Origin of the sequence: Halomonas kalidii (genome assembly GCF_030010475.1) — a bacterium.
Lineage (GTDB): Bacteria > Pseudomonadota > Gammaproteobacteria > Pseudomonadales > Halomonadaceae > Halomonas > Halomonas heilongjiangensis.
This window is the reverse complement of sequence record NZ_JASCQN010000054.1, coordinates 1-55,897: the sequence shown is the minus strand read 5'-3', so window position 1 is coordinate 55,897 and position 55,897 is coordinate 1. Positions and strand designations below refer to the sequence as shown.

At 69.4% G+C, this 55,897-nt stretch carries 53 protein-coding genes and 1 pseudogene (1 of these 54 cut by a window edge); 31 read left to right on the top strand and 23 right to left on the bottom strand.

The genetic code is table 11. From position 1 onward, the window contains the following. Both QLQ85_RS20775 and QLQ85_RS20770 read left to right on the top strand, forming a co-directional pair. Positions 1–658, top strand: the final stretch of a protein-coding gene (locus tag QLQ85_RS20775) for a BCCT family transporter (protein ID WP_282740744.1). The gene continues 863 nt to the left of window position 1, outside the view; 658 of the gene's 1,521 nt are visible here — the last part of the coding sequence; its start codon lies off the left edge, out of view; its stop codon occupies positions 656–658. Between the two features lie 23 nt (positions 659–681). Further along, positions 682–1,725, top strand: coding sequence for an LLM class flavin-dependent oxidoreductase (locus QLQ85_RS20770; protein ID WP_282740743.1), 1,044 nt, complete (start codon positions 682–684; stop codon positions 1,723–1,725). A gap of 106 nt (positions 1,726–1,831) precedes the next feature. On the opposite strand, the gene QLQ85_RS20765 is transcribed toward QLQ85_RS20770, so the two are convergent. The 8 genes from QLQ85_RS20765 to ytfE form a co-directional block, all read right to left on the bottom strand. Then, complete coding sequence (locus QLQ85_RS20765) at positions 1,832–2,578, bottom strand: anaerobic ribonucleoside-triphosphate reductase activating protein (RefSeq protein WP_282740742.1); 747 nt, start codon at positions 2,576–2,578, stop codon at positions 1,832–1,834. Then, positions 2,575–3,495, bottom strand: a complete 921-nt coding sequence (locus QLQ85_RS20760; RefSeq protein ID WP_282740741.1) for a U32 family peptidase — start codon at positions 3,493–3,495, stop codon at positions 2,575–2,577. Before QLQ85_RS20760 ends, QLQ85_RS20765 begins: the two co-directional genes overlap by 4 nt. An 8-nt stretch (positions 3,496–3,503) precedes the next feature. Further along, positions 3,504–4,499, bottom strand: a complete 996-nt coding sequence (gene ubiU, locus QLQ85_RS20755) for a ubiquinone anaerobic biosynthesis protein UbiU (protein WP_282740740.1) — start codon at positions 4,497–4,499, stop codon at positions 3,504–3,506. Between the two features lie 101 nt (positions 4,500–4,600). Then, positions 4,601–5,320, bottom strand: coding sequence for an anaerobic ribonucleoside-triphosphate reductase activating protein (locus QLQ85_RS20750; RefSeq protein WP_282740739.1), 720 nt, complete (start codon positions 5,318–5,320; stop codon positions 4,601–4,603). Positions 5,321–5,367: 47 nt separating this feature from the next. Then, positions 5,368–5,526, bottom strand: a complete 159-nt coding sequence (gene nrdD / locus QLQ85_RS20745; RefSeq protein WP_102629162.1) for an anaerobic ribonucleoside-triphosphate reductase — start codon at positions 5,524–5,526, stop codon at positions 5,368–5,370. A gap of 50 nt (positions 5,527–5,576) precedes the next feature. Continuing rightward, positions 5,577–7,310 carry a ribonucleoside triphosphate reductase gene (locus QLQ85_RS20740; protein ID WP_407650428.1) on the bottom strand — a complete coding sequence of 578 codons (1,734 nt, stop codon included), beginning with the start codon at positions 7,308–7,310 and terminating at the stop codon, positions 5,577–5,579. 229 nt (positions 7,311–7,539) lie between these two features. Then, complete coding sequence (locus QLQ85_RS20735; RefSeq protein WP_282740737.1) at positions 7,540–8,148, bottom strand: hemerythrin domain-containing protein; 609 nt, start codon at positions 8,146–8,148, stop codon at positions 7,540–7,542. A gap of 61 nt (positions 8,149–8,209) precedes the next feature. Next, positions 8,210–8,866 carry an iron-sulfur cluster repair protein YtfE gene (gene ytfE / locus QLQ85_RS20730; RefSeq protein WP_282740736.1) on the bottom strand — a complete coding sequence of 219 codons (657 nt, stop codon included), beginning with the start codon at positions 8,864–8,866 and terminating at the stop codon, positions 8,210–8,212. Between the two features lie 153 nt (positions 8,867–9,019). Here ytfE and norR point away from each other — a divergent pair, with 153 nt between their 5' ends. The 6 genes from norR to QLQ85_RS20700 all read left to right on the top strand — a co-directional run bounded on the left by norR (position 9,020) and on the right by QLQ85_RS20700 (position 17,255). After that, a complete protein-coding gene (gene norR, locus QLQ85_RS20725) occupies positions 9,020–10,564 on the top strand; it encodes a nitric oxide reductase transcriptional regulator NorR (RefSeq protein WP_282740735.1) in 1,545 nt (514 codons plus the stop codon). A gap of 286 nt (positions 10,565–10,850) precedes the next feature. After that, entirely contained in the window at positions 10,851–11,555 is a 705-nt protein-coding gene (locus QLQ85_RS20720; protein WP_282741012.1) for a succinate dehydrogenase iron-sulfur subunit, read from the top strand. A 250-nt stretch (positions 11,556–11,805) separates the two neighbouring features. Next, positions 11,806–12,423, top strand: a complete 618-nt coding sequence (locus QLQ85_RS20715) for a TetR/AcrR family transcriptional regulator (protein ID WP_282740734.1) — start codon at positions 11,806–11,808, stop codon at positions 12,421–12,423. Beyond that, on the top strand, positions 12,420–13,682 hold the full coding sequence (locus QLQ85_RS20710) for an efflux RND transporter periplasmic adaptor subunit (RefSeq protein WP_282740733.1): 1,263 nt from the start codon (positions 12,420–12,422) through the stop codon (positions 13,680–13,682). The genes QLQ85_RS20715 and QLQ85_RS20710 overlap by 4 nt, the downstream gene beginning before the upstream one ends. Further along, entirely contained in the window at positions 13,679–16,771 is a 3,093-nt protein-coding gene (locus tag QLQ85_RS20705) for an efflux RND transporter permease subunit (RefSeq protein ID WP_282740732.1), read from the top strand. Before QLQ85_RS20710 ends, QLQ85_RS20705 begins: the two co-directional genes overlap by 4 nt. A 91-nt stretch (positions 16,772–16,862) precedes the next feature. Further along, entirely contained in the window at positions 16,863–17,255 is a 393-nt protein-coding gene (locus QLQ85_RS20700) for a ribonucleotide reductase subunit alpha (RefSeq protein ID WP_282740731.1), read from the top strand. Between the two features lie 82 nt (positions 17,256–17,337). Here the strand turns inward: QLQ85_RS20700 and QLQ85_RS20695 are convergent, their stop codons facing one another. From QLQ85_RS20695 to QLQ85_RS20680, 4 genes are all read right to left on the bottom strand, one after another. Further along, positions 17,338–18,507 carry a globin domain-containing protein gene (locus tag QLQ85_RS20695; protein ID WP_282740730.1) on the bottom strand — a complete coding sequence of 390 codons (1,170 nt, stop codon included), beginning with the start codon at positions 18,505–18,507 and terminating at the stop codon, positions 17,338–17,340. Positions 18,508–18,618: 111 nt separating this feature from the next. Continuing rightward, on the bottom strand, positions 18,619–19,185 hold the full coding sequence (locus QLQ85_RS20690; RefSeq protein ID WP_282740729.1) for a YIP1 family protein: 567 nt from the start codon (positions 19,183–19,185) through the stop codon (positions 18,619–18,621). Positions 19,186–19,392: 207 nt separating this feature from the next. Further along, entirely contained in the window at positions 19,393–20,610 is a 1,218-nt protein-coding gene (locus tag QLQ85_RS20685) for a cytochrome D1 domain-containing protein (protein ID WP_282740728.1), read from the bottom strand. 23 nt (positions 20,611–20,633) lie between these two features. Next, positions 20,634–20,987 (bottom strand): c-type cytochrome, encoded by a 354-nt coding sequence (locus tag QLQ85_RS20680; protein WP_282740727.1) that lies wholly within the window; start codon positions 20,985–20,987, stop codon positions 20,634–20,636. 343 nt (positions 20,988–21,330) lie between these two features. Here QLQ85_RS20680 and QLQ85_RS20675 point away from each other — a divergent pair, with 343 nt between their 5' ends. The 16 genes from QLQ85_RS20675 (at position 21,331) to QLQ85_RS20600 (ending at position 36,193) form a co-directional block, all read left to right on the top strand. Then, positions 21,331–23,058: a nitrite reductase gene (locus QLQ85_RS20675; RefSeq protein WP_282740726.1), complete on the top strand. Its 1,728-nt coding sequence runs from the start codon at positions 21,331–21,333 to the stop codon at positions 23,056–23,058. A gap of 64 nt (positions 23,059–23,122) precedes the next feature. Further along, the gene (locus QLQ85_RS20670) at positions 23,123–23,656 is read left to right on the top strand and encodes an Lrp/AsnC family transcriptional regulator (RefSeq protein WP_282740725.1); all 534 of its coding nucleotides are present in this window, start codon (positions 23,123–23,125) and stop codon (positions 23,654–23,656) included. Continuing rightward, positions 23,653–24,192: a siroheme decarboxylase subunit beta gene (ahbB, locus tag QLQ85_RS20665; protein WP_282740724.1), complete on the top strand. Its 540-nt coding sequence runs from the start codon at positions 23,653–23,655 to the stop codon at positions 24,190–24,192. The genes QLQ85_RS20670 and ahbB (QLQ85_RS20665) overlap by 4 nt, the downstream gene beginning before the upstream one ends. Continuing rightward, positions 24,173–24,646 carry an Lrp/AsnC family transcriptional regulator gene (locus QLQ85_RS20660; RefSeq protein ID WP_282740723.1) on the top strand — a complete coding sequence of 158 codons (474 nt, stop codon included), beginning with the start codon at positions 24,173–24,175 and terminating at the stop codon, positions 24,644–24,646. Before ahbB (QLQ85_RS20665) ends, QLQ85_RS20660 begins: the two co-directional genes overlap by 20 nt. After that, a complete protein-coding gene (gene ahbB, locus QLQ85_RS20655) occupies positions 24,621–25,157 on the top strand; it encodes a siroheme decarboxylase subunit beta (protein WP_282740722.1) in 537 nt (178 codons plus the stop codon). Before QLQ85_RS20660 ends, ahbB (QLQ85_RS20655) begins: the two co-directional genes overlap by 26 nt. A 2-nt stretch (positions 25,158–25,159) precedes the next feature. Further along, the gene (gene nirJ / locus QLQ85_RS20650) at positions 25,160–26,377 is read left to right on the top strand and encodes a heme d1 biosynthesis radical SAM protein NirJ (RefSeq protein ID WP_282740721.1); all 1,218 of its coding nucleotides are present in this window, start codon (positions 25,160–25,162) and stop codon (positions 26,375–26,377) included. A 19-nt stretch (positions 26,378–26,396) separates the two neighbouring features. Continuing rightward, positions 26,397–27,245, top strand: coding sequence for a uroporphyrinogen-III C-methyltransferase (gene cobA, locus QLQ85_RS20645; protein WP_282740720.1), 849 nt, complete (start codon positions 26,397–26,399; stop codon positions 27,243–27,245). Continuing rightward, the gene (locus QLQ85_RS20640; RefSeq protein WP_282740719.1) at positions 27,242–28,813 is read left to right on the top strand and encodes a nitrite reductase; all 1,572 of its coding nucleotides are present in this window, start codon (positions 27,242–27,244) and stop codon (positions 28,811–28,813) included. Before cobA ends, QLQ85_RS20640 begins: the two co-directional genes overlap by 4 nt. A 136-nt stretch (positions 28,814–28,949) precedes the next feature. After that, positions 28,950–30,128: an NnrS family protein gene (locus QLQ85_RS20635; protein WP_282740717.1), complete on the top strand. Its 1,179-nt coding sequence runs from the start codon at positions 28,950–28,952 to the stop codon at positions 30,126–30,128. A gap of 94 nt (positions 30,129–30,222) precedes the next feature. After that, positions 30,223–30,615 (top strand): SirB2 family protein, encoded by a 393-nt coding sequence (locus QLQ85_RS20630; RefSeq protein ID WP_282741011.1) that lies wholly within the window; start codon positions 30,223–30,225, stop codon positions 30,613–30,615. Between the two features lie 96 nt (positions 30,616–30,711). Further along, positions 30,712–31,032 carry a carboxymuconolactone decarboxylase family protein gene (locus QLQ85_RS20625; RefSeq protein ID WP_102627272.1) on the top strand — a complete coding sequence of 107 codons (321 nt, stop codon included), beginning with the start codon at positions 30,712–30,714 and terminating at the stop codon, positions 31,030–31,032. Between the two features lie 244 nt (positions 31,033–31,276). Next, entirely contained in the window at positions 31,277–31,729 is a 453-nt protein-coding gene (locus QLQ85_RS20620) for a c-type cytochrome (RefSeq protein WP_282722689.1), read from the top strand. Positions 31,730–31,779: 50 nt separating this feature from the next. After that, positions 31,780–33,135 (top strand): cbb3-type cytochrome c oxidase subunit I, encoded by a 1,356-nt coding sequence (locus tag QLQ85_RS20615; RefSeq protein ID WP_282740716.1) that lies wholly within the window; start codon positions 31,780–31,782, stop codon positions 33,133–33,135. A gap of 53 nt (positions 33,136–33,188) precedes the next feature. Continuing rightward, positions 33,189–34,001: a CbbQ/NirQ/NorQ/GpvN family protein gene (locus QLQ85_RS20610; protein WP_282740715.1), complete on the top strand. Its 813-nt coding sequence runs from the start codon at positions 33,189–33,191 to the stop codon at positions 33,999–34,001. Between the two features lie 10 nt (positions 34,002–34,011). Beyond that, entirely contained in the window at positions 34,012–35,967 is a 1,956-nt protein-coding gene (locus tag QLQ85_RS20605) for a nitric oxide reductase activation protein NorD (protein ID WP_282740714.1), read from the top strand. Between the two features lie 10 nt (positions 35,968–35,977). Next, a complete protein-coding gene (locus tag QLQ85_RS20600; RefSeq protein WP_282740713.1) occupies positions 35,978–36,193 on the top strand; it encodes a hypothetical protein in 216 nt (71 codons plus the stop codon). A 12-nt stretch (positions 36,194–36,205) separates the two neighbouring features. On the opposite strand, the gene QLQ85_RS20595 is transcribed toward QLQ85_RS20600, so the two are convergent. From QLQ85_RS20595 to argH, 7 genes and pseudogenes are all read right to left on the bottom strand, one after another. After that, the gene (locus QLQ85_RS20595) at positions 36,206–36,946 is read right to left on the bottom strand and encodes an HAD family hydrolase (protein WP_282740712.1); all 741 of its coding nucleotides are present in this window, start codon (positions 36,944–36,946) and stop codon (positions 36,206–36,208) included. Then, positions 36,943–37,875 carry a tyrosine recombinase XerC gene (locus QLQ85_RS20590; RefSeq protein WP_282740711.1) on the bottom strand — a complete coding sequence of 311 codons (933 nt, stop codon included), beginning with the start codon at positions 37,873–37,875 and terminating at the stop codon, positions 36,943–36,945. The genes QLQ85_RS20595 and QLQ85_RS20590 overlap by 4 nt, the downstream gene beginning before the upstream one ends. After that, on the bottom strand, positions 37,868–38,587 hold the full coding sequence (locus QLQ85_RS20585; protein ID WP_282722696.1) for a DUF484 family protein: 720 nt from the start codon (positions 38,585–38,587) through the stop codon (positions 37,868–37,870). The genes QLQ85_RS20590 and QLQ85_RS20585 overlap by 8 nt, the downstream gene beginning before the upstream one ends. Before the next feature lie 83 nt (positions 38,588–38,670). Beyond that, positions 38,671–39,504, bottom strand: a complete 834-nt coding sequence (gene dapF / locus QLQ85_RS20580) for a diaminopimelate epimerase (RefSeq protein WP_282740710.1) — start codon at positions 39,502–39,504, stop codon at positions 38,671–38,673. Beyond that, entirely contained in the window at positions 39,504–40,784 is a 1,281-nt protein-coding gene (gene lysA / locus QLQ85_RS20575; protein WP_282740709.1) for a diaminopimelate decarboxylase, read from the bottom strand. The genes dapF and lysA overlap by 1 nt, the downstream gene beginning before the upstream one ends. Before the next feature lie 47 nt (positions 40,785–40,831). Continuing rightward, positions 40,832–40,960: pseudogene (gene lptM, locus QLQ85_RS20570) on the bottom strand (LPS translocon maturation chaperone LptM); the annotation flags it as partial. After that, positions 40,960–42,378, bottom strand: coding sequence for an argininosuccinate lyase (argH, locus tag QLQ85_RS20565; protein WP_282740707.1), 1,419 nt, complete (start codon positions 42,376–42,378; stop codon positions 40,960–40,962). The pseudogene lptM and the gene argH, both read right to left, overlap by 1 nt. A 270-nt stretch (positions 42,379–42,648) precedes the next feature. On the opposite strand from argH, the gene hemC reads away from it, so the two are divergent. The 5 genes from hemC (at position 42,649) to QLQ85_RS20540 (ending at position 48,711) form a co-directional block, all read left to right on the top strand. Next, entirely contained in the window at positions 42,649–43,590 is a 942-nt protein-coding gene (gene hemC, locus QLQ85_RS20560) for a hydroxymethylbilane synthase (RefSeq protein WP_282740706.1), read from the top strand. Beyond that, positions 43,590–44,384 (top strand): uroporphyrinogen-III synthase, encoded by a 795-nt coding sequence (locus QLQ85_RS20555; protein WP_282740705.1) that lies wholly within the window; start codon positions 43,590–43,592, stop codon positions 44,382–44,384. The genes hemC and QLQ85_RS20555 overlap by 1 nt, the downstream gene beginning before the upstream one ends. A gap of 6 nt (positions 44,385–44,390) precedes the next feature. Continuing rightward, complete coding sequence (locus QLQ85_RS20550; RefSeq protein ID WP_282740704.1) at positions 44,391–45,827, top strand: uroporphyrinogen-III C-methyltransferase; 1,437 nt, start codon at positions 44,391–44,393, stop codon at positions 45,825–45,827. Further along, a complete protein-coding gene (locus QLQ85_RS20545; protein WP_282740703.1) occupies positions 45,824–47,104 on the top strand; it encodes a heme biosynthesis HemY N-terminal domain-containing protein in 1,281 nt (426 codons plus the stop codon). The genes QLQ85_RS20550 and QLQ85_RS20545 overlap by 4 nt, the downstream gene beginning before the upstream one ends. 245 nt (positions 47,105–47,349) lie before the next feature. Beyond that, complete coding sequence (locus QLQ85_RS20540; protein WP_282740702.1) at positions 47,350–48,711, top strand: NCS2 family permease; 1,362 nt, start codon at positions 47,350–47,352, stop codon at positions 48,709–48,711. 79 nt (positions 48,712–48,790) lie between these two features. Here QLQ85_RS20540 and ybiO read toward each other — a convergent pair whose 3' ends face one another. Next, positions 48,791–51,133, bottom strand: a complete 2,343-nt coding sequence (gene ybiO / locus QLQ85_RS20535; protein WP_407650427.1) for a mechanosensitive channel protein — start codon at positions 51,131–51,133, stop codon at positions 48,791–48,793. A gap of 286 nt (positions 51,134–51,419) precedes the next feature. Here ybiO and QLQ85_RS20530 point away from each other — a divergent pair, with 286 nt between their 5' ends. Together QLQ85_RS20530 and crcB are read left to right on the top strand one after the other, a co-directional pair. Next, complete coding sequence (locus tag QLQ85_RS20530; RefSeq protein WP_282740700.1) at positions 51,420–51,818, top strand: fluoride efflux transporter FluC; 399 nt, start codon at positions 51,420–51,422, stop codon at positions 51,816–51,818. Positions 51,819–51,826: 8 nt separating this feature from the next. Continuing rightward, positions 51,827–52,225, top strand: a complete 399-nt coding sequence (crcB, locus tag QLQ85_RS20525) for a fluoride efflux transporter CrcB (RefSeq protein WP_282740699.1) — start codon at positions 51,827–51,829, stop codon at positions 52,223–52,225. A 28-nt stretch (positions 52,226–52,253) separates the two neighbouring features. Here crcB and pgi read toward each other — a convergent pair whose 3' ends face one another. From pgi to pyk, 3 genes are all read right to left on the bottom strand, one after another. Next, positions 52,254–53,933, bottom strand: a complete 1,680-nt coding sequence (pgi, locus tag QLQ85_RS20520; protein ID WP_282740698.1) for a glucose-6-phosphate isomerase — start codon at positions 53,931–53,933, stop codon at positions 52,254–52,256. Positions 53,934–53,979: 46 nt separating this feature from the next. After that, a complete protein-coding gene (locus QLQ85_RS20515; RefSeq protein WP_282740697.1) occupies positions 53,980–54,459 on the bottom strand; it encodes a methylglyoxal synthase in 480 nt (159 codons plus the stop codon). Next, positions 54,452–55,897: pyruvate kinase (gene pyk, locus QLQ85_RS20510; protein WP_282740696.1), on the bottom strand; the 1,446-nt coding region annotated here is incomplete at its 5' end. The genes QLQ85_RS20515 and pyk, both read right to left, overlap by 8 nt.

Sequence of the window (55,897 nt, the reverse complement as noted above, 5' to 3'; positions counted from 1 at the left end):
GGTCGCGATGGGGTTCTGGACGAACTCCGATCCCGAGAGTCAGTGGCAGGGGTGGTGGACCCTCTTCTACTGGGGATGGTGGCTCTCCTGGGGCCCCTATGTCGGCATGTTCATCGCGCGGATATCACGCGGGCGTACCATTCGTGAAGTACTGCTCGGTGGCATGCTGGCCGCCACCCTGGGCGCGATGACCTGGATCGTCATCTTCGGCGGTACGGCGCTTCATCTGCAGCTGTTCGGCGGTGTCGACCTGGCTTCAGTAGCCAATACGGACGTGACCAAGGTGTTGTTCCAGACCATTGCCGCCCTGGATGTGCCCTGGGCCACCACCTTCATGGTCGCCATGGCCACCGTGATGATCGTCACCTGGTTCGTGACGTCCGCCGACTCGGGCACGCTGGTCATCTGCACCATCCTGGCCAAGGGCAATCCTCACCCCCCACAGCTATACCGAGTGATATGGGGCCTGGGGCTCGGTGCCACCTCCGCCGTACTGCTGTTGGCCGGTGGCCTGGAAGCTCTGCAAACGGCTGCCATCGCCGCGGCGTTTCCCTTCTCGCTTGCCTTGCTGATCATGGCGTACTGCATGATCAAGGCGCTGGGCGAAGAGGGGCGCGAAGCCGAGCTGGCCACAGGAAGACGGACCGAAGCGTCCTAACGACATTCGTCAGGAGAATCGATATGCAGTTTTCCCTCTTTCTGCACATGGAACGCTATCACGACCACGAGAGTCACCGGCAGCTGTTCGAGGAGCTCTGCGAGCTGGTGAAGATCGCTGAAGCCGGAGGCTTCCGCACTGCCTGGATCGGTGAACATCATGGCATGCAATTCACCTCGTCGCCGAGCCCGACCGCCCAACTGGCATACCTGGCGGCCAAGACCGAGCGTATCCGCCTGGGGGCGGGTACCTTCGTGGCGCCGTTCTGGGATCCGATCCGCCTGGCGGGTGAAGCCGCCATGCTCGACATGATCAGTGACGGCCGGCTCGAGTTCGGCATCGCCCGCGGTGCCTACCAGTTCGAGTTCGACCGCCTTGTCGATGGGATGTCGGCGGCGGAGGGTGGCCAGGCACTGCGCGAGATGGTGCCGGCAATTCGTGGCTTGTGGCAGGGAGACTATGCTCACCAGGGCGACGTCTATCGTTTCCCTGCCACGACCAGTGTTCCCAAGCCCCTACAGGCCACGTTGCCGCCGATATGGATCGCCGCTCGTGATCCTAATTCTCACGACTTTGCCGTCAAGAATGGTTGTAATGTCATGGTGACGGCCTTGATGAAAGGCGATGAGGAAGTGGCGGACCTGGCGCGCAAGTTTGATGCCGCTTGCGCCAACCACCCCGATATGCCGCGTCCCGATCTGATGCTGTTGCGCCACACCTACGTACACGAGGAAAGCGACCCGGAGGGCTGGCGAAAAGGCGCCGAAGCTCTCAATCTCTTCTATCGCTACTTCCTGGCCTGGTTCAAGAACGACCAGCAGGCGGTCGATGGCTTCTTCGAGCCGGTATCCGAAGAAGCCGTGGCCGACAACCCTGAATTCTCGCTCGACAGCCTGCGTCGCAACATGATGATCGGCACGCCGGGTGAGTTGGTCGATCGGCTCAAGGGCTATGAACGGCTGGGCATCACGGAGTACAGCTTCTGGACCGACAATACGCTGCCCTTCGACGAGAAGAAGCGCTCACTCGATCTGTTTATCAATGAGGTCATGCCGCACTTTCGTTGATCGTGGAGGCATGCCAACCGCCTGGATGCATCTTGCACCTGGAGTTGGCAATGACATTGCAGCTGAAAGCCCCGGGGCTATTACGAGCCCAGGCTATATCGATGGCTCAGTGGCGCAGCTCGATATGCGCGAAGTGGGGCCTGAGACGCCGCACCAGGGCGTCGAGGGCCGCGAGGGAGGGGGCGCCGGGGACCGGCCGGCAGTACTCGGGGTCGAGGCACTGGTCGGTGCGGGCGGGTTGCAACACGTAGCGCCGCACGCCGCAGTCGGCCAGGGTCAGCGCCAGGCGCTCCAGATCGGCGAGGCCGAAGTCCTGCCAGTGCACCGTGGTGCGGCACTCGTGGGCGACGCCGCTGGCCAGCAGCATCTCCAGGCTGCGCACATGGCGGCGCCAGATGCCGGTGCGGCCACAGACCCGGTCGAAGTCGCGGCCGCGCCCCTTGACGTCCAGCGCCACCCAGTCGAGGTGGGGCAGCAGGGCCGCCAGCCGCTCGGGGTAGGGGCCGGCGGTGTGCAGGCCCACCGCGAGTCCCATCGCCTTGACCTCGGCCACGGCCGCGTCCAGGCCGGCGTGCAGGGTTGGTTCGCCGCCGCTGAACACCACGGCCTCCAGGCCCTCCCGTCGCTCGGCCAGGAAGCGGTGGATCGTCTCCCACTCGCGGGCGCTGCCGCGGCGCGGCGTGGTCATCTGCGGGTTCTCGCAGTAGCCGCAGCGCAACGGGCACCCCTGCAGGTAGATCACGCAGGCCCGGCGGCCGGGGAAGGCCCGGTGGTCCGCCGCGTCGAGCCCGGCGATGGGCAGGCGCAGGGTCGGCAGCGCCACGCTGTCGATGATCGTGGCCAGGCGGCTCATGGGCGCGCCGCTCCACGGCTGTTGTCGATGCCGGGGCGGCCGTGCCAGTAGCCGTCACAGATCTCGGCGTCGACCAGGGCGAGCGGGTCGGGGGCCGGCAGCGTGCCGCGACGGGCCGCGTCGAAGGCGGCGACCACCTCGGCCATGCCCTCGGCACGGGGGCTCAGCCGGGCCACCGCCACGCCCATCCCGGCCATGGCCGGCACCTCGTGGCGCAGGTCCTGGCAGGCGCCGGAGAGGGTCTGGATGCCGTTGAGGGTGAACACCTCGCGGGATTCCTGGGAGCGCAGCGCCAGGCCCTCGGGATGCTTCTGACAGACGAACCGGCAGCGATCCTTGGGCTTCTGGTAGCGCCGCGCGGTGAAGCAGCGCGACGACCAGGCCAGCGGCAGGTGACCGTAGGCGAACACCTCGCAGGGCGCCTCGATGCCCGCCTCGCGGCAGTCGGCCAGCAGCCGCGCCAGGTCGGCGCGGGACATCTCCACCGGGGCCTGCCAGCGCTGCATGCCGACGCGGGCCAGCACGCCCAGGGTCGCCGGGTTGTAGAGGTTGAGCGCCGCCCCGGCGACGAAGGGCAGTCCATTGGCGGAGAGGCGTTGCACCGCGCTCTGGTCGTTGGCCTCGACCACGAACTCGCCGTTGTCGCACAGCCGGCGCAGGTCGCGCAGGTCGGCCTCCGACTCGATCAGCGTCTGGCTCGCCAGCACCACCCGCTTGCCGCCCTGGACCAGCTCGCGGCCGATCCCCAGCCAGTCATCGAGCTTCATGTCGCGGCGGCGCGAGCACACCGACTCGCCCAGGGTGACGATCTCGACCGGCCAGTCGGCGGCCTCGCGGTAGAAGTCGGCGTAGCGCTCGCGGGTCCAGTAGAAGAGCACCGGACCCAGCGACAGCGTGAGGGTGTCGGATAGCGGCATGGGGCCTCCTATTTCCAGCGGCGCTCGTAGGCGCCCAGGGTGGTGGTGGCGCCTTCCGAGACCTCGTCGAGGCCGGCCATCCAGGCGGGCTCGGGGTGGAAGCGCTCGGGCGTGCGGTCGAGGCGGTCGAGCGCCTGGTGCCAGATGCCGGCCACCTTCGACACGTAGGCCGGGCTGCGCTGGCGGCCCTCGATCTTCACCGCGCTGATGCCGAGCTCGGCGAGCTCCGGCAACAGCTCCAGGGTGTTGAGGCTGGTGGGCTCCTCGATGGCGTGGTAGGTCTCGCCCCCCACCTCGAAGCGCCCCTTGCACAGGGTCGGGTAGCCGGCCCGCTCGCCCTCGGTGTAGCGGTCGATCAGCACGCCACCCAGGCGTGACTCCAGCCCCTCTGGGGTCTCCTCCCAGCGCACCTGGGCCGCCGGCGAGCAGACGCCTCGGGTGTTGGGCGACTCGCCGGTAAGGTAGGACGACAGGTAGCAGCGCCCCTCGGCCATGATGCACAGGCTGCCGAAGGCGAACACCTCGAGCTCCACCGGGCTCTGCCTGGCCAGGTCGCGCACCTGGGTGATCGACAGCACCCGCGGCAGCACGGCGCGCCGGATGCCGAACTGCTCGTGGTAGAAGCGCAGCGCCTCATGGCTGGTGGCCGACCCCTGCACCGAGAGGTGGCGGGCGAGCGCCGGATGGCGGCGGACAGCGTAGTCGAGCAGCCCCATGTCGGCGAGGATCAGGGCGTCGACGCCGAGCTCGGCGGCCTGGTCGACGGCGCGGGTCCACATGGCCCAGCCGTCGGGCTGCGGGTAGGTGTTGATGGCGCAGAACACCCGCTTGCCGCGGGCGTGGGCATAGTCGATGCCTTCGCGGGCGCGCCGGTCGGTGAAGTTGAGGCCGGCGAACTGGCGGGCGTTGGTGGTGTTCTGGAAGCCGAAGTAGACGGCATCGGCCCCTTCGTCCACGGCGCGCTTCAGGGCGGGCAGGTTGCCGGCGGGGCAGACGAGCTCCATGGCGGACTCCTGTCGATGAAAACCCGACCATGCTAGTCGACCATTCGCCGGCAGCCCTTGACGCGGATCATGGCGAGGCGGGTTCGGGCGGCCGCGGCTGCTCAGCGGCGCAGCGCCAGGCTCGCGAAGGCGGGGCGCAGGCGCTCGACGAGGGCGTCCAGTGCCGCCGCCCCCGGGGCGCCGGCGACCGGTGCGGTGTAGTCGCGGTCGAGGCACTGCGCGGGGCGGGCGATCTGGATGGCATAGCGGGTCACGCCGCACCCGGCCAGGCTTAGTGCCAGCCGCTTCAGCGCCGCCAGGTCGAAGTCGCGCCAGTGCACGGTGGTGCGGCACTCGAACTCGACGCCGCTTTTCAGCAGCAGGGCCAGGCTGCGCTCGTGTGCCGCCTGCAGGCCGGGGCGGCCGCCGATGCGGTCGAAGGTCTCGGCGTCACCCTTGACGTCCAGCCCCACCCAGTCGAGCCGGGGCAGCAGCTCGGCCAGGCGCTGGGGGTAGACCCCGGCGGTGTGGAGCCCGACCTTGAAGCCCATGGCCTTCGCCTCGCTGACGGCGGCCGGCAGGGCGTTGTGCAGGGTCGGCTCACCGCCGCTGAACACCACCGCCTCGAGCAGCCCGCGCCGTCGCGCCAGGAAGTCGCGGACCGCCTGCCACTCCGGCGGCTCGCCGCGCCGCGGTGCCAGCATCTGCGGGTTGTGGCAGTAGCCGCAGCGCAGCGGGCAGCCCTGCAGGAAGACCACGCAGGCCAGCTGGTCGGGATAGTCCAGGGTGGTCATGGGCGTCAGGCCGGCCACCGGCAGCCGGATCGTGTTGCTCTCGGACATGGCGAAGCTTCCGGGCCGGGCACCCGGGGATGCCCGGCGTGAGGGGGTCAGCGGCGGGTGGCCGACTCGGTGAAGTGGCGGCGCTCGCGATGCTCGGCGCGCTTGCCGAGGTTGAACTGGCTGACCGGGCGGTGGTAGCCCATCACGCGGGTCCAGACCTCGCAGCGCTGGCGCTGTTCGGTGGGCAGGCTGTCGTGGTGTGTCATGTCGTGGCTCCTTCCAGTGGGTTGCAAAAACAGCGGGTTGAAAAAACGCCTCAGGCCGGGGTGGCCGCGGCGCGTCTTGCCAGCAGTGCCTCGTCGCACTTCGGGCAGAACTCGTGTTCGCCGGCCAGGTAGCCGTGCACCGGGCAGATCGAGAAGGTCGGCGTCACGGTGATGTAGGGCAGGCGGAAACGCGACAGGGCGGTGCGCACCAGGGTCCTGCAGGCCGCCGCACTCGAGAGCTTCTCGCGCATATAGAGGTGCAGCACGGTGCCGCCGGTATAGCGGGTCTGCAGTGGATCCTGGTGGATCAGCGCCTCGAAGGGGTCGTCGGTATGGCCCACCGGCAACTGGCTGGAGTTGGTGTAGTAGGGCGCCTCCGGCATGCCGGCCTGGAGGATGCCGGGGTAACGGGCGCGGTCCTCACGGGCGAAGCGATGGGTGGTGCCCTCCGCCGGGGTGGCCTCCAGGTTGTAGAGGTGCCCGGTCTGCTCCTGGAAATCGCGCATCCGCCCGCGCACGTGATCGAGCACCTCCAGGGCGAGCTGCTGTCCCTCCGGATCGGCGATGTCGTAGCGGTCATCCGAGAAGTTGCGCACCATCTCGTTGAGCCCGTTCACGCCCAGCGTCGAGAAGTGGTTGCGCAGGGTGCCCAGGTAGCGCCGGGTGAAGGGGTAGAGGCCCTCGTCCATCCACTGCTGGATGCGGCTTCGCTTGAGCTCCAGGCTGTCGCGGCCCAGCGTGAGCAGTCGGTCGAGTTCACGGATCAGCCCGGCGCGGTCGCCGGCGAAGCGATGGCCGAGCCGCGCGCAGTTGAGCGTCACCACGCCCAGCGAGCCGGTCTGCTCGGCGCTGCCGAACAGACCGTTGCCGCGCTTGAGCAGCTCGGAGAGGTCGAGCTGCAGCCGGCAGCACATGGAGCGCACCATGTGCGGCTCCAGGTCCGAATTGAGGAAGTTCTGGAAGTAGGGCAGCCCGTACTTGGCGGTCAGGGCGAACAGCCGCTCGGCGTTGGCGCTCTGCCAGTCGAAGTCGGGGGTGATGTTGTAGGTGGGGATCGGGAAGGTGAACACCCGCCCCTGGCGGTCGCCGGCTTCCATCACCTCCAGGTAGGCGCGGTTGAGCAGGTCCATCTCCGCCTGCAGCTCGCCGTAGGTGAACGGCTGCTCCTCGCCGCCGACGATCGGCACCTGGTCGCGCAGGTCCGCCGGACACACCCAGTCGAAGGTCAGGTTGGTGAAGGGCGTCTGGCTGCCCCAGCGCGACGGCACGTTGAGGTCGTAGACGAACTCCTGGATCGCCTGCTTCACCGCCGGGTAGTCGAGGGCGTCGCGGCGCACATAGGGCGCCAGGTAGGTATCGAAGGAGCTGAACGCCTGGGCGCCGGCCCACTCGTTCTGCAGGGTGCCGAGGAAGTTGACCATCTGCCCCAGGGCGCTGGTGAGGTGGCGCGGCGGGTCGCTCTCGGCGCGCCCCGGCACGCCGTTGAAGCCCTCGATCAAGAGCTGGCGCAGCGACCAGCCGGCGCAGTAGCCGCACAGCATGTCCAGGTCGTGGATATGCAGGTCGCCCTCGCGGTGGGCCGTGCCGATGGTGGCCGGGTAGACCTCGTCGAGCCAGTAGTTGGCGATCAGCTTGCCCGAGACGTTGAGGACCAGCCCGCCCAGGGAGTAGCCCTGGTTGGCGTTGGCGTGCACGCGCCAGTCGGCGCGTTCGAGGTACTCGTTGACCGTGGCGGCGACCCGGACGGTCCCGTGACGACGACTCTGTGCGGTAGGTGCACTCACCACTGCTCTCCCTATATATAGTGATTTCATTCCAATGTGGCACCATATGTTGTGCTGATAGCAGACTAGCCGTCCCGTTGGCTAGATAACATGATCCAGATCAGCAAGATCGTGATGACCGGCCTCGGGCCAGCAGCGAAAGTGAGGCACGCTGGCCCCCCATGGGCCGGTGGAGCCCATGGGGAGGCAGGTTTCGGGGGGGGGCAGGAGCGGATCAGTGGTGGGCGACTCAGGCGGGCTTGGCGTCGCACAGCGGACAGAAGTCGGCCTGTTCGCCGTGCCCCAGGCGCAGCCCGGTGCGGTTGTCGGCAATCTGCCGGTAGAGCAGCTGGAAGCTGGGGCTGCCCTCGGCAGGGCTGTCCAGCGGGAATCCGGACGTCATGCCGTCAAGCGCCCGGGCAGGGACCTGTCGCTCGATGAGTGGGAAAATGTGCCGGTTCTCGGTATGCAGGTGGTGGTGGTAGAGCTCGCTGAAGGCTAGGGCCAGGTTGCGCAGATTGGCGTCAGCCTCGGCGCCTGGCGTCTCGTCCGCCATTCGGTGGAATGCCGCCTCGAGCTCGCGGCCATAGGTCGTGATGCGCCGGTGTTCCACGACCAGCACCTCGAGGGTGTCGCGGCTGTCGGGGTGGCGCGCGGCGAGGTGCTCGAAGAGGGCATCCTCCACCCGGTGATGCCACTCCTCGGGTTGCCGGGTCAGGTAGTGGCAAAGCCGCGCCAGCAGTCGGTAGTCGGGGATCTCCTCGCAGGCCGCGATATGCAGCTGTCGGTCGAGGATGCAGAGTAGCGCCTCGTAGCGGTAGTGGTCGGCGTGCAGGCGTTCCAGAACGATGGCTTTCATGGTGGCCTCCCCGGTGCGTCACCGTTGGTCGCGGCGACGCACCGTCGCGTGTGCGACCGGCTCAGCCGGCGCGTTCGAAGAGCAGGTTGTTTTCCAGGTGGATGTGCTGCATCAGGTCGTTGCGGAACTCGTGCAGCCCGGTGTAGAGGGTGCGCCAGGTGGTGCAGGCGCCCTTCGGCGGGGTGATGTCGTCGGTCAGCGCCAACAGCTGCGCGAGATGCTCGCCGTGGTCGTCGTGCTCGTGGCGCATCACCGCGATGGGTCCCTGGGCCTGGGCGCCCATGCCCCGGCGCAGCATCGGGAAGAGGATCTGCTCCTCCTTCTGCATGTGGCTCTCCATCTCCTGGTGGATCGTGGTGAGCAGGTCGGCCAGCCCGTTGGGGCAGGTGTCGCGCTCGCCGTGGACCTGCTCGACGCGGCGTGCCATGCGCACCAGCTCGGGTAGCTGCTGGCGGTGGACGTCGTGGTAGCGAGTCAGGAGATGGTCGATCAGCACGTCGTTGCTGGCCGACTGCCAGTCGAGCTCGTCGCTGGCACCGGCCGGCAGTGCCTCGAGCTCGGCGACCAGGGCGTCGGGGGCCAGCCCCGCGCGCTCGGCCGCCTCGCGCAGGCTGATACGGCCGCCGCAGCAGAAGTCGATGTTGTGGTCATGGAAGACACGGGTGGCACCCGGCAGGGTCAAGGCGGTACGACCGACGCTCTGTTCCAGCAGGCTCATGGTGTGGATTCCTCGATGAAGTTGGACGGCATTCTTGATAAGCAAGGTGCGTGCCAGGATGTGAGCGCCCGTCTCTTGCAGTATTACCGGCTTGAGGGTGAAAATTACCCGGCTAAACTCGGGTAAATAGAACCCTGAAAGGTAAAAATCACCATGCTCGATGAGACTCTGCTGGCGGACCTGGTCGCCGACCTGCCCAGCGCCGTGCGCCTGCAGCGGCTGACGTGCACCCTGCGCGAGGGTTTTCGCTGCGGCGCCGTCTGCCTGCTGCGCCTGGAGGAGAATGCGCTGGTGCCGGTGGCCGTGGATGGGCTGGTTCGCGAGGCGCTGGGACGGCGTTTCGAGGTGGCCCATCACCCCCGCCTGGCCACCATCCTCGCCAGCCGTCGTTCCACGCTTTTCCCGCCGGATGCCAGCCTGCCGGACCCCTACGACGGCCTGGTGGAGCAGCAGCCCGGCCAGCCGCTGCACGTCCACGACTGCATGGGCATCAGCCTGCACGTGGAGGCCGAACCCTGGGGCGTATTGACCCTGGATGCGCTGGAGGCGGGCACCTTCGATGACGCCGATCGCACGGCTCTGGAGCGCTATGCGTTGCTGGTCGAGGCGGCGGTACGGGTCAGTCGCCTGGAGCGGGACCTGCGCGCCCTGCGCATGGCGCAGCAGGATGGTAGCGTGCCTCTCGAGGTGCCCGAGGTGCGCGACATCCTCGGCCACAGTGCGGTGCTCCAGCGGCTGCTGCGCGAGCTGGACGTGGTGGCGGCCTCCGACCTGCCGGTACTGCTCAGCGGGGAGACCGGGGTGGGCAAGGAGCTCTTCGCGCGTCGCTTGCACCGGCGCTCTTCCCGACGTGCCGCGCCGCTGGTGCAGGTCAACTGTGCCGCGCTGCCCGAGTCCCTGGCCGAGAGTGAGCTGTTCGGCCACGTGAAGGGGGCCTTCTCCGGCGCCACCGCCGAGCGTGCCGGCCGCTTCGAGGCGGCCGACGGCGGCACCCTGTTCCTCGATGAGGTAGGCGAGCTGCCGCTGCCCGTCCAGGCCAAGCTGCTGCGCGCCCTGCAGGAAGGCGAGGTGCAGCGCCTGGGCGAGGACACCCCGCGCCGGGTCGACGTGCGGATCATCGCCGCCACCAATCGTCACCTGGCCGACGCCGTGCGCGACGGCCACTTCCGCGCCGACCTCTACCACCGGCTGTCGGCCTACCCGGTGGCGATCCCGCCGCTGCGTGAGCGGGGGGGCGACGTGCTGGTGCTGGCCGGCCATTTCCTGGAGATCAACCGTGCCCGGCTCGGGGTGCGTAGCCTGCGACTCTCGCCGGATGCCGAGGCGGCGCTGCTCGCCTACGCCTGGCCGGGCAACGTGCGCGAGCTCGAGCACGTGATCAGCCGGGCGGCGATCAAGGCGTTGAGCCAGGGCGCGCGGCGCGACGAGATCATCACCCTGGAGCCCGCCCGACTCGATATTCCCGTCCGCGCCGCGGTGCCCGGTGGTGCATCGGAGCTACCGGAGGGGGCGGACGAGATTGCGCCACCGACGCTGCGTGAGCGAGTGGAACAGGCCCAGCGCCAGGCGATCCGCGAGGCACTGGTCGCCTGCGACGGGCGCTGGGCGGCGGCCGCCCGGCGGCTGGAGGTGGATCCCAGCAACCTGCACAAGCTCGCCAGGCGGCTGGGGCTCAAGGCCGGGGGCGGGACACGCTGAAGGTCGAGTTGATCCTCCTGCCCTGACGGCTATCCTGTAAGACGTAAAATACACGCATCTTAGCGCTCGTGCGCTGGCTCTGGCGGTTCACGGTAGCGGGTGGTCGCCATCGCCGCGATTTTCCTCAAGCCGATCGTACGCCTGATGGCAGGGTGTCTGATCATGGGGGCTGCCGGGTCGGTTCAGGCCGATGATCACGCGGCAACCCGGGGGGCTGGCTGCCCAGCCTCCTGACGTAAACGCCCCAGGAGGGATTCGCCTGATGTCAGCCGGAGACCAGCCCATGATCAAGGTGCATCTCTATCGCTATCATCCCGAGCAGGACGACCTGCCGAGAATGGCAAGCCTGGAAGTCGAGGAGCGTTTTCGCAAGGCCATGGTGCTCGACGTCCTCGAGCACCTCAAGCAGCAAGATCCCACCCTGGCCTATCGGCGCTCCTGCCGGGAAGGGGTGTGCGGCTCCGATGGCATGAACATCAACGGCAAGAACGGCCTGGCCTGCATCACCCCGGTGGAGGCGGTGTTGGGCGATTCCAACACCCTGACCCTGCGTCCGCTGCCCGGCATGCCGGTGATTCGCGACCTGGTGGTGGACCAGTCGCTGTTCTTCCGGCAGTTCGAGAAGATTCGGCCCTGGCTGATCAACGACGACTCGCCCACGGCCATCGAGCGTCTGCAGAGCCCGGCGGATCGCGAGAAACTCGATGGCCTCTACGAGTGCATCCTCTGCGCCTGTTGCAGCTCGGCCTGTCCCTCCTGGTGGTGGAACCCGGACAAGTACATCGGCCCGGCCGGTCTGATCCAGGCCTACCGCTTCCTGATCGACAGCCGCGATACCGCCACCGACGAGCGCCTGGCTGAGCTCGACGACCCGTTCAGCGTGTTCCGCTGCCGCCAGATCGCCAACTGCACCTGGGTCTGCCCCAAGGGGCTCAACCCCATGCATGCCATCGGCCAGATCAAGGCGATGCTGCTGGCGCGCGGCAGCTGACCGCAGATGCGATACCCAGCCCAGGAGGTGCGAGAGGGCCTTTCGACAGGTGAAGGATCTGCTCGAATGGCTGCACGACGTCCATGATCGACTGTTCGACCCGTCCCCGGGCCTGGCCAATCCACAGCCGGTCGAGCGGATGAGGTTGGCGCTGGCGTTTCTGGTCGACCCCGTCGGGTCATGGCCACTGGCGCGGGAGAGTGTCGTGGCATAAGATAGTAATCAATTACTATCTTTTGGCGAGACGACCATGACAGCGAAACGTCACCTCACCGCCGAGGCGCGCCGCGAGCGCACCGTGGAGACGGTCATCGAGCTGTGTGCCCGCGACGAGCCGGCGACGCTGACCACCGGCGCGATCGCCAGGCAGATGGGCGTCACCCAGGGGGCGCTGTTCCGCCACTTCCCCAGCAAGGACGCCATCTGGGAGGCCGTGGTGGACTGGGTCGGCCAGCGGGTGATGCAGCGCGTGGACGCCGCGGCGGCCGGCGCCGATGCCCCCCTCGCGGCGCTCGAGGCGATGTTCATGGCCCATGTCGCCTTCATCGTCGAGCACCCCGGGGTGCCGCGCCTGCTGCTCGGTCAGCTGCAGCATGCCCGGCCGACGCCGGCGCGGCGCATGGTGCGCTCGCTGCTGTTTCGCTACCGCGAGCGGATCACCGCCCTGCTCGAGCAGGCCCGGGCGGCGGGCGAGCTGCGGGAGGGGCTCGATCTCGAGGCGGCGACGATGCAGTTCATCGGCACCATCCAGGGCCTGGTGATCCAGGCGCTGATGGCCGGCGAGGTGACGCGACTCCTCGATCAGGCGCCGGGCGTCTTCGCGATCTACCGTCACGGCATCGCCGCCGACGGGGAGGCGCGCTCATGACACCCCCGGCGAGGCGCCTGGGGCGGGCGGCCACGATCCTGGCCGGTCTGGCACTGGGCATCGGCCTGGCCGTGCTGTTCGTCGCCACCCGCCAGGCACCGCTCCACGGCGAGGCGGCGCCACCGCCGCCGAGCGTGACGGTGATCGAGGCCCGGCCGCTGGCGTTGCGCCTCGAGGCCCGCGGCCACGGGGCGGCGCGCCCCACCGAGACCTGGCAGGCGGTGGCCAACGTGGCCGGCCGGGTGGTCGAGCGTCACCCGGACCTGGAGGGCGGCGCCCTGCTGCGCGAGGGGACCCTGCTGCTGGCACTGGATCCCTCCCGCTACGCGCTGGCCATCGCCGAGGCCGAGGCCGAGCTGGCACGCATCGAGCGGCTGGCGGCCGGCGATGCCGTGTCGCGCTCCCGGCTCGACGAGCAGCGCCGCAGCACGCTGAGTCAGCGCCAGGCGGTGGCCTCGCTGGAGAACGCCCTGGCGCTGCTGCCCGCCCGTCACCAGGTCCTCGAGGCCCGGATCGAACGGGCCGGCACGGGGCTCGCCCAGGCCCGCCGCGACCTCGAGGACACCCGCTTCACGGCGCCCTATGACCTGCGCCTGGGCGAGGTGGAGGTGGAAATGCACCAGTTCGTGGGGGTTGGCCAGCGACTGTTCGAGGCCGACAGCCTGGCGGCCGCCGAGGTCGAGGCCCATGTGCCCTTCGCCATGATGCGGCGGCTGCTGGGCGGCGTGGTTCCTGCGGAGCTGCCCGAGGACGTCCTGGACCGTGCCGAGCGGCTCGACCTCTCCGGGATCCGAGCCGAGGTGGCCCTGGTCGGGGCCGCGGACGTGGGCTGGGTGGGGCGCGTGGTGCGGGTGGCCAGCGGCCTCGACCCGGCCACCCGCACCGTCCGGGTGGTGGTGCGGGTCGACCACCCCTATCGCGAGGCGCGGCCGCCGGACCGGCCACCACTGCTGCGCGACATGTACACCCGGGTGACGCTGTCCGCCGCCGACACGGTGCCCCGGCTGGTGGTGCCGGCCGCGGCGGTGCACCAGGGCGAGCTCTACCTGGCCGACGAGGACGACCGGCTCGAGCGCCGCCCGGTCGAGGTCGCCTTCGAACAGCACGACCTGGCGGTGATCGCCGCCGGGCTCGCCCCCGGGGAGCGGGTGATCGTCGACGACCTGCAGCCGGCGATCAACGGCATGGCGCTGGTCCCCCGGCGCGACGAGGCCCAGGAGCGGCGGCTGCGGGTGCTGGCGGCGGGAGAGCGGCCGTGATCCGCTGGTTCGCCGGGCATCCCACCGCGGCCAACCTGCTGCTGCTCCTGCTGGTCGCCGCCGGGCTGTTCGCCGCGCCCGGCCTCAAGCGCGAGACCTTTCCCGACTATCGGCCCGTCGAGGCGCGCATCGAGGTGGTCTACCGCGGCGCCAGCGCCGCCGACGTCGAGGACGCCGTCTGCCGGCGGCTCTTCGATGCGGTCAAGGGCGTGGAATCTCTCGACGAGTTCGCCTGCGTGGCCCAGGACAACCTGGCCAGTGCCACGGCGACCATGGAGGCCGGCGGCGATGCGATCCGCTTCCTCAACGACCTGGACACCGAGGTCGGCGCCATCACCGACCTGCCGGCCCGCGCCGAACGCCCCGTGGTGCGTGAGTTGCATCGCAGCGACCCGGTGGCGGCGGTGGCGGTGAGTGGTGACATGCTCCGCAACCAGCTCGAGGACTATGCCCTGGTCCTCGAGGAACGGCTGATGCGCCTGCCCGGGGTGGCGGACGTCACCGTCCAGGGCATGTCGCAGCGCCAGTGGCAGGTCGAGGTGCCGCGCGAGGTGCTCGGCCAGTACGGCCTCTCGGCCCGGGAGCTGGGCGCCAGGGTCCGGCGCCAGAGCCTCGACATGCCGCTGGGCACCCTGGAGACCCGCGACCGCGACATCCTGCTGCGCTTCACCGACCAGCGCCGCTCGCTGCACGAGCTGGAGCGCCTGGTGGTGGTCTCCGACGCGGCGGGCGGCGAGCTGACCCTGGGCGAGATCGCCACGCTCCGGGAGGTCGGCGAGCGTCCCGAGGAGCAGATCCGTTTCGACGGCGAGCCCGCCCTGGTGCTCGAGGTGAACAAGTCGCTGCGCGACGATGCCCTGGACGTGAAGGCCGCCCTCGAGGCGCTGCTCGAGGCGGAGCGCCGACGGCTGGACGGGCGGGTCGCGCTGAGCGTGACCCAGGACATGACCGGCATCGTGCGCGACCGGCTGCGAATGCTGGTGGGCAACGGCCTGCTGGGGCTGGCGCTGGTGGTGCTGGTGATGAGCCTGTTCTTCCGGCCGCGGCTGGCGCTGTGGGCGGTGTTGGGGCTGCCGGTCGCCTTCATGGGGGCCTTCCTGGTGATGGCGCTGAGCGGCCTGTCGCTCAACATGATCACCCTGGTGGCGCTGCTGATGGCCATCGGCATCGTCATGGACGATGCCATCGTCATCACCGACAGCGTCGCCGCCCATGCCCGGGAGAGCGCCCCGCCGCTCGAGGCAGTGGTGGCGGGGACCCGCCAGGTGCTGCCCGGGGTGCTGTCGTCGTTTCTCACCACGGTGGCGGTGTTCGCCCCGCTCGCCTTCCTCGCCGGCGAACTGGGGGCGGTGCTCGAGGTGCTGCCGGTGGTGCTGATCGCCGCGCTGGTGGCCAGCCTGGTCGAGGCCTTCTGGATCCTGCCCCACCATCTCAAGGGCAGCGTGGAAAGGCTGCAAGAGGGGCGCGGCTCGCGCCTGCGGGCGGCCTTCGAGCGCGGCTTCGCGGGGTTCCGCGAGCGGGTCGGGCGTGCCGCCGACGCCGCGATTCGCTTTCGCCATGCGGTATTGGGTGGCGTTCTGGCGGTGCTGCTGGGCTCGGTGGGCTTCCTGGCCGGCGGCCATATCGGCAGCGAGGCGATGCCCGACATCGACGGCGACGTGCTCGAGGCGCGAATCCTGATGCCCCAGGGCACGCCGCTCCACCGCACCGAGGCGGTGGCCGAACGGGTCGAGGCGGCGATGCGGCGCCTCGACGCGCGCTTCACCCCCGACCAGCCAGGCGGCGCGTCCCTGGTCGAGGCGATCCAGGTGCGCTTCAATCACAACCCCAGTGCCCGGGAATCGGGGGCCCACGTGGCCACGGTGATGGTCGACCTGCTCACCGCCGAACGCCGTCGGATCACCCTGGGCGAGCTGACCGAGGCGTGGCGCGAGGAGCTCGGCTTGATCACCGGCGTGCAGAGCCTGATCATCCAGGAGCCGGGCATCGGGCCCGCCGGCGTGCCGGTGGAGGTGCGCCTGCAGGGCGAGGACCTGGACGCCCTCAAGGCCGCGGCGCGGGAGCTGGCCGCGCACCTGGAGGGCTACGCCGCGGTCTACAACATCATCGACGACCTGCGTCCCGGCAAGCCGCAGCGCGCCTTCGCCCTGGCCGAGGGGGCGCATGGCCTGGGGTTGACCGCCGAGGAGGCCGCCTCCCAGCTGCGCGCGGCGCTGCTCGGCGAGATCGCCGACACCCAGCGCATCGGCGACCGGGACGTCGAGATCCTGGTGCGCCAGGCCGGTGGCGACCGCGACAGCCTCGACGACCTGCTCGACCAGACCATTGCCCTGCCCGACGGCCGCCGCGTGCCCCTGGAGGTGGTGGCGACCCTGGCCGAGCGGCGCGATTGGGCGCGCATCACCCGCATCGACGGGCGGCGCACGGTGACCGTGGAGGCCAATGTGGATGCACGCCTCGCCAGCGGGCAGGCCATCGTCGACGACCTGCGGGGCGGCTGGCTGGCGCACTTCCGCGATCGCCACCCCGCCGTCGAGGTGAGCTTCGAGGGACAGGTGGCCCGCGCCGCGGAGACCGGCGCTTCCATCCGTCGCGGCCTGCTGATCGGACTGGTCGGCATCTTCGTGGTGCTCTCCTTCCAGTTCCGCAGCTACGTCGAGCCGCTGATCGTGATGGTCGCGATTCCGCTGGCCTTCCTCGGCGCCATCTGGGGCCACGTGGCCATGGGCTACTACCTGTCGATGCCCTCGCTGGTCGGCGCCGTGTCGCTGGCCGGCATCGTGGTCAACAACGCCATCCTGCTGATCCACTTCATCAAGGGGCACCGCGAGGCGGGGCTCTCGGCGGTGGCCGCCGCCGGCCGGGCCAGCCGCGACCGGCTGCGTGCCATCCTGATCTCGTCGACCACCACCATCGTTGGCCTGCTGCCGCTGCTGGCGGAGACCAGCACCCAGGCGGTCGCCATCAAGCCGCTGGTGATCTCGGTGGTGTTCGGCCTGCTCAGTTCGACCGTGCTGGTGCTGCTGGTGATTCCGGCGCTCTACGTGCTGCTCGACGACCGGGGATGGACGCGACCGCCGCAGCGCTGACCGCCGGCGCCTGCCGGCTTTCCCCTTCCCGTGAAGGGGGCGGCCCGTTACGCTGCGGTTCTACCATCGCCATCATGTAGAAGGAGGCCCCGTGGCCATTTCCCGCTTTGCCGACCTGCTCGAGGAGGCGCGGCGTCAGCCCGAACCGCAGCGCCTGCTGTTCGTCTGTACCCGCGCCGAACTGCCGGATCACCCCAGCGCGGAGCAGCGTCGCCGCTTCGAGCAGGGCGAGGGCGGGGTGCTGACGCCGATGCTCTGCGTCGACAAGACCCCCGACGAGCTCAGCGACATGGCGGCGCTGGTGGCGGAGTCGGAAGCGACCGGCGTCGAGTGGGATATCGTCTTCGTGGCGGCCATGGCCGACCAGGGCGGGTCGGCGCTCGCCGAGCAGCACCTGCAGCGCATGGTGGAGTCGCTGAAGACGGGCAGCATCGGACAGTTCCTGGCTTTCGATCGGGCCGGCGAGGTAGTCGGCTTCCAGTGAGCCGGGCGCTCACCCGGTACCGTGAGGCACGGGGCCCGGGCGCATGGCGTCCGGGCCCCGTGCCTATGTCGTCGGGAGTCGATCAGGCCGCGTCGAGGGGGCGTGAGGGGCCGAAGTGCTCGTAGTGGCGGCGCTCGGCAGGCACGCCGAGGTCGGCCAGGGCAAGGTCCACGGCACTCATGAAGCCCTGGGGGCCGACGAAGTAGCAGCGCGCCCCCTCGGGCAGGACACGGCCCAGCAGCTCGCGGTCGACCCGGCCGCTGTGGTCGGCATCGTCACCGCGCTCGTGCACCGTCACCGCCTGGAGCCGCTCCGGATGTTCGGCGGCCAGGGCCGCGACCTCGTCGGCGAAGGCGTGGTGCTCGGCGTCCAGGGCGGCGTGCAGGTAGACCACCCGGCGCCCCCGGGAAAGGGCGTGGCGCGCCAGGGGCAGCATGGGGGTCTGGCCAACGCCGCCGCTGGCCAGCAGCAGCGGTTCGTCACCTTCCGCCAGGGTCAGGTCACCGGCGGGCGGCAGCAACTCGACGCTATCGCCCACCCGCAGGACGTTGTGGAAGTGGCGGCTCGCCCGGCCGTCCGGCTCGCGCTTGATGGAGAGGCGATAGGTGGTGCCGTTGGGCACGTCGGAGAGGCTGTAGTGGCGGTAGACGGGCTCGCCGTCGATGACCAGACGCACGCCGATGTACTGGCCGGGCTGATGGTCGGCGACGGCACCACCATCCTCGGGCACCAGCACGAAGGAACGGATCACCGTGCTCTCCTGCCGGGTCGCGGCGATACGGAAGCGCCGCGTGCCGCGCCAGCCGCCCGGACGCTGCGCGAATTCCAGGTAACGATGGTCCTCCAGCTCGATCAGCAGGCCGGCGAGCTCCTCGTAGAGTGCGCTCCAGGCCGCGGCGATCTCCGGGGTCACCGCCTCGCCCAGCACCTCGCCGATGGCGGCCATCAGGCACTCGCCGACGATGGGATACTGCTCGGGCCGGATGTCCAGGGAGACGTGCTTGCTGACCACCGTGGCCAGGGTATCGCGAGCCTTCTGCGGGTCCGCGCGCAGTTGCACATAGGCCAGCACCGCACCGGCCAGGGCGCGGGGCTGACCACCGCTCTGCTGGTGGGCGTCGTTGAACAGCGGCTTGACCTCGGGGTAGCGGTCGAACATCAACGGGTAGAAGCGCCGGGTGATGGCGTCGAGGTGGTCGGCCACGACCGGGGCAGTGGTATCAATCAAGTGTTCCTGTTCAGCCGTCAGCATCGGGTTGGTTCCGTCGTCTATCTAGGGGGGACCTCATTAAGATGCATGAAAGATACATCTTATGATTCGGCATGCCAACCCCGTCTCCCGATACAAGATGTCGCAGGTGCTTCAGTAGGCCCAGATGATGGCCATCAAGAGCCCCCAGGCGAGTACGCCAGCGGCCATGATGGTGTAGGTGGCGTACATGGTGGTCACGTCGTTGTCGCTGCGCTCACATAGCGCCTGCAGGCCGTGGTAGACCAGGCTGCAGGAGATGCCTAGCGCCACCAGCACGGCCAGGGCGTTGAGCAGCAGGCTGGGGATCAGCAGCACGAGCGCGGAGGACCACAGCGGCAGCGGCGCCAGGGCCGCCAGCAGGTAGGCGTCAGGGTAGTCGATCGAGAGCTCGCGGGTGCCGTTGACCACGGTATGGATCAGCCAGCCCATCACGAAGAAGGTGAGCAGCTCGGCCAGGAACAGGATGGTGGTGATGAAGCGCCACTCGCGATCGGCGAAGCCCAGGACGAAGTCGTCGCCGTAGTGGGTGCCGGCGTAGTAGAGCAGCAACGGAGGCAGCAGCGACATGGGCAGTACCAGGCACCAGGCCAGCACCGGGATGGAGGGCTTCCGCTGCTGCAGTGCCTTCCAGCCCGCCCGGCGGGTGAACGGAAGCTTGATCACGGTAACGGGATTCATGGCGGCGTCCTCTTGACGTCGGGGATGCGGCACGGGACATATCACGCTGTGATATTATGACTTAACCATTAGGCTCCGCTTCATCCTCTGTCAAGCCGCGCGCCGCGGGCGTTGTGGACAACCAGAGCGCCGCCTGCTGCCCGCACCCCTCGACGTGATCCTGCGCCTCGACGCGCCGCTGATATCCAACCGGCGCATCGCGGCAGGCTACAGGCCGATGCGGTGGGCCCGGTGGGTGAAGAAGATGCCGCTGGGTGACGCGGCCGGCAGGGTCGCCAGCGTCTCGAAGGTGCGGGTGTCGTAGACCTTGACGTGACCGCTGTCCCGGGACGAGATCCAGATGTGCTCACCGCGGGGCGTGAACTCCGTGTGCAGGATCGACTCGCCCGGCGAGAGGGTCTCGATCACCTCGTGGCGGCGGGTGTCGATCACCTGGACCACGTCGTTGTGCGGATGGGCGAAGGTGACCCACACCTGCTGCTCGTCGGGGCGGCTCATCACGAAGATCGGCTGGCCCTGGACCTCGATGCGATCACTCAGTGTCCAGCCACGGGTGTCGGCCACCAGCACCTCGTGGCGGCCCACCGCCGGGAAGTAGGCCCGGTCGCCGGCCATGGCCCAGCCCTCCAGATGCGGCATCTTGTAGACCGGCAGGCGCTCCTCGCCGCGGCCGTAGTCCGGCAGGATGCGCTGCGCCCCCGCCTCCGGGTGCCAGAGGTCGAGCAGGGCCATGCCGTCCTCGCCGAACAGGCCGGCGATGTAGTAGCGGCCGTTGGGCGTGATCAGGGCGTCATAGGGCAGGCTACCCACGTCGCGGTGCTTCTCCAGCACCGGCTCGTCGCCGGACGGGTCCAGCACCCAGATCTCGCCGGCCTCGAACAGGCTGAACACGAAGCGGTTACCCGGCGCATCCACCAGCCCCACCACCTTGGCCCGGTCGCTGGTGCCGTCGGGCTTCTGGTAGGTGGCCGGCACGTCGATGACCAGTTCCAGGGTCGCGGTATCGAAGATCTTCACCCCGCCCGGCTCGTAGTTGGCCACGGCGACGAAGCGGCCGTCCTGGGAGATGGCGCCGCCGATGCTGTTGCCCGACTGGACGATGCGCCCGTCGACCTCGCCGGTGAGCAGGTCGAGCCGGGTCAAGCCACCGTCGCGGCCGAAGACGAAGGCGTGACGGGCGTCGCGGGAGAACTTCACCGAGGCGTGGGACAGATCGCCGAAGCCCTCGACGTGGCGCAGCACCGCCTTGCGGGTGGTGTCGACCAGCGCCACGCTGCCGGTGGCGCGCTCGATCACCACGCCGAGGTCCCCGGTGCCCCGCAACTCGATCCCCCCCGCGGCCGGTTCGGCAAGGCTCTGGCCGGCGACCAGCAGGGCCAGGGCAACGCCGGCGAGCAGTGTCTTGAGCGGAGGCGAAAGGGGCATGGCGGGTCTCCTGTGCCGAGAGATCAGTCTTTTTCCAGCGTTTCCAGCCGATTGTCGGTCTGCAGGTGGTCGGCCAGCCAGCGGGCGTCCGCCTCGCTGATCAGCGCCTTCCAGCCGGGCATGGCGCTGCCGGGGATGCCGTGCAGGATGACATGGCTGAGCGCATCCGCACCGAGCGCCTGCATGCGATCGCGGGGCAGTGCCGGCCCCAGGCCGCCGCGCAGCGTCATGCCGTGGCAGGAGCCGCAGTCCTGATAGAGCAGGGTCTCCAGTTCCGCCTCCCGGGCCGGGGCGATGGCAGCGTGTTCCGTCGCGGCGGCCGGGACGGCGAGCGGCCAGAGGGCACAGAGCAGCGCGAGACGATGGCGGCGGAGCATGGGGGGTTCCTCGGATCGGCAGCGACCGGTGTCGTCGGTGCCCAGTGTCGGGCCCGCGGCTCCGGCCCGCCTTGACCGGCGTCAATGGAGCGTGCGACGGGTCGAGAGGATCAAGCTTTCCGGCGTCTGGCAACTTGTCTTTGGAGGTAGGTCGAGCTCGCGTTGATGCACGTCAAGGTGGAGTGCGAAAGCGGGGCGGGAGATGCAAAAGATGCATGAAAAATGATTTTTACTGGCCCAGTCTTGCTCCGGGAGTGCAGCACCGGACCCCCGGTCACCCCGCACAACAAGAATCTCACCGCCTGGCGATGCTGCTTTCGTGGATCACGACAGAGGTGGAACGATGATGAAGAAAGACGGGTATCTCAAGCCGCTGGCGGTGGCCATCACGGCTGCTTCCCTGGGCATGGGACTGGCGTACGCCTACGAGGATGACCCCGGCCAGGAGTCCAAGGCCGCCTATCAGGGGGCCGAATCGGCCGTGGAGGGGGCGTCTGCCAGGACAGTGCGGACCCCGGGCGCGCCCGACCTGACCGACGAGGAGTTCGAGTCGGCCAAGGAGATCTATTTCCAGCGCTGTGCGGGTTGCCATGGCGTGCTGCGCAAGGGGGCCACGGGCAAGCCGCTGACCACCGATATCACCCAGGAGCGGGGCCTGGAATACCTCAAGGCCTTCATCAACTACGGCTCCGCGGCCGGCATGCCCAACTGGGGTACCTCGGGCGATCTCTCCGACGACGAGGTCGAGCTGATGGCCAAGTACGTCATGCACGAGCCGCCGGTGCCGCCCGAGTATGGCCTGGCCGAGATGCAGGCGTCCTGGGAGGTGATCGTACCGCCCGAGGAGCGACCCACCGAGCAGATGAACGCCCTCGACCTGGAGAACCTCTTCTCGGTCACCCTGCGTGACGCCGGTCAGATCGCGCTGATCGACGGCGGCAGCAAGGAGATCGTCCAGGTCCTCGACACCGGCTACGCGGTACACATCTCGCGGCTGTCCGCTTCGGGGCGCTATCTCTTCGTCATCGGCCGCGACGCCAAGGTGGACATGATCGACCTGTGGATGGAGGAGCCCGCGATCGTCGCCACCATCAAGGTCGGCCTGGAGGCGCGCTCCGTGGAGACCTCCAAGTACGATGGCTACGAGGACAGGATCGCCATCGCCGGCACCTACTGGCCGCCCCAGTACGTGATGATGGATGGCGAGACCCTGGAGCCGCTGAAGATCATGGGCACCCGGGGCATGACCGTGGGCACCCAGGAGTACCACCCCGAGCCCCGGGTGGCGGCCATCGTGGCTTCCCACCAGCATCCGGAGTTCATCGTCAACATCAAGGAGACCGGCAAGGTCCGCCTGGTGAACTACGAGAACCTGGAGGCCGTCAGCACCGTGGAGATCGACACCTCCCGCTTCCTGCATGACGGCGGCTGGGACGCCTCGGGCCGCTACTTCATGACCGCGGCCAATGAATCCAACCAGATCGTGGTGATCGACGCCCAGGAGCGCGAGCTCGAGGCCATCGTCGACGTGGGCAAGATCCCGCACCCGGGGCGTGGCGCCAACTTCGTCGACCCCGAGTTCGGCCCGGTGTGGGCCACCAGCCACCTGGGCGATGCCACCATCCAGTTGATCGGCACCGATCCGGACGGGCATCCGGACAGCGCCTGGACGGTGGTGCGGACCCTGGAGGGTCAGGGCGGCGGCTCGCTGTTCATCAAGACCCACCCGGAGTCCGACAACCTCTACGTCGACACCGCGCTCAACCCGGGCGAGGGGCCCAGCCAGAGCGTGGCGGTCTTCGACATCAACGACCTGGAGGCCGGCTTCGAGGTGCTCCCCATCGCCGAGTGGGCCGACGTGGGCGAGGGGCCGAAGCGCGTGGTGCAGCCCGAGTACAACAAGGCCGGCGACGAGGTGTGGTTCTCCGTCTGGAACACCATGGACGAGACCTCCGCGCTGGTGGTCGTGGATGACACGACCCGCGAGCTGAAGCACGTGATCAAGGACGAGCGGCTGGTCACCCCGACCGGCAAGTTCAATGTCCTCAACACCCAGCACGATATCTACTGATCGAGAAACCGGCGGCGGGCCCCCGGCCCGCCCGCCCATTCCGCGGGAGAAGTGAGCTGTGCCGATGCCTTGCCAACCTCATGACCTCGATGCGCTGGACCGTCGCCTCATCGACTGCTACCAGCGCGGCCTGCCGGTCTGCACCCGCCCCTTCGCGGCCGTGGCCGAACGCCTCGGTTGCCCGGAGGCCGACGTGATCGCCCGCCTCGAGCGCCTGCAGTCGCTGGGCGTGGTGAGCCGCGTGGGGCCGGTCTTCGACCATGCCCGGGCCGGCGCCAGCCTGCTGGCGGCGGTGGCCGTGCCGGAGGCCGAGCGCGACGCCTTCGCAGAACTCATCAATCGCGCCCCCGGGGTGAACCACAACTACGCACGTGAAGAGCATGCACGTGAAGAGCATGCACATGAAGATCTGGCCCGGGAGCACGGCTACAACCTCTGGTTCGTGATGACCGGCCCCGACGAGGCGACGCTCGAGGCACGCCTCGAGATCCTGGAGGCCGAGCTGGGCCGCGCCCTGCTGCGTCTGCCGATGCTCGACGGCTATCACATCGACCTGGCGTTCTCCATCCCCTGGACCGAGCTGGAGGAGGGCGCATGAGACTCATCGGTCCCTCGTCACGCTCGACCCCGGATCCAGCGGCGACACACCGACTACGCGCCCTGCTCGAGGAGGGCCTGCCGATCGTCTCGCGTCCCTGGCGGGCCCTGGCCAAGCGCTGCGGGCTGCGCGAGGAGGAGGTGATGGCCCTGGTGCACCGCTGGCAGGCCGAGAGGCTGATCAAGCGCCTGGGGTTGGTGGTGCGCCATCGCCGCCTGGGTCTCCAGGCCAATGCCATGGTGGTATGGGACGTGCCGGACGAGCGGGTCGCTATGGTGGGCCGTCGGCTTGCCCGGGAGACCGCCGTGAGGCTCTGCTACCGCCGCCCGCGGCGCCTGCCCGACTGGCCCTATAACCTCTTCTGCATGATCCACGGCACCCGCCGCGAGCGGGTGCTCGATCAGCTGGCGGCCATCATTGCGCGCCAGGGGCTGGAGGCCGTACCCCATCGGGTGCTCTTCAGCACCCACGCCTACCGCCAGTGCGGCGGCCGCTACTGCCGGGAGGACGAGCCCCGTGATCGCCTTGCACCCTGACACGGCCGCGCTGGACGCGGCCGATCGATGGATCATCAATCGCCTGCAGGCGGGGCTGCCGCTGGTGTCGCGCCCCTATGCGGCGGTGGCCGCCGAGCTGGCGATCGGCGAGGGCGAGCTGCTGTATCGGCTCGAACTGCTGCTGCGCGACGGGGTGCTGAGCCGCTTCGGGCCCATGTACCACGCCGAGCGCCTGGGCGGCGGCCTGACGCTGGCCGCCCTGGCGGTGCCGGAAGTGGACTATGAGCGCGTCAGCGACGCGGTCAACGCCTTCCCCGAGGTGGCCCACAACTACCGCCGCGAGCATGCCCTGAACATGTGGTTCGTGCTGGCCACCGAGACCCCGGAGCGCATTCGGGAAGTGATCGACGGGATCGAGGCCGTCACCGGCCTGGCCGTCTACAACATGCCCAGGGAGGAGGAGTTCCATGTCCGTCTCCATCTGCCCGTCTAGGCCGCCCCAGGGGCTCGACGCCGCCGACCGCGCCATCGTGCTGGCCACCCAGGCCGGCCTGCCACTGGTCCCCGACCCCTGGGGGGCGGTGGGCGAGCGCGTCGGCCTGTCGGGCGACGAGGTGCGGCGTCGCATGCAGCGCATGCAGGACGGCGGGATCATCCGCCGCATCGCCGCCGTGCCCAACCACTATCGGCTCGGCTATGTGGCCAACGGCATGACGGTGTGGGACGTCGACGACGCACATATCGACCGCCTGGGCCGCGAGGTGGCGGCCATCGAGGGCGTCAGCCACTGCTATCGCCGGCCGCGGCACCTGCCCCACTGGCCCTACAACCTGTTCGCCATGCTCCACGGTCGCAGCCGCGACGAGGTCGAGCGTCAGGCGGCGGTGTTGCGCGAGCGCCTGGGCGAGGCGTGCCACGACCACCGCATCCTCTACAGCTCACGCATCCTCAAGAAGACCGGACTGCGGCTCGCCGCTCGTCCCGAGGATCCGCCCCGGAGGTAGCCATGTTTCGCGTCACCCGCTACATCAAGTCGCTGATCGAGCCGGGCCCCCTGGGTCATGAAGCAAGGGAGCCGGCGCGCGAGTCGCCCGGTCCGGTGGTGATCTGGAACCTGATCCGCCGCTGCAACCTGACCTGCAAGCACTGCTACACCACCTCGGCGGATATCGACTTCGCCGGCGAGCTCTCCACCGCCGAGGCCCAGGCGGTGCTCGACGACCTGCACGCCTTCCGGGTGCCGGCGCTGATCCTCTCCGGCGGCGAGCCGCTGATGCGCCCCGACATCTTCGCGCTCTCCCGCCGCGCCCGGGAGCTGGGCATCTACACTGGGCTCTCCACCAACGGCACCCTGATCACCGAGGCCAACATCGACGAGATCGCCGAGGTCGGCTACGACTACGTCGGCATCAGCATCGACGGCCTGGAGGCCACCCACGACGTCATCCGCCAGCGCCGGGGGGCCTTCCGCGAGTCGATGCACGCGGTGAAGCTGTGCAAGGCGCGCGGCATCAAGGTCGGCCTGCGCTTCACCCTGACCCGCGAGAACGTCGAGCAGCTCGGCGACATCCTGGCGCTGCTCGACGAGCACGACGTCGACAAGTTCTACCTCTCGCATCTCAACTACGGCGGCCGCGGCCGGCGCCACAGCAAGCAGGACGCCTGGTACCGCATGACCCGCGATGCCATGACCCGCCTGTTCGACCACTGCCGCGAGGGGCTATCGCGGGGCGTGGAGCGGGAATACGTCACCGGCAACAACGACGCCGACGGCCCCTTCCTGCTGATGTGGGCCCGCGAGCACTTCCCCGAGCAGGCCGAGGCCCTGGAGCGGCGGCTGATCCACTGGGGCGGTAACGCCTCGGGCGAGCATATCGCCAACATCGACAACCTGGGCAACGTCCACCCCGACACCTTCTGGTGGGACCACGACCTGGGCAACGTCCGCAGCCGGCCCTTCTCGACGATCTGGCGCGATACCCGCGACCCGCTGATGGTCGGCTTCCGCCAGCGTCCGCGGCCGCTCAAGGGGCGCTGCGCCGAGTGCTGCTACCTGTCGATCTGCAACGGCAACACCCGGGTGCGGGCCTGGAAGGTCACCGGTGACCCCTGGGAGGAGGACCCCGGCTGCTACCTGACCCACCGCGAGATCGGGGTCGAGGGCGCCGGTGAGCGCCGTATCTGTGCTCCCTTCGAGGCCATCCAGGCCGTCGAAATCCAGTAGGCTTGCGAGGAACTCCGCCATGCCGTCACGTCGCGTTTCCTATGCTCTCGCCGAGGCGCCGCTGGCCCCCGGCGAGGTGGCCATCGTCGGCGCCGGGCCCGGCGATCCCGGGCTGCTGACCCTGCGGGCCCTGTCGCTGCTCGAGCAGACCGACTGCCTGGTCTTCGACCGCCTGGTCTCTCGTGAGGTGCTGGCCCTGGCCAGCCCCAGAGCCCGGCGCTTCTACGTGGGCAAGGCCTCGCGCTGCCATGCCCTGACCCAGGACGAGACCAATGCCCTGCTTGTGCACCTGGCCGAGAAAGGCAAGCGGGTGGTGCGGCTCAAGGGCGGCGACCCCTATATCTTCGGTCGCGGCGGCGAGGAGGCCGAGGTGCTGATCGAGCACGGCATCCATTTCCGGGTGGTGCCGGGGATCACCTCCGCCCAGGGCTGTGCCGCCTACGGTGGCTTTCCGCTGACCCATCGCGACCACGCCCAGAGCGTCGCCTTCGTCACCGGCCACTGCAAGGGCGACGGCGAGCTGGCCCTGGACTGGTCCGCGCTGGCGAGCCCGCACCATACGGTGGTGTTCTACATGGGCCTGGCCAATGCCGGGCTGATCAGCCGCGAGCTGCAGCGCCACGGCCTGCCCGCCCGTCATCCGGTGGCCCTGGTGGAGCGGGGGACCACCCCCGAGCAGCGCCGGGTGATCACCTGCCTGGGTGAGCTGGTCGAGACCATCGCGAGCGAGGGACTCAGGCCGCCCACCCTGATCGTGGTGGGCGAGGTGGTGCGCCTGGCCGACACCCTGGCCCAGCCCGCCCCCGAGAAGGCGACCTGCGCCGAGGGTGCGACCCTGGAACTGGCGCGGGAGCGGATTGCCCTGTGAAACGCCTCGTTCCCCCCCGGACCTCCCTGCGGGCCCTGGCCGCCGCGCTGCTGATCACGGCCATGATGCCGGCCGGTGCCGACGATACCCGCGCGCTCTACCAGGCCCGGTGTGCGTCCTGCCATGGCGAGGCGCGGCTGGGCGGCATCGGCCCGGCGCTGCTGCCGGGCAACCTCTCGCGGCTCAAGCCGCAGGCCGCCGAGGCGGTGATCCGCGACGGGCGACCGGCCAGCCAGATGCCGGCCTTCGGCGCGCAGCTCGACGCCGGCCAGATCCGCGACCTGGTCGAGTGGATCTACCGTGAGCCCGAGGTCGAGCCCGACTGGGCGAAGGAGGAGATCCTGGCCAGCCAGGTCGTGCGCCATCCCGCGGGCAGCCTGCCGGATGTGCCGCGCTTCGACGCCGACCCGCTCAACCTCTTCATCGTGGTCGAGACCGGCGATCACCATGCCAGCCTGCTCGACGGCGACACCTTCGAGCCGATCCACCGCTTCGAGACCCGCTACGCCCTGCACGGCGGACCCAAGTACACGCCCGACGGGCGCCACGTCTTCTTCGGCTCCCGGGACGGCTGGATCACCAAGTACGACCTCTACAACCTGGAGGTGGTAGCCGAGGTGCGCGCCGGCATCAACATGCGCAACATCGCCGTCTCCGCCGACGGCCGCTACCTGATGGCCGCCAACTATCTGCCCCACAGCCTGGTGCTCTTCGACGCCCACGACCTCGACCTGATGAAGGTCTACCCGGTGGTGGGCGAGGGCGGCGAGAGCTCGCGGGTCAGCGCCGTCTACGCCGCGCCGCCGCGGGGCAGCTTCATCGCCGCGCTCAAGGACCTCGAGGAGGTGTGGGAGATCCCCTGGCCGTTGCCCACCGAGCCGGTGATCGCCACCGGTCATATGGCCACGCCACTGGAGCAGCAACGCGGCCACGACACCCCCACCTTCCAGGTGCGGCGCCTCCCGGTGCCCGACTACCTGGACGACTTCTTCTTCGACCTCGAGTATGAGCACGTGATCGGCGCCTCACGGGGTGGCCAGGGCGGCATGGTGGTCAACCTGGACAGCGGCGAGAAGGTCGCCGACCTGCCCCTGGAGGGGATGCCGCACCTGGGCTCGGGCATCACCTGGGAGCACGAGGGGCGCCGCGTCATGGCGCTGCCGCACCTGACCATGGCGGCGGTGTCGATCATCGACATGAGCGACTGGTCGTTGATCAAGACCCTCGAGACCGACGGCCCCGGCTTCTTCATGCGCAGCCACGCCAACTCGCCCTATGCCTGGGTGGACGTCTTCTTCGGCCCCCACCGCGACCGGGTCCACGTCATCGACAAGGCCAGCCTGGAGATCATCGAGACCCTCACTCCCGAGCCCGGCAAGACTGCCGCCCACGTGGAGTTCGACCGCCACGGCGAGAAGCTGCTGCTGAGCGTCTGGGCGGACGACGGCGCGGTCATCGTCTACGACGGCGACAGCCTGGAAGAGGAGAAGCGCATCCCCATGAGCAAGCCCTCCGGCAAGTACAACGTCTGGAACAAGACGCGCTACGAGGAAGGAACGAGTCACTGATGCCGGGGCGTCGATAAGAAGCATTCTTGATGCCAGTCATGGTTTCCGGGAGGTGGCTGACGCAGAATGGGCATATCCAAGCGTTACGGTCGGGTATTGTGCCATGCAGCCATCCTCTCTCCCCGCGAGTTCCTCCATGCTGACGCGCCTGCCGGTGGCGCGTCTGGCCTTCCGGCCCTTCTTCCTGCTGGCGGCGCTGTTCAGCGTGGTCTCCATGGTGGTGTGGCTGGCCTTCTGGCACGGCGACATCCTGCTGCGTCCCCATGGCGGGCTGATGTTCTGGCACCAGCACGAGATGCTGTTCGGCTTCGCCGCCGCCGTGGTGGCGGGCTTTCTGCTCACCGCGGTACAGAACTGGACCGGGCTGCCGAGCCTCAGCGGTGGCCCGCTGCTGGCGCTGGTCGGCGTCTGGCTGGCGGGCCGGCTGCTGATGGCCGTTCCCCTGGGGCTGCCGGGCTGGCTGCCGGTGCTGGTCGACCTGGCCTTCCTGCCGCTGGTGGCGGTCGTCATGGCCCGGTTGGTGATCGCCGCGAAGCGCTGGCGCAACCTGATCTTCCTGCCGGCGCTCGCGCTGCTGACCCTCGCCAACCTGGCGATGCACCTGGGGGTGATGAACGGCGACGCCGAGCTGATCCGCCAGGCCGCCTACCTGGCGGTGCTGCTGGTCACCCTGCTGATGGTGGTGGTGGGCGGCCGGGTGATCGCCATGTTCACCGCCAACCGCCTGGGGCGCGCGAAGCCGGCGCCGATCCCCGCCCTCGAGGCCCTGGCCCTGGGCAGCACCCTGGCCGTGGTGACGGGCCAACTGCTGGTGATGCTCGGCGTGTCGCTGCCCGGCGCCCTGCTGGCGGCGCTGATGGGCCTGGCCGCCCTGGCCAATGCCGTGCGCCTGGGCCGCTGGGGTGGCCTCGCCAGCTGGCGTGAGCCGCTGCTCTGGGGCCTGCACGGCAGCTACGCCTTCATCCCCGTGGGCCTGGCCATGTGGGCCCTGGCGGCGCTGGGTGTCATCCGGGCCGAGCTGGCGGTGCACGCCTTGACCATCGGTGGCATGGGCACCATGATGCTGGCGATGATGTCGCGGGTCGCGCTGGGCCATACCGCGCGCCCCATCCGTACCCTGCCGGGCATCGGGGTGGCGCTGGGGCTGATGCTCGTCGCGGCGCTGCTGCGTTCCCCGGTGCTGGCGCTGTTTCCCCAGATCACCCACTGGACCTACAACCTGGGCATCATCTTCTGGTGTCTCGCCTACCTGATCTTCCTGTTCCACTACACTGTCCCCCTGTTCATGCCTCGTCTGGATGGCAAGGACGGCTAGCCGGCGCCTTGCGCCAGCTGCGGGCGACGAGCCACGGGCTTCGAGCCACGACCCTGCCCGAAGCCCGAAGCCCGAAGCAAAGGAGAGGAAGTTGCTGGAACACTATGTCCTGATCAAGCATCTGCATATGACGACGGCGGGGGTGAGCCTGGCGCTGTTCTCGCTGCGTGCCTGGTGGTCGGTGCGCCAGGCGCCGCTCCTCCAGCAGCGGTGGGTGAAGGTGGTGCCGCACCTGGTCGACACCGCCCTGCTGGCACTGGGCGTCACCCTGATGGTGATGCTCTCGCTGTGGCCGCACCAGCATCCCTGGCTGGCCGCCAAGCTGCTCGCCCTGCTGGCCTACATCGGCCTGGGCACGGTGGCGATCAAGCGTGGCCGCACGCCGGCGATGCGTGGTGCGGCGGCGCTGGCCGCGGTGGCCGCCTTCCTCTATATGCTGGGGGCCGCCATCCGCCACAGCCCGCTCTCCTGGCTGGCCGGCCTTTGAGCCCCGGGAGTCTCCTATACTGAGGCGGCGAGCCTTCGCTTCACGACGGCTTTCATCACGTCTCTCCATAGCCCTACCATGACGAGGAGCCCGACCATGAGTCCACAGGATCTTCCCTCCGGCGCCGGCAAGGTGGCGACACAGTATCCCGAGGTGTGGGAGGCCTTTTCCCGGCTCGGCAAGGCCTGCTCCGAGAGCGGGCCGCTCGATGCGCGCACCCGCCGGCTGGTCAAGCTGGCGCTGTCGGTGGGCGCCGGGTCCGAAGGGGCGGTGCACTCCCACATGCGTCGTGCCCTGCGCGAAGGCGTCGAGCCCGAGGCCCTCAAGCAGGTGGCCATGCTGGCCATCCCCACCATCGGGCTTCCCGCCGGTGTCGCCGCCCTGACCTGGATCGAGGACATCACCGACAAGGAGTGATGTCTCGCCGTCGGCGCAGCGTCGCCGGCGGTCCCTGCGGCTCTCCGTCGCGGTTAGCTGCGGTCGTCACGCCCTGCTGCGACATTCTGTCCACCGCAACTTGACCGGTGTCAAAGCCAGGGCCCCGTCCGAGCTGCTACTCTATAAACATGCATGTGATATACATGTTTATAGAGGGGAGGGACAGGCAGCCGAGGCAATCCGGTCCCGAGGAAACATCACACCAGCAAGGGGGAAATGATTCATGGCCGAGGGTCTCACTCGATCGGCGGCCCGCAATATCTTCTATGGCGGGTCGCTGTTCTTCTTTCTGCTGTTCGCCGCGCTGACGGCCCACAGTCACTGGTACATGGTCAACACATCCACCGACAGTGCGGGGCTCACCGAGTCCGTCAAGCACGGCAAGGAAGTGTGGGAAAAGAACATGTGCATCAACTGCCACAGCATCATGGGCGAGGGTGCCTACTTCGCGCCGGAGCTGGGCAACGTCTGGGAGCGCTACGGCGGCCACGAGAACCCCGAGGCGGCTCGTGCAGGCCTCGCCGGCTGGATTCGCGCCCAGCCGCTGGGGATCCAGGGTCGTCGCCAGATGCCTGCCTACGACTTCAGCGAGGAGGAGATGCAGTCGCTGATCGACTTCCTGGAGTGGACCGATGGTATCGATGACCAGGACTGGCCTCCGCATCCCGCCGGCTGAGCCGTGGATGACCGTGAGTCCGGGTGGATGAACCAAGGAGAAATACACCGATGAAATACGAAACCCAGAAGGTGGCCCTGCCATTCTTCATGGTCGCCATGGCGCTGTTCGCGTTGCAGGTCGTCTTCGGCCTGCTGGCCGCCTCCGTCTATGTCGCGCCGAATTTCATGGCCGAGCTGATGCCCTTCAACGTCATGCGCGTCAGCCACACCAACCTGCTGATCGTCTGGCTGCTGATCGGCTTCATGGGCGCCACCTACTACCTGATGCCGGAAGAGGCCGAGCAGGAGATTCACAGCCCCGGCCTGGCCTATGTGCAGCTGGCGATCTTCGCCTTCGCCGGTGCCGCCGCCCTGGTCGGTTACCAGTTCGGGATCCACGAGGGTCGCGAGTTCCTCGAGCAGCCGTTCTGGGTCAAGGTGCTGATCACCATCTCCTTCCTGATGTTCCTCTTCAACACCAGCATGACCCTGGCCAAGGGCCGCAAGACCGCCATCAACCTGGTGTTGATGCTGGGGTTGTGGCTGGCCGCGGTGTTCTGGCTGTTCGCCTTCTACAACCCCACCAACCTGGCGGTGGACAAGCTCTACTGGTGGTGGGTCGTGCACCTCTGGGTCGAGGGCGTGTGGGAGCTGATCATGGCCTCGCTGCTCGGCTACCTGCTGATCAAGATGACCGGGGTCGACCGCGAGGTGATCGAGAAGTGGCTCTACGTCATCGTCGGCCTGTCGCTGTTCTCGGGTCTGCTCGGCACCGGTCACCATTACTACTGGATCGGCGCGCCGAGCTACTGGCAACCCATCGGCAGCATCTTCTCCACCCTGGAGGTGATCCCCTTCTTCGTCATGGTGGTGTTCGCCTTCACCATGTTCTGGAAGGGCAGCCGTAACCACCCCAACAAGGCCGCCATGCTCTGGGCGCTGGGCTGCCCGACCATCGCCTTCTTCGGTGCCGGGGTCTGGGGCTTCATGCACACCCTGTCGTTCATCAACTACTACAGCCATGGCACCCAGGTCACCGCCGCCCACGGCCACCTGGCCTTCTATGGCGCCTACGTGATGCTGATGCTCGGTATCATCACCTTCGCCATGCCGCAGCTGCGGCGCGTGCAGCCGTACAACCAGGTGATGAACATGTGGGGCTTCTGGATCATGACCTCGGCGATGTGCTTCATGACCTTCACCCTGACCTTCGCCGGGGTGGTGCAGACCCACCTGCAGCGCGTGCTGGGCATGAACTTCATGGAGGTACAGAGCCAGCTCGGCCTCTTCTACATCATGCGCCTGGGCTCCGGTGTGGCCGTGGCCGCGGGGGCGGTCCTGCTGATCTACGCCTTCTTCGGTCCGGCCCGGGAGCAGGTACCGGCCGGCGGCACCCAGTTGACCGCGGGCGCCCAGCGCACCTGAACGAGGCGGCCCCCACGGGCCGCCTGCCTCGAATCCTGACCGGGAGAGTCCCCATGCCCCTTTCCTCCGTGGCCACCTCCGCCAGCGAGCGCGAGCTGCCCTTCTACCAGAGCGTCGGCAACGAGTGCGGCATGTTCGAGCAGGCCTTCCGACAGCGCCTGCCGCTGCTGCTCAAGGGGCCGACCGGCTGCGGCAAGACCCGCTTCGTCAGCCATATGGCGGCGAAGCTCGGGCGACCGCTGTTCACCGTCTCCTGCCACGACGACCTGACCGCCGCCGACCTCACCGGCCGCTACCTGCTGCAGGGCGGCGAGACCCGCTGGGTCGACGGCCCGCTGACCCGTGCCGTGCGCGAGGGCGGGATCTGCTACCTCGACGAGGTGGTCGAGGCGCGCAAGGACGTCACCGTGGTGCTGCACCCGCTCACCGACGATCGCCGCCTGCTGCCGCTGGAGCGCACCGGCGAGCTGCTCGAGGCGCCGGCCGACTTCATGCTGGTGGTCTCCTACAACCCCGGCTACCAGCACATCCTCAAGTCGCTCAAGCCGAGCACCCGTCAGCGCTTCGTGGCCCTGTCCTTCGACTTCCCGCCGCCGGCGACGGAGCGCGACATCGTGGCCCGTGAGAGCGGCCTGCCCGCCGAGCAGTGCGCGGCGCTGGTCAACCTGGCGGCCAGCCTGCGCGCCATGAAGGGCCAGGACCTGGAGGAGGGCGTCTCCACGCGCCTGCTGGTCTACTGCGCGACCCTGATCAACGCCGGCATGCCGATCCTGGAGGCCACCCGCGCCACCCTGGTGGAGCCGCTCTCCGACGATGCCGACGTCCAGGAGGGACTGATGGAAGCCATCCACGCCACCTTCGGCTGAGGTATTTCCCATGTCCATGCTCGATTTCCTCGAGGTCGAGGAGTTCGTCGGCCGCCACTGGCACCGCTGGGCCTCCGGGGCGGCGAGCTATCCCGACCACCCCGAGGCGGCGGTGACGCTGGAGTCGCTGCGCCCGATGCTGGGGGTCTTCTTCCGCGCCGGGGGCGGCGAGGCGGGCGTCGAGGTGGCCGCCATCGCCCGGCGTGGCTCCGCCCACCGGCTGAGCCTGCGCCAGCGCCTGGGCCTCGACGAGGAGGACCTCGACCAGGCCCGGCGCGACGAGGAACACCTGCTGCTGCCGCCGCGCCTGGCGCTGTTTCCCGAGGCCGCGCTCAACCGCGACCTCTACCTGTGGCTCACGGCCTTCCTGGCCGAGGCTCGGCCGGTCGAGCCGGCCGTCGACCCGCTGCAGGCCGACCTGTTGCGGCTGCGCGAGGCGCGGCGTGCCACTCGTGCGGCGCTGTCCCGCTTCCCCGGGCTCACCGATCGCTATGTGCGCCTGTGCGGTGAGCTGCTGGCAATCCGACCCCGGCGCAAGCGGCTGCCGCCCCGCGAGGCGGACCTGGAAGCCGCCCTGTGCGCGGAGCTGGGCGCCCCCGACCCCGAGGGAGACTGGCCCCTGGCCATGCAGCGCGCCATCCGCGACGCGGCCTTCCCCCTGGACGACTTCCTGGCACCGCGGGGCTATCGGCCGCCACTGCCGGTACCGCTATGGGGCCAGGCCGTGACCCTGGGGACCCGTGACGGAGCCCGCGAGGCCACGGCGGACGACGACGAGGCCCCCCTCGCCGGCGACAGGCCGCAGGCGGAGGACGACCATGGCAAGCGCAAGGCCGACCGCCGCGAGCAGGACCAGGCCGACCGCGACGATTCGCTGCTCCTCAATGCCTCCGAGAAGATGCTCTCCTGGGCCGAGATGGTGAACCTCAACCGCCACGTGGAGGACGAGGAGGAGGACGCGGCGCAACAGGCCGCCGACCAGATCGACGAGATCGTGCTCAGCCCCAACCGCCAGAAGGCCGCCTCGAGGCTCAGGCTCGACCTCGACCTGGCGCCGGACGAGGCCGCCGGCGGCGGGTTGAAGGGGCGCCATACCTATCCCGAGTGGAACCATCGCAAGCAGGCCTACCTGCCCGACCACTGCGTGGTGCTCAGCGAGGTGCAGGGCGAGGAGGGCGAGGACTGGACGCCCGACGAGGTGACGCGTCGACGCATCCGCCGGGTACGGCGCGAGTTCGAGGCGCTGCGCCCGCGCCGCGAGATCCTGCGCGGCCAGCTGGACGGCAGCGACCTGGACATGGACGCGGTGATCCGCTCGCGCTGCGACCTGGCCGCCACCGGCGAGGCCAGCGATCGGTTCTACCTGGCCAGCCGCACCCAGGCCCGCGACCTGGCGGTGTCGATCCTGGTGGACGTGTCGCTCTCCACCGAGGCCTGGCTGGAGGACCGCCGGGTGCTCGACGTCGCCAAGGAGGCGCTGCTGGTGCTGGGCCACGGCCTGGCCGGCTGCGGCGACGATTACGCCATCCACAGCTTTACCTCCCGGCGGCGCCACAGGGTCTGGGTCAACACCCTCAAGGGCTTCGACGAGCCCATGGGCGAGCGGGTGTCGCGGCGCATCGCCGCGCTCAAGCCCGGCTCCTACACCCGCATGGGGGCGGCCATCCGGCATTTGACCGGCGAACTCGCCAAGCGCCCCAACCGCCATCGCCTGCTGCTGCTGCTCACCGACGGCAAGCCCAACGACAACGACTACTACGAGGGGCGCTACGGCATCGAGGACACCCGCAAGGCGGTGCTCGAGGCGCGGCGCCAGGAGGTGCGCGTCTTCGGCGTGACCATCGACCGCCAGGCGGGGCGCTACATCCCGCATCTGTTCGGCCGCGGCGGCTATGCCATCGTCCAGCGTCCCGAGCACCTCTCCCTGGCGCTGCCGGGGATCTACCGCCAGATCATCGCCAGCTGAGGAGGTTGCCGTGACGACCCGTTCCCGACTCGTACTGGCCGTGACGGCCTGGTGCCTGGCCGCCGTGGCGGTGGTGGTGCCGCTGGTGTGGCTGATCAACAACCGCGACTGGGGCGTGGCGCTGATGCTGCTCACGCCCTTCGTGGTCTACGCGCTGCTGCGCCTGGGCCGGGCCCTGGAGGGCTGGGCGGTAGCGGGGCTGCCGCCCGGGAGCCGAGAGCGGTGATGCGCCGGCGCGTCAGCGCCTCTCCAGCCACCCGATCAGGGTCGGCAGTTCCCGCACATGGGCCAGGCGGTGGATGCCCGTCGGCAGGCCGCTGTCGGCAGCGGCGATCCAGGCCACCTGCATCCCCAGCCGGCGGGCCGGCAGCGCATCCTCCAGCCAGGAATCCCCCACGTGCAGCGCCCGTGACGGCACGGTGTCGAGCCGGGCCAGCGCCGCCAGGAAGGGGCGCGGATCGGGCTTGGGAGCGAACATCTCGCCGGCGGCGATGGCCACCGGGAAGTGGCGATGCAGCGCCAGCCGGCGGATATCGACGTTGCCGTTGGTGATGCTGGCCAGCCGATAACGTTTGCCCAGCGCCTCGAGCATCGGCTCCACCTCGGGGTGGGGGGAGACTTCATGCCTCAGCGCCATGAAGCGCTGCATCGCTTGGGCGGCCCACTGGCAGGCGGCGCTGCGCGGCAGGCCGTAGGCTTCCAGCAGCGCCGCCAGGGCGCGTTCGCGCAGCCAACTGAAATCGCCCCGCCGCAGCGGGTGGCGGCGGGCGAGCTCGAGCCGGCGGGCCTGGTAGGCACCTAGCGGGAAGCGTTCGGCGAAGCGGACTGCCGGCGCCTCGCCGCGCCGCTCCAGCCAGTCAGCCAGGGCCGCATCGAGCCAGGCATAGTGTCCCGTCTCGGTACGCTCCATCACGCCATGGTTGTCCCACAGGGTGTCGTCGAGGTCGAAGGTGATGGCCTGGAGGCGGGCGGAGGTCATCGCTGGCCACCCTCGTCATCGGAACGGCGGCGCGCCCGCGGGTGGGCGGCGTCGTAGCTGGCCGCCAGGTGCTGCCAGTCGAGCCGGGTATAGACCTGGGTGGTGGCGAGGTTGGCGTGGCCGAGCAGCTCCTGCACGGCGCGCAGGTCCTGGCTCGATTCCAGTAGGTGGCTGGCGAAGGAGTGGCGCAGCCGGTGTGGATGGAGGTGCTCGGCGAGCCCGCGGGCCCTGGCCAGCTCGTTCAGGCGCTTCTGGATGGCGCGATGGCCGAGGCGGGCGCCGCGGGCGCCGACGAACAGCGCCGGTTCGCCATCGATGGCCAGCCGGCCACGCACCTCGAGCCAGGCGTCCAGGGCCTGGCGGGCACGGCTGCCCACCGGCACCTGGCGCGGCTTGCGCCCCTTGCCGAGCACCCGCACACGCCGGGGCTGCAGGTCGCCGAGGTCGAGGGCGGCGAGCTCGGCGAGGCGCAGGCCGCTGGAGTAGAACAACTCCAGCATCGCCTGGTCGCGCCGGCCGAGGGGCGAGTCGTCGTGGGGGGCATCGAGAAACTGTGCCAGCTGGTCGGCATCCAGCGGTTTCGGCAGGTGGCGAGGCTGACGCGGCGCCCGGGTCAGGGCCACCGGGTTGTGCGAGAGGATGCCCGCCTGCAGCAGGTGTGCGGCGAAGCGCGAGATCGCCGCGCGGCGACGTGCCAGGCTGCGCGGGGCCAGGCCACGGCTGCGCTCGCCACCGAGGAAGCGCCGCAGCAGGGTCACGTCGAGCCGGGCCCAGTCGCCGCAGCCGCCCTGCGCGACGAAGCCGGCCAGGGCCTCGAGGTCGCGCCGGTAGGCGCTCACCGTGGCCGGGCTGGCCGTGCGGGCGAGTCCCTCCAGGAAGGCCTCGACCTCCCGCGTCAGCGGGTGCTCGGCTTCCGGGCGCCTAGCCATGGGGGGAGTGGGCCAGGCGCATCAGCAGGCGGGCCACCACGTCACCGACGTACTCGGTGAACAGGGTGTCCATGCTGGCGCGGAAGTGGTCGGGGTCGGGGCTCGCCAGCACCAGGTAACCCAGCGGCTCGCCCAGTGTCAGGCGGGCGAGGGCGCAGGAGCCGGCCTTGCGCGGTGCCTGGGCATGAGGCAGCAGGCGCTTCCAGTCGGTGGGGGTGAGCCGCGTGCAGCGGCTGGCACGGCCATCGAGCAGCGCGGCGAGGCGCTGGCCGGCGTGATCGTCGAGCACGTGGCGCGGCGGCTGGGGCGGCTGGGGTTCGGCATCGGTGAGGCTGGCCGGGCACCACAGGGCCACCGCCGAGGTGTGGAAGCGCTCGCTGAGCTGGGTGGCGAGCGCCTGGCCCAGGGCGTCGTTGTTCTCGGCTTCCAGCAGGGCCAGCACCAGCTCCCGGGTGCGGCGGTACTGGGCCTCGTTGTGACGCGCCGACTCGAGCAGCTGTTCGAGGCGCCACTCGGCCTGCTCGGCGCGGGTACGCAGGTCGTGGACCAGGCGTTCGAGCAGCGAGGTGGCGCCGCGGGCCTCCGGGTGGGGCACCTTGAGTTGCTGCAGCAGCCCCTCGCGACCGACGAAGAAATCCGGGTGTCGGGCCAGCCACTGGGCCACTCGGTCGGGATCGAGGGTCTTGCGCGGTTCGGGGGCGGCTCGTGTCATGCGGGCTTCTCCTTTGGGGCTCTTTTCCAGCCGAGGGAACTGGTCGACTGAAGGCTCTTGTTCTGCCGGGACGCCGGCGTGCGTCAGCCCAGGGCGACGCGGCCGTCGAAGACGCGCACGGCGGGGCCGGTCATGGTCAGGTGGGCGTCGTCGCCGGCCCATTCGATGCGCAGGTCGCCGCCGGGCAGGTGCACGGTGACCGGGCTCTCGAGCAGCCCCTGGCGGATGCCGCAGGCCACCGCGGCGCAGGCGCCGGTGCCGCAGGCCAGCGTCTCGCCGCTGCCCCGCTCGTAGACCCTGAGCCGGATCTCGTGGGGCGAGACCACCTGCATGAAGCCGGCGTTGACCCGCCTGGGGAAGCGCGGGTGGGCCTCGATGGCCGGGCCCAGGCGCGCCACCGGGGCCGTGTCGATGTCCTCGACCCGCAGCACGGCATGGGGGTTGCCCAGCGAGACCACGCCGATCTCGAGCTGCTCGCCCGCCACCTCGAGCGCGTGGCGCAGGCGGTCCTCGGCGGCGTCGAAGGGCAGCGCCTCGGGGGCGAAGCGCGGCACGCCCATGTCCACGCGGACCTGGCCGTCGTCCTCCACCCGCAGGGTCAGCGGGCCGCCGGCGGTCTCGACGCGGATCTCGTGCTTGTGGGTCAGCCGCTGGTCGCGCACGAAGCGGGCGAAACAGCGGGCCCCGTTGCCGCAGTTCTCCACCTCACTGCCGTCGGCATTGAAGATACGGTAGCGGAAGTCCATGTCCGGGTCGCGGGGCGGCTCGACGACCAGCAACTGGTCGAAGCCGATGCCGAAGCGGCGGTCGGCGAGTCGGCGGATCTGCGCCTCCTCCAGGCGGGCCCGCTGGGTGACCAGGTCGACCACCATGAAGTCGTTGCCGAGGCCATGCATCTTGGTGAAGTGCAGCAGCATCAGCGTGCCTCCTCGCCGTCGTCGGGCAGCAGCGACTCGCCGGCCCACAGCGCGTCGAGCGGCTCGCGGCGGCGCACCAGGTGCACGAGCTCGCCGTCGACCATCACCTCGGCCGGGCGCGGCCGGCTGTTGTAGTTCGAGGCCATGACGAAGCCGTAGGCCCCGGCCGAGCGTACCGCGAGCAGGTCGCCGGCGGCGATGGCCAGTTCGCGGTCCTTGCCCAGGAAGTCGCCGGTCTCGCAGACCGGCCCGACCACGTCGTAGGTGGCACTCTCGCGCACATGCCGGGTGTCCACCGGCAGGATCGCCTGCCAGGCCTGGTAGAGCGCGGGGCGGATCAGGTCGTTCATGCCGGCGTCGACGATGGCGAAGTTCTTCGTCTCGCCGGGCTTGAGGAACTCGACCCGGGTCAGCAGCACCCCGGCATTGGCGGCGATCGACCGGCCCGGCTCGAACAGCAGGGTGAGGCGTTCGCTGCCTTCCCAGCGTGCGAGGCGCTCGAGCAGGGCGGTGGCGTAGTCGAAGGGCTGGGGGGGGCGCTCGTGGTGGTAGGGCACGCCGAGGCCGCCGCCCAGGTCGAGGTGTTCGACCTCGATGCCGCGGTCGCGCAGTCGCTCGAGCAGCACCAGCAGCCGGTCGAGGGCGTCGAGGAAGGGCGAGAGCTCGGTGAGCTGGGAGCCGATATGGCAGTCCAGGCCCACCACCTCGAGGTTGGGCAGGCCGGCGGCCAACTCGTAGGCGGCCAGCGCCTCGTCCACCGCGATGCCGAACTTGTTGTCCTTGAGCCCGGTGGAGATGTAGGGGTGGGTGCCGGCGTCGACGTCCGGGTTGACCCGCAGCGACACCGGCGCGACCTTGCCGAGCCGCCCGGCCACGGCATCGAGCCGTTCGAGCTCGGGGCGCGACTCGACGTTGAAGCACTTGATCCCGACCTCCAGCGCCCGGGCCATCTCGGCCTCCTGCTTGGCGACGCCGGAGAAGACCACCCTGGCGGGGTCGCCGCCGGCGGCCAGCACCCGCTCCAGCTCGCCCACCGAGACGATGTCGAAGCCGGCGCCCATCCGCGCCAGCAGGCCGAGTACCGCGAGGTTGGAGTTGGCCTTCACCGCGTAGCAGATCAGGTGAGGGTGGCTGCCCAGGGCCTCGGTGTAGGCGCGGAAGTGGCGCGCCAGGGTGGCCTTGGAATAGACGTAGCAGGGCGTGCCGATCTCGTCGGCGATGCGGGTCAGGGGCACCTCCTCGCCGTAGAGCACGCCGTCGCGATATTCGAAATGATCCATGCCTAGGTCTCGCTGTCTTGAGGCGCGTCGTCGGTATCGGCGGGGGCGCCGTAGCGCTCGGCCGCCGCCTCGTCATCGGGCAGGTAGAGGGGGCCCTTCTGGCCGCAGCCGGCCAGCGCCGCGCCCAGCATCAGGGCCAGCCACAGGGGGGCGGCGGTCCGGGCGAGGCGCCGCATCAGGCCGCACCGCCCAGGGCCGTCAGTGCCTCGCGGGCGCGGCTCGCCGCGGCGCGCACCTGGTCCGGCGCGGTGCCGCCGATATGGTTGCGTGCAGCCACCGAGCCCTCCAGGGTCAGCACCTCGAAGACGTCGGCCTCGATGACGTCGGAGAACTGCTGCAGCTCCTCGAGGCTCATCTCCGAGAGGTCCTTCTTGTGGCGCAACCCGTAGGCCACCGACTGGCCGACGATCTCGTGGGCGTCGCGGAAGGCTACGCCGCGGCGTACCAGGTAGTCGGCGAGGTCGGTGGCGGTGGAGAAGCCGCGCCGCGCCGCCTCGAGCATGTTCGCCTTGCGCGCCTCGATGGCCGGCACCATGTCGGCGAAGGCCTTGAGGCAGTCCTTGACCGTGTCGAGGGTATCGAACAGCGGCTCCTTGTCCTCCTGGTTGTCCTTGTTGTAGGCCAGCGGCTGGGACTTCATCAGGGTCAGCAGGCCCATCAGGTGACCGTAGACCCGGCCGGTCTTGCCGCGCACCAGCTCGGGCACGTCGGGGTTCTTCTTCTGCGGCATGATCGAGCTGCCGGTGCAGAAGCGGTCGGGCAGGTCGATGAAGTCGAACTGGGCGCTGGTCCACAGCACCAGTTCCTCGCTCATGCGCGACAGGTGCATCATCAGCAGGCTGGCGAAGGCCGTGAACTCGATGGCGAAGTCGCGATCGCTCACCGCGTCGAGCGAGTTCTCGGCGGGGCGCGCGAAGCCCAGCAGCTCGGCGGTGACGTGGCGATCGATGGGGTAGGTGGTACCGGCGAGCGCCGCGGCGCCGAGCGGCAGCACGTTGACGCGACGGCGACAGTCGAGCAGTCGCTCGTGGTCGCGGGCCAGCATCTCCTGCCAGGCCAGCAGGTGGTGGCCGAAGGTGACCGGCTGGGCGGTCTGCAGGTGGGTGAAGCCGGGCATGATGGTGTCGGCCTCGCCCTCGGCGAGAGTGATCAACCCCTCGCGCAGGCGGGCGAGCTCCCCGGCCACCAGATCGATCTCGTCACGCAGGAACAGGCGGATGTCGGTGGCCACCTGGTCGTTGCGCGAGCGCCCGGTGTGCAGCTTCTTGCCGGTGACGCCGATCTCCTCGGTGAGCCGCGCCTCGATGTTCATGTGCACGTCTTCCAGCTTCACCGACCACGCGAACTCGCCGCGCTCGATCTCGTCGCGGATCTTGCCGAGCCCGGCGATGATGGCGTCACGTTCGTCGTCGGTGAGCACGCCCACCCGGGCCAGCATGGTGGCATGGGCGACGGAGCCCTGGATGTCGTGGAGGGCGAGGCGTCGGTCGAAGTCGACCGAGGCGGTGAAACGCTCGACGAAGGCATCGGTGGGTTCGTTGAAGCGGCCGCCCCAGGACTGGTTGGTGCTGTTGCTCGTCGGACTTGGGCTCATCGGGCTGGACATCCTGCATGACTGTGCGGTGGGTGACGTGCCGGTGGTGGCGCCGCCGTGAGCGCGCTGCCGGGACATGGCAGAAGTGTACCAGAGTCGGCGGGGCTGGCGAGGGGCGCGCCCCGTCGGGGTGTGGCGAAAGGTCACGATTTTTCCTGCCCCGCCGGGTGCTTTATGATGGGGGCAGTCCGAATCATCGTCGCCGGCCGCCAGGGCGGCACTATCTGCTGAGCAGGGTCAGCCGCCAGGGCCCGGTACTGGGAGAACCTCGTGCACGCCATCACCACGCTGCGTATCGCCACCCGCAAGAGTCAACTGGCCATGTGGCAGGCCGAACACGTCCGTGACCGCCTGATGGCGGCGCATCCCGGCCTGGAGGTGGAACTGGTGGCCATGGCCACCCGCGGCGACAAGATCCTCGACACTCCCCTGGCCAAGGTCGGCGGCAAGGGCCTGTTCGTGAAGGAGCTCGAGGAGGCCATGCTCGACGGTCGCGCCGACATCGCCGTGCACTCCATGAAGGACGTGCCGATGCACTTTCCCGAGGGGCTCGGCCTGTCGGTGATTCTCGAGGGCGCCGAACCCACCGACGCCTTCGTCTCCAACCGCTATGCTTCCCTCGACGAGCTGCCCGAGGGGGCGCGGATCGGCACCTCCAGCCTGCGGCGCGGGCTGCAGATGCGCGAGGCGCGTCCCGACCTCGAGATCCTCAGCCTGCGCGGCAACGTCCAGACGCGGCTGGGCAAGCTCGACGCCGGCGAGTTCGACGCCATTCTGCTGGCCACCGCCGGCCTGCGGCGCCTGGGGCTGGGCGAGCGTATCACCATGGAGCTGCCGCCGGAGGTCTGTCTGCCGGCCTGCGGCCAGGGCGCCCTGGGCATCGAGTGTCGCATGCACGACGCCGAGCTGATCTCGCTGCTGGCCCCGCTGGACGACCCGGCCACCGCTACCCGGGTGCGGGCCGAACGGGCCATGAACACGCGGCTGGAGGGGGGCTGCCAGGTGCCCATCGCCGGTCATGCCATCTTCGAGGACGATGGCCAGACCCTCTGGCTGCGCGCCCTGGTGGGCAACCCCGACGGCAGCGAGGTACTGCGTGCCGAGGGGCGCGGCTCGCTTCACGAGCCCGAGGCGCTGGGCATCCGGGTCGCCGAGGAGCTGCTCGACCAGGGGGCCGGCGAGATTCTCGCCGAGGTCTACGGCGCCGGTTGATGACGGACCGGCCGGTTCTGATCAGCCGCCCCGGGGCGCGGGGCGAGGTGCTGGCCGAGGCCATCGCGGCCAGGGGGTTGCCGGTGATGCGGCTCGAGGTCATGTGCCTGGAGCCGTTGTCCGAGACCCCGGCGATGCGTACGGCCTGGCTGGACATCGATCATTTCCACAAGGTGGTGGTGGTGAGCCCCTTCGCCGCCGAGTGCCTGGCCGAGGCGCTCGACCGCTACTGGCCGCAACTGCCGGTGGGCCTGGCCTGCTACGCGGTGGGCGCCGCCACCGCCGCCACCCTTCACCAACGACTCGGCGTGCGGGTTCGCGTGCCACCGGCGGATGCCGGCGAAGACACCAGCGAGGCGCTGCTGCGCCTCGCGTCGCTGCAGCGCCTCGATGACCAGCGCGTGCTGCTGGTGGCCGGCGAGGGCGGACGTCCCGTGCTCGCCGATACCCTGGCGTCACGTGGCGCCCGGGTGAGCCGCCTGGCGGTCTACCGCCGCCTGCCGCTCGACCCCGCACCGGCCGGTCGAGCGCGGCTGACCCGGGGTGACTATCGGGCGCTGGTGGTCAGCAGCGGAGAAATCCTCGAACATCTGGCAAGATGGTGCGGCGACGCCGCTTTGAACCAACCGCTAATCGTTTCCAGCGCCAGGTTGGCTACACTGGCCGGCACACTGGGGTTTCGCGCCCCTGTCGTGGCGCCCGGTGCCACGCCGGCCGCTCTCGCGGCGGCGGTGGCCGAAGCCTGCGACCCGGAGGATGCCGATGTCGATCAAGACGATCTCGAAAAGGGCTAGCGACAGATGAGCAAGCAATCAAACGACCAGGACGACCAGCAGAAACCGTCCGACGCAGCCCAGGGCGGCGCGGAATCGACGACTCCGGGCAACCAGGCCGATACGGCGGGCAAGGGTCGCTCGCGCCGCCGTGGCAAGGGTGGCCAGCCAACGGCCCCGGCCGCCGGCGGCTCGTCTTCCTCGGCGGCCGCCGACAGTACTGCGCCGCCGACGACCCCGTCGTCATCCGAGGCCGGGGTCTCCACCAGCAAGAGCGAGCCGCCCCGTCAGTCGACGACGACGGCCAAGCCCGCCGAAACGCCCGGCACGGGCGCCGGCAAGGAGCCGCCGAAGCCCGCCGGCAGCGGGGCGGGTGGCGGTGCCAGGCCGGCCTCCCCGACCGCCGGCGGCTCGGGCGGCGGCAAGGCCGGCCTGCTCGCCCTGGTGCTGGTGATCGTGCTGGCGGTCGCCGCGCTGGTGTTCGGCTGGCAGGCGTGGCAGAAGCTCGACACCCAGCAGCGACGCCTCGCCGAGCTGGAATCGCAGTCGGCGAGCCAGGACGGCCTGGCCGAGCTGGAGAGTCGCCTCGACGCGGGCGAGAGCGAGCGCGACGCGGCGCTGGAGAACGCCATCGACGAGCTGCAGGGCGACTTCGCCAGCTACCGCGGCGAGGTGGACGATACCCTGGACCGGGTACTGGCCGAACTCGCCAGCGAGCAGGAGACCGACGAGCGCGACTGGCTGCATGCCGAGGCCGCCTACCTGCTGCGCCTGGCCAACCAGCGCCTGCAGCTGGAGCGTGACGTCGAGGGCGCCGCGGCGCTGCTGCGCACCGCCGACGAGCGCCTGCGCGAGGCCGACAACCCGGCCCTGGTGCCGGTGCGCCGCGAGATCGCCGCCGAACTGGCCGCGCTGGACGCGGTGCCGCGGGTCGATCGCACCGGCCTGTGGCTGGCGCTGAATGCCCAGCAGGAGCAGATCGCCCGTCAGCCACTGGGCCAGGACATCGAGGAACAGGTCGCCCGCTCGAGCATCGAGGTGGCCCCCAGCGGCGGCTGGCAGCAACAGCTGTCGCGCTTCGGCCAGGAGCTCAAGTCGCTGGTCACCGTGCGTCATCACGACGCGGCCCTCGAGGCGCTGATCACCCCGGAACAGGAGTCCTACCTGCGCCAGAGCGTGCGCCTGGTGCTGGAGCAGGCCCAGCTGGCGCTGCTCAAGGAGGAGCAGGAGCTCTTCGAGGCCAGCCTCGACAAGGCGCTGACCCTGATCGACGGCTACTATGACACCGACGCCAGCGGCGTCCGTTCGGTGGCCTCGCGGCTCGAGGCGCTCAAGGGCGAGGCGATCCGCCCGGAGCTCCCCGACATCAGCGGTTCCCAGCAGGCCCTGGCCGGTTTCATCGAGCGTCGCTTCGAGACGCGTAGCGCCAGCCAGGGCAACGGTGCCCAGGGAGACGACGCATGAGAAAGCTGATCCTGATCGTCGTCCTGGGCCTGGCGCTCGGTGCGCTGTTCGGCCAGCTGATGATGTCGGTGCCGGGCTACTGGCTGGTGCGAGTGGGCGACACCTCGTTCCAGACCTCCTTCTGGTTCGGCCTGATCCTCCTGTTGGCGGCCTTCGTGGTGCTGCACTTCGGCCTGCGGGTGCTGATGCGCCTGAGCCGGCCGATGAGCCGCTTCAAGGTGTGGAACAGCCGCACCCGCAACCGCAATGCCATGAAGCGGACCGTGCGCGGCCTGGTGGCGCTGGCCGAGGGACGCTGGAAGCGTGCCGAGAAGTCGCTGGTCAAGGCCGCCGACGACTCCAGCACGCCGCTGGTCAACTACCTCTCGGCGGCCCTGGCCGCCCATTACCAGGGGCGCTACGACCAGGCCGACACGCTGCTCAAGCGGGCTCACCTGAGTACCGAGGGGGCCGACACCGCGGTGGGCATGATGCAGGCCCAGCTGATGCTCGACCGCCAGCAGTACGAGGAGGCACTGGCGATCCTCACCCGGCTCGATCGCCAGCTGCCCAACCACCCACAGGTGCTCAAGCAGCTCAAGCAGGCCTATCTCAGCGTCAGCGACTGGGACGGCCTGCGCCGCCTGATGCCCCGCCTCGGCGCCCAGCAACTGATCTCGCGCCAGGAGCGCGAGCAGCTCGAGCTGCGTGCCTACCGCGAGTTGATCATCCGTGAGGCGCGCGACGGAGGCGATATCGAGCGAGTGCGCAACCTCTGGGCCGACATGCCCGATCATCTGCGAGGCCATACCGAACTGGTCGTGCTCTACGCCGAGGCGTTGGTGCGCGGCAACCAGGAGCCCATCGCCGAGCGCTTGCTGCGCCACTCCCTCAAGGAGCACTGGGATAGCCGCCTGGTGCTGCGCTATGGCCTGCTCAACGTGGATGCGGCACGCCAACTGGTCTATGCCGAGAAGTGGCTGCAGGAGCGGCCCAACGATCCCGACCTGCTGCTCACCCTGGGGCGGCTGTCGTTGCGCAACGCCTACTGGGCCAAGGCCCAGGAGTACTTCGAGGCGAGCCAGCGCCAACGCCCCAGTGGCGTGGTCTGTGCCGAACTGGCGCGGCTCTACGCCAACCTCGGCGAGCACAACAAGAGTCAGCTCTACTACCGCCAGAGTGTCGAGCTGCTCGACAAGTCACTGCCGTCGCTGCCCCAGCCCAGCGAGGTCGGCGAACCGGGTGCGGGCGGCGGCAAGTCTCGGGGCAAGGCGAAGGAGGGCGGCGGCAAGGCCTGACCCGGGGGCGCCGCCCACCTGCCAGTGATCCCTCTTATGCGGGGCGCCTTTCGGCGCCCTTTTTGCTGCCCGGCCACCTGGTATTCAGGTGTTATCTCTTTTTGTATACCAATGTCGTACTCCAGGTGTTGTCCAATTGGTCAAGAATTGCCTACCCTGTGGTCGTATCCCGAGGAAACATCGCCGCGTGATGTTGCCCTCGGGGCTTTCGACAACAGGCTTCGACAACAACAATGGGCTCCACCATGGAACAGACTTCAACCGTCCCATCAGACCGTTACGCTGAAAGTGGCGAGGAACACTGGATCGGTCGCTACTTCGGTGTGCGCCGTCGTGGCTCCACCTTGCGTACCGAGGTGCTCGCGGGTGTCGCCACTTTCCTGGCATCGATGTATATCATCGTCGTCAATCCCGCGATCCTCAGCGATGCCGGCATTCCCTTCTCGGCGGCCCTCTCCGCCACCGTCCTGATCAGCTTCCTGAGCAGCCTGGCCATGGGGCTCTACGCCCGCAACCCCATCCTGGTGGCGCCGGGCATGGGCATGAACGCCCTGTTCACCTATACCCTGGTGCTGGGGGCCGGGCTCTCCTGGGAGGTGGCCCTGGGCTGCGTGTTCTGGTCCGGGGTACTGTTCGCCACCCTGGCCATGTTCAACGTGCGCAAGGCGATCATCGTGGCGATCCCGGCGTCGCTGCGCTATGCCATCACCTGTGGCATCGGGTTGTTCATCACCTTCATCGGCTTCAAGAACGCCGGTTTCATCGTCGGCAGCGACGCGACCCTGGTGACCCTGGGCAGCTTCGATGCCAGCCTGCTGATCTTCTTCATCGGGATGATGGCCACGGCGATCATGGTGGTGCTGCGCTTCAACGGCGCGCTGATCCTGGGCATCGCCCTGACCACCCTGCTGGCCGCGCCGATGGGGCGGCTGTGGGGCGAGGAGGTGATGGTGCAGTGGAGCGGCCTGGCCGCCTGGCCCGACTTCAGCGCGGTGATGCAGGTGGACATCTGGGGGGCGCTGAAGGTGGCCTACCTGCCGTTCATCTTCGTGATGCTGTTCACCAACTTCTTCGATGCGCTCTCCTGCTTCATGGCGCTCTCCGAGTCGGCGGACCTCAAGGACAAGGACGGCAACCCGCGCAATCTCAAGCGCTCCATGACGGTGGACGCCTTCGCCTCGATGATCGCCGCGCCGCTCGGCACCAGCGCCGCCCAGACCTTCATCGAGTCCGGCGCCGGGGTCGCCCAGGGCGGGCGTACCGGCCTGGTGGCGGTCACCATCGCGCTGCTCTTCCTGCCCTTCCTGTTCCTCTCGCCGCTGCTGTCGCTGGTGCCCGGCATCGCCACGGCGCCGGCGCTGGTACTGGTGGGGTTGTTCATGCTGGCGCCGGTGGCGAAGATCGACTGGAGCCGGGCCGACGAGGCCTTCCCGGCGTTCCTGGCGATCATCCTGATGCCGCTGACCTACTCGATCACCCTGGGGATCGCCTTCGGCTTCCTCGGCTTCGTGATGATCAAGCTCGGCACCGGTCGGTGGCAGGAGATCAGGCCGGCCATGTGGGTCTCGGCGGCACTCAGCGTGGTGATGCTGGCGACCACGCACTGACGAGGCGGAAACGCCGGGTCCGCAACGACGGCGGGGCTGCCCCATGGCAGCCCCGCCGTCGTCGGTGATGCCGGTGGCATCAGTCCTCGTCGAAGTCGCCCCTGAATACGGGGTTGGGCTTGGCGCGCGGGTCGTCCTCCGACGCGCGGCTGCTTTCGCCGGAACTCGGCTGGCCGCCCGGGCGACCGTCGATGTCGAAGCCCTGCTGCATGACGCGCAGGTTCGCCGGCGGTGCCTCGGCTTCCTTGCCGACCCCGAAGTAGAGGGTGGTGTGGGGGAAGGGGATCTCGATGCCCTTGGCGTCGAAGTGCAGCTTGACCAGGCGATTGTAGGCACGGCCGGTGGCCCACTGGGTGCCGGGCGTGGTCTTGATGCGCACGCGGATGTTCACCGAGCTGTCGGCCAGGGCGACGACACCGGCGACTTCCAGCGGGGCGAGGATGTTCATCTTGTGGTCGTCGCTGGCGGCCAGTTCGTCGAAGGCCTCGCGCAGGGCGACGATCGCCTCGTCGATGCTCTCGCGGTAGGCGATGCCGTACTCGCCGACGTGGTAGCCGAACTCGCGCATGTAGTTGGAGACGGTGTCGACGCTGGAGAAGGGCACGATGTGGTAGGTGCCGTTGAGGTCGCGGATACCCACCGAGCGGATGCTGAGGCGCTCGGCGGTGCCGGTGATGCCGCCCACGGTGACCACGTCACCGGTGTTCATGGCGTTCTCCACCTGGATGAAGATCCCGGTGATGATGTCCTGCACCAGCTTCTGGGCGCCGAAGCCGATGGCCAGGCCCAGCACACCGGCACCGGCGATCAGCGGCCCGATGTTGATGCCGATCTCGGCCAGCACGATCATCGCCGTCATGGTGATGATGGTGATCGCCAGGGCGTTGCGGAACAGGGTCAGCAGGGTCTGGGTGCGGGCCGAGGGCACACCGCCGCCGGTCTCGGGGTTGAGCTTGTGCTCGATCAGGCTGGCCAGGCCCAGCCAGGCGGCCACGGCGATCGCCAGGATCACCGCCACGCTGACCAGCTTGCCGACCAGGCCGCGACCGGCCTCGGAGGCGTACCAGGCCGCCAGGTCGAAGGCGTCCCAGGCGCTGAGCACCACCATGACCACCACGATCAGGATGATCGTGCGGATCACCCGCAGGGCATTGGGCACGTAGCTGTTGAGGCGCGGCTCGAGCAGCGGCAGCTTGCGGCGCAGGTCCTCGGAGAGGGTGATGCGCCGGCCGATGGTCTGGCTCAGCAGGCTCGAGAGCAGCATGCCGACCACCACCGCAGCGAGGGTCTTGAGGGTGGCGAAGAGCACGAAGGGCAGGGCGTCGGCGGGGCGAGTGAGGGTCAGCACCAGCACCATCAGGAAGTAGGCCAGGGCGAACAGGTGCCAGGTGCGGGCGAACAGCTGCAGCGAGACCCGGCTGGCGGCCATGGTCGCCTGGTTGGCCTTGACATCGATGGCATCACGCAGGCGCAGGCGGTTCTTGAGCACCACCGCCACGGCATAGACGAAGGCACCGAACATGATCAGGGTGGCGATGCCCTGACCCAGGGCGGGGGCAAGATAGGCGTTGATCAGCGGTACCATCACCATCAGGCCGTAGCCGACCAGGCCGATCAGCCGGGCGATCCAGCGGTTCCAGTAGGAGGCCTCGGCGGCGGTGATCGGCAGCAGTCGCAGCCCCTCGTAACGGGACGAGAACAGCATGCGCACCGCGGCCTTGAGCAACTCGATGACCAGGAAGGCATTGAGGAACAGCGAGGCGCGGGTCGAGAGCTCGCCGGTCTCGCCGATGGCGAAGGTGGCGATCAGGTTGCCGCCCACGTAGGCCAGCGCCACGACCAGGACATCCACCAGGGCGGCCAGGGCCACGCAGAGCACCAGGCGCAGTACCGGCGTCAGGCCGGCACCGTTGAGCGACCACTGGCTGATGCCGGTGAACAGCGGCTTGACCAGGCGGCGGAAGCCGACGAACAGCGCGAAGGTGGCCAGGATCACCAGGCCCAGGTTGATGGCCGCGCTGGTGAAGGCCGCCGTGTCGAAACTGCCGTCCCCGCCACCCAGCCGGCCGGTGAACAGTGCCCCGACCACGCCGACCAGGTTCTCGAACTGGTCGCCGACATCGCTGACGATGCGGCTGGTGGCCTCGGCCAGCTGGCGCGGCAGTGAAGGCTCGGCTTCGGGCGTGGCGGAAGGTGGCGTTGCCGTCTCGGGGCGGGGCGCCGGGCTGTCGCCGGCCAGGTCGCGCAGCCGGTCGATCAGTTGCTGGCGGGCCTGCTCGTCCTCGAGGAGCTCGGCCAGGGTGGCGTAGGCGGCCGGGTCGCCGCCGTCTTCGGCCTGCTGGGCCTGGGCGGGGCCGGTGAACGCCACCAGGGCGATCAACAGCCAGCCGAGGGTCAAGGATAAGGCTCGCATGGGATTCACGCTGTGACCTCCGTTTCTGGGCGTGGTATCGAGGGTGGCATCAGGGGGGTGTGACCATGGGCCGGATGATACGGACTTTGGGCGATGATCACGACCCGCGGCCAGGGCAAGGCCCGGGCAGGGCGCAGCCATGTACGATATTTGTACATTAACAGAAAATTGTGCCATTGTTGTAGCGTGGTCGTTCACCCGCACGACCCCTGCCAGGTAAGCATGCGATACACTTGGACCACCCACTCGTGGGTGGTCTTTTTTTATGGCGGGTGCCGAGGGCAGGGAGGCGCACATGAGTATCGGCCTGACGGGCCTGCTGCTGGTGGCCGGTGGCGGGGCCCTGGGCGGCATGGGGCGCCTGGCCCTTGCCAACCTGGTGGCCCGCCGCCTGGGCGCCGCCTTCCCCTGGGGGACCCTGGCGGTCAATCTCAGTGGTGCGCTGCTGATGGGGCTGCTGGCGGGCGTGCTGGGGCCGTCGGCACCCGGTGGCGCCGGGCCGCTCTGGCAGCTGCTGGCGATCGGACTGCTCGGCGGCTATACCACGGTGTCGTCGCTCAGCCTGCAGACCCTGACGCTGTGGCAGCAGGGGCGCATCCACGCCGCCCTGGCCAATCTGCTGGTGACCCTGATCGTCGGCCTCCTGGCGCTCGGGCTCGGCTGGTGGCTGGCGCTGGTCTGGTGGTCGGCATGAGTGGCGGCATGATCGCCTGGCGCGCCTATGCGGCGGTGGGGCTCGGCAGTGCGCTCGGGACCGCGCTGCGCTACCTGGTTTCGCTGGCGATGCCGGGCCTCGCCGGGCCTGCCTTTCCCTGGGCGACCCTGGCGGTGAATGCGCTCGGTTCCTGGCTGATCGCCGCCTTCGCCGCCTACGCCGCGCGGCGCACCAGCGGGCGAGTGGCCCGCTGGCAACCCTTCCTGGTGGCCGGCTTCTGTGGCGGCTTCACCACCTTCTCGCTGTTCGGGCTCGAGACGCTCCAGTTGCTCGAGCAGGGCCGGGCGGGCCTGGCGCTTGGCTATGTGCTGCTCAGCGTGGTGCTCTGGCTGGCCGGGGCCTGGTCGGGCCATCGCGTCGGGCACCGCGCCGCGGCGCGGGCCTGACGCCACCCGCAATCGGGCAGGCGAGGGCTCAGCCCTTGCGGCCTCGCTTGCCGGCCTTGCCCCCGCCGGCGCGGGCGGTCGCTGCCGGCTCGGCCGCGGCGTCGCCATGCCCGAGCCCCTCTTCCCGGAAGTGCCCCCGCACCAGGGCCAGCAGCCCCTGGGTCGAGGCATCGAAGTCCTGGCTGTGCTCGTCGATCCGCTCGCTGATCTCGCCGGCGATGCGCTTGCCGAGCTGCACCCCCCACTGGTCGAAGGAGTTGATGTTCCAGATCACCCCCTGGACGAATACCTTGTGCTCGTAGAGCGCGATCAGGGCGCCGAGGTTCTTCGGCGTCAGCTCGTCGAGCAGCAGCACGCTGGAGGGGCGATTGCCGGGGCAGCTGTAGGGGTCGAGCCGGCTGCCGCTCTGGCTGCCCTCCATGAAGGCGTTGGCCTGGGCCAGCATGTTGGTGAGCAGCGCGAAGTGATGGTCTTCCACCCCCGGTTCGGGCTTCAGCGAGGCGATGAAGTCGATGGGCACGTAGCGGGTGCCCTGGTGCAGCAGCTGGAAGAAGGCGTGCTGGCCGTTGGAGCCGGTCTGCCCCCAGACGATGGGGCCGGTCTTGTAGTCGACGGGGTGGCCGAAGATGTCCACCGACTTGCCGTTGGATTCCATGTCGAGCTGCTGGAGGAAGGAGGGCAGCTGATGCAGTGCCTGGTCGTAGGGCACGATGGCCTGGGTCTCGGCGCCGACGAAATTGATGTACCAGATGCCGATCAGCGCCATCAGCACCGGCATGTTCTCGCGGAAGGGCGCGGAGAGGAAGTGCTGGTCCATCTCGTAGGCGCCCTCGAGCATCTCGATGAAGCCGTCGAAGCCGATGGAGAGCGCGATGGGCAGGCCGATCGACGACCACATCGAGTAGCGCCCGCCGACCCAGGCCCAGAACTCGAAGACGTTCTCCTCGCGGATGCCGAACTCCATGGCCGCCTGGCGGTTGGTGGAGGCGGCGATGAAGTGGGCGCCGACGTCGGCGTCCTCGCCGGCATTGTCGAGGAACCAGCGGCGTGCGGTCTTGGCGTTGAGCAGCGTCTCCTGGGTGGAGAAGGTCTTGGTGGAGACGATGAACAGGGTGGTGGCCGGGTCGAGGCGCTTGAGCACCTTCTGGATATGGGCGCCGTCGACGTTGGAGACGAAGTGGAAGTTGAGCTCCGGGTGGCGGTACTTGAGCAGCGCCCGGCTGGCCATGTTGGGGCCCAGGTCGGAGCCGCCGATGCCGATGTTGACCACGTCCTTGATGCGCTCGCCGCTGTAGCCCTTCCACTTGCCGCTGCGCACGGCCTCGGAGAACGCCCGGATCTGCTCGCGGGTGCGCTGGATCTCCGGCATCACGTCCTTGCCGTCGACCATCAGCGGTCCCTCGCCCTGGTTGCGCAGGGCGGTATGCAGCACCGGGCGGTCCTCGGTGACGTTGATGATGTCGCCGGAGAACATCTGGGCGCGGCGCTGCACCAGCGCCGAGTGGTCGGCCAGCTCGAGCAGCTTGTCGAGCACGGCGCCCGAGATGGCGTGCTTGGAGTAGTCGAGGAACAAGCCGCCGACGCGCAGGCTCATCTTCTCGAAGCGCTGCGGGTCGGCGGTGAAGTAGTCGCGGATACGGTCGTCGGCGGTCTGCTCGTGCAGGCGCTTCAGGGCCTGCCAGGTGACGCTGCGGGTGAGCTGGAACATGGTGGCCTCACATCTCGTGGCGTTATGCGTTGTCGTAATAAGGGTGTCATTCGCCGGTGCGGCTGGCGATCCAGGCCCCGGCGTCGGGGATGGCCATCTCGTAGGCCCGGGTGAGCCAGGGCGAGCTGATCAGGAAGTCGGCGCTGGCGGCGTTGCACGCCACCGGGATGTTCCACAGGGCGGCCAGGCGCAGCAGCGCCTTGACGTCGGGGTCGTGGGGCTGGGGGGCGAAGGGGTCCCAGAAGAACACCAGCAGGTCGAGCTTCTGCTCGGTGATCAGGGCGCCGATCTGCTGGTCGCCGCCCAGCGGGCCGCTCATCAGCCCGGTCACCGGCAGCGCCAGGGTGTCGGCGACGCGCCGGGCGGTGGTGCCGGTGCCGATCAGTTCGTGATCGGTCAGGGTCTCGCGCCAGCGCGTGGCCCACTCCAGCAGTTCCTCCTTCTTGCCGTCGTGGGCGATCAGCGCGATGCGCTTGCGCTCCGGCAGGGTGCGGCGCACGCTGCGCCGCGGGCGTGGCTCAGTCATGGTCTCCCACCTCGAGGATCTTCAGGGTGTTGGTACCGCCATGGGCGTTCATGTGATCGCCCCGGGTCAGGATGACATGATCGCCGGGCTCGGCAATGCCTTTCTCCACCAGCAGCGCCAGCGCCCGCTCGTTGACCTCGGTGGCGCTCATCTCGCTGGTGTCGAAGGGCAGCGAGACCACGCCGCGATAGAGCGCCATGCGCCGCTGGGCGATGGGGCTGTGGCCGAGGCCGACGATCGGCAGCCCCGAGCGGATCCGCGAGGCGATCAGCGGCGTGTAGCCGGAGGCGGTCATGCAGGCGATGGCGGCCACCCCGGCGAGGTGGTTGGCGGCGTACATCGCCGACAGGGCGATGGTCTCGTCGATCTGGGTGAAGCCCTCGTGGATGCGGTGCCCCGACTCCTGGGCGATCCGCTCGCGCTCGGCGCCCAGGCACACCCGGTCCATGGCCTCGATGGTCTCCACCGGGAAGTCGCCGGCGGCGGTCTCGGCCGAGAGCATCACCGCGTCGGTGCCGTCGAGCACGGCGTTGGCCACGTCGAACACCTCGGCGCGGGTCGGCAGCGGCGACTCGATCATCGATTCCATCATCTGGGTGGCGGTGATCACCGCGCGGTTGAGCGCCCGGGCGCGCTTGATGATGCGCTTCTGGATGCCGATCAGCTGGGCGTCGCCGATCTCCACGCCGAGGTCGCCGCGGGCCACCATCACCGCCTCGCTGGCCTCGATGATGCCGTCGAGGGTCGCCTCGTCGGCGACGGCCTCGGCGCGCTCGAGCTTGGCGACCAGGCCGATCTCCTTGCCCGCCTCGCCCAGTAACGCCCGGGCCTCGCGCATGTCGGCGGCGCTGCGCGGGAAGGACACCGCCAGGTAGTCGACGCCGATGTCGATGGCGGTCTCCAGGTCGGCGCGGTCCTTGTCGGTGAGCGCCGGGGCCGAGAGCCCGCCGCCCTGCTTGTTGATGCCCTTGTTGTTGGAGAGCCGGCCGCCGACCACCACCGAGGTGTGGATCAGGTGGTCGGCGACGCGGTTGACGTCGAGCACCAGGCGGCCGTCGTCGAGCAGCAGGCGGTCGCCGGGGACCACGTCGTCGGCCAGGGTCTTGTAGTCGCAGCCGACCCGGGTGGCGTCGCCGGCGTTGGCGTCGAGGGCCATGTCGAGGACGAAGGGTTGGCCCTCCTCGAGGTCCACGGCGCCGTCGCGGAAGCGGGCGATGCGGATCTTGGGCCCCTGCAGGTCGCCGAGTGCGGCGACGCTGCGGCCCAGGCGCGCGGCGATCTCGCGCACCGCGGTGAGGCGGCGGCGGTGGTCGTCGGCACTGCCGTGGGAGAAGTTGAGGCGCACCACGTCGACGCCGGCGGCGATCATCGCCTCCAGCACGCCGTCGCGGTCGCTGGCCGGGCCCAGGGTGGCGACGATCTTGGTGCGGCGGATGGG

Coding starts and splice junctions, on each gene's coding strand:
- QLQ85_RS20585 (WP_282722696.1), bottom strand. CDS start 38,587: ATGACACGAGCCGCCCCCGAACCGCGCAAGACCCTCGATCCCGACCGA.
- QLQ85_RS20675 (WP_282740726.1), top strand. CDS start 21,331: ATGATGAAGAAAGACGGGTATCTCAAGCCGCTGGCGGTGGCCATCACG.
- QLQ85_RS20545 (WP_282740703.1), top strand. CDS start 45,824: ATGAGAAAGCTGATCCTGATCGTCGTCCTGGGCCTGGCGCTCGGTGCG.
- QLQ85_RS20605 (WP_282740714.1), top strand. CDS start 34,012: ATGTCCATGCTCGATTTCCTCGAGGTCGAGGAGTTCGTCGGCCGCCAC.
- QLQ85_RS20695 (WP_282740730.1), bottom strand. CDS start 18,507: ATGCTGACGGCTGAACAGGAACACTTGATTGATACCACTGCCCCGGTC.
- nrdD (WP_102629162.1), bottom strand. CDS start 5,526: ATGACACACCACGACAGCCTGCCCACCGAACAGCGCCAGCGCTGCGAG.
- QLQ85_RS20635 (WP_282740717.1), top strand. CDS start 28,950: ATGCTGACGCGCCTGCCGGTGGCGCGTCTGGCCTTCCGGCCCTTCTTC.
- QLQ85_RS20610 (WP_282740715.1), top strand. CDS start 33,189: ATGCCCCTTTCCTCCGTGGCCACCTCCGCCAGCGAGCGCGAGCTGCCC.
- argH (WP_282740707.1), bottom strand. CDS start 42,378: ATGAGCCCAAGTCCGACGAGCAACAGCACCAACCAGTCCTGGGGCGGC.
- QLQ85_RS20550 (WP_282740704.1), top strand. CDS start 44,391: ATGAGCAAGCAATCAAACGACCAGGACGACCAGCAGAAACCGTCCGAC.
- QLQ85_RS20530 (WP_282740700.1), top strand. CDS start 51,420: ATGAGTATCGGCCTGACGGGCCTGCTGCTGGTGGCCGGTGGCGGGGCC.
- nirJ (WP_282740721.1), top strand. CDS start 25,160: ATGTTTCGCGTCACCCGCTACATCAAGTCGCTGATCGAGCCGGGCCCC.
- QLQ85_RS20555 (WP_282740705.1), top strand. CDS start 43,590: ATGACGGACCGGCCGGTTCTGATCAGCCGCCCCGGGGCGCGGGGCGAG.
- pgi (WP_282740698.1), bottom strand. CDS start 53,933: ATGTTCCAGCTCACCCGCAGCGTCACCTGGCAGGCCCTGAAGCGCCTG.
- QLQ85_RS20770 (WP_282740743.1), top strand. CDS start 682: ATGCAGTTTTCCCTCTTTCTGCACATGGAACGCTATCACGACCACGAG.
- QLQ85_RS20540 (WP_282740702.1), top strand. CDS start 47,350: ATGGAACAGACTTCAACCGTCCCATCAGACCGTTACGCTGAAAGTGGC.
- QLQ85_RS20715 (WP_282740734.1), top strand. CDS start 11,806: ATGACAGCGAAACGTCACCTCACCGCCGAGGCGCGCCGCGAGCGCACC.
- norR (WP_282740735.1), top strand. CDS start 9,020: ATGCTCGATGAGACTCTGCTGGCGGACCTGGTCGCCGACCTGCCCAGC.
- QLQ85_RS20765 (WP_282740742.1), bottom strand. CDS start 2,578: ATGAGCCGCCTGGCCACGATCATCGACAGCGTGGCGCTGCCGACCCTG.
- crcB (WP_282740699.1), top strand. CDS start 51,827: ATGATCGCCTGGCGCGCCTATGCGGCGGTGGGGCTCGGCAGTGCGCTC.
- QLQ85_RS20760 (WP_282740741.1), bottom strand. CDS start 3,495: ATGCCGCTATCCGACACCCTCACGCTGTCGCTGGGTCCGGTGCTCTTC.
- ytfE (WP_282740736.1), bottom strand. CDS start 8,866: ATGAGCCTGCTGGAACAGAGCGTCGGTCGTACCGCCTTGACCCTGCCG.
- QLQ85_RS20625 (WP_102627272.1), top strand. CDS start 30,712: ATGAGTCCACAGGATCTTCCCTCCGGCGCCGGCAAGGTGGCGACACAG.
- QLQ85_RS20685 (WP_282740728.1), bottom strand. CDS start 20,610: ATGCCCCTTTCGCCTCCGCTCAAGACACTGCTCGCCGGCGTTGCCCTG.
- QLQ85_RS20590 (WP_282740711.1), bottom strand. CDS start 37,875: ATGGCTAGGCGCCCGGAAGCCGAGCACCCGCTGACGCGGGAGGTCGAG.
- QLQ85_RS20750 (WP_282740739.1), bottom strand. CDS start 5,320: ATGTCCGAGAGCAACACGATCCGGCTGCCGGTGGCCGGCCTGACGCCC.
- cobA (WP_282740720.1), top strand. CDS start 26,397: ATGCCGTCACGTCGCGTTTCCTATGCTCTCGCCGAGGCGCCGCTGGCC.
- ahbB (WP_282740724.1), top strand. CDS start 23,653: ATGAGACTCATCGGTCCCTCGTCACGCTCGACCCCGGATCCAGCGGCG.
- QLQ85_RS20735 (WP_282740737.1), bottom strand. CDS start 8,148: ATGAAAGCCATCGTTCTGGAACGCCTGCACGCCGACCACTACCGCTAC.
- QLQ85_RS20515 (WP_282740697.1), bottom strand. CDS start 54,459: ATGACTGAGCCACGCCCGCGGCGCAGCGTGCGCCGCACCCTGCCGGAG.
- QLQ85_RS20620 (WP_282722689.1), top strand. CDS start 31,277: ATGGCCGAGGGTCTCACTCGATCGGCGGCCCGCAATATCTTCTATGGC.
- QLQ85_RS20680 (WP_282740727.1), bottom strand. CDS start 20,987: ATGCTCCGCCGCCATCGTCTCGCGCTGCTCTGTGCCCTCTGGCCGCTC.
- ahbB (WP_282740722.1), top strand. CDS start 24,621: ATGTCCGTCTCCATCTGCCCGTCTAGGCCGCCCCAGGGGCTCGACGCC.
- QLQ85_RS20670 (WP_282740725.1), top strand. CDS start 23,123: ATGCCTTGCCAACCTCATGACCTCGATGCGCTGGACCGTCGCCTCATC.
- QLQ85_RS20615 (WP_282740716.1), top strand. CDS start 31,780: ATGAAATACGAAACCCAGAAGGTGGCCCTGCCATTCTTCATGGTCGCC.
- QLQ85_RS20690 (WP_282740729.1), bottom strand. CDS start 19,185: ATGAATCCCGTTACCGTGATCAAGCTTCCGTTCACCCGCCGGGCGGGC.
- QLQ85_RS20710 (WP_282740733.1), top strand. CDS start 12,420: ATGACACCCCCGGCGAGGCGCCTGGGGCGGGCGGCCACGATCCTGGCC.
- lysA (WP_282740709.1), bottom strand. CDS start 40,784: ATGGATCATTTCGAATATCGCGACGGCGTGCTCTACGGCGAGGAGGTG.
- dapF (WP_282740710.1), bottom strand. CDS start 39,504: ATGCTGCTGCACTTCACCAAGATGCATGGCCTCGGCAACGACTTCATG.
- QLQ85_RS20595 (WP_282740712.1), bottom strand. CDS start 36,946: ATGACCTCCGCCCGCCTCCAGGCCATCACCTTCGACCTCGACGACACC.
- ubiU (WP_282740740.1), bottom strand. CDS start 4,499: ATGGAGCTCGTCTGCCCCGCCGGCAACCTGCCCGCCCTGAAGCGCGCC.